Source organism: Clostridium sp. HBUAS56010 (genome assembly GCF_007115105.1).
GTDB lineage: Bacteria > Bacillota > Clostridia > Lachnospirales > Lachnospiraceae > Lacrimispora.
In genome coordinates this window covers 182,190-239,860 of sequence record NZ_SULJ01000002.1, presented here as the reverse complement: position 1 = coordinate 239,860, position 57,671 = coordinate 182,190, and the positions used below count along the sequence as shown (strand labels likewise).

51 protein-coding genes and 1 pseudogene (1 of these 52 only partly in view) are annotated in these 57,671 nt (G+C 42.7%); 43 read left to right on the top strand and 9 right to left on the bottom strand.

Features of this window, described 5'->3' with window-relative positions:
• The 14 genes from FAY33_RS05710 to FAY33_RS05645 form a co-directional block, all read left to right on the top strand.
• Positions 1-436 carry the 3' portion of an HAD family phosphatase gene (locus FAY33_RS05710; RefSeq protein WP_143319800.1) on the top strand. Its footprint begins 191 nt before the window's first position, so the window shows 436 of its 627 coding nt (coding positions 192-627); the start codon falls outside the window, past its left edge; it ends in the stop codon at positions 434-436.
• A 19-nt stretch (positions 437-455) separates the two neighbouring features.
• Complete coding sequence (locus tag FAY33_RS05705) at positions 456-1,340, top strand: DNA glycosylase (RefSeq protein WP_143319799.1); 885 nt, start codon at positions 456-458, stop codon at positions 1,338-1,340.
• A gap of 168 nt (positions 1,341-1,508) precedes the next feature.
• Positions 1,509-2,501, top strand: a complete 993-nt coding sequence (locus tag FAY33_RS05700) for an ABC transporter ATP-binding protein (protein WP_143319798.1) — start codon at positions 1,509-1,511, stop codon at positions 2,499-2,501.
• On the top strand, positions 2,498-3,364 hold the full coding sequence (locus FAY33_RS05695) for an ABC transporter permease subunit (protein ID WP_143319797.1): 867 nt from the start codon (positions 2,498-2,500) through the stop codon (positions 3,362-3,364). Before FAY33_RS05700 ends, FAY33_RS05695 begins: the two co-directional genes overlap by 4 nt.
• A 10-nt stretch (positions 3,365-3,374) precedes the next feature.
• Positions 3,375-4,745, top strand: coding sequence for a GldG family protein (locus FAY33_RS05690; RefSeq protein ID WP_143319796.1), 1,371 nt, complete (start codon positions 3,375-3,377; stop codon positions 4,743-4,745).
• A gap of 13 nt (positions 4,746-4,758) precedes the next feature.
• On the top strand, positions 4,759-5,733 hold the full coding sequence (locus FAY33_RS05685) for a DUF4340 domain-containing protein (RefSeq protein WP_143319795.1): 975 nt from the start codon (positions 4,759-4,761) through the stop codon (positions 5,731-5,733).
• Between the two features lie 124 nt (positions 5,734-5,857).
• The gene (locus FAY33_RS05680; protein ID WP_143319794.1) at positions 5,858-6,706 is read left to right on the top strand and encodes a transporter substrate-binding domain-containing protein; all 849 of its coding nucleotides are present in this window, start codon (positions 5,858-5,860) and stop codon (positions 6,704-6,706) included.
• Between the two features lie 10 nt (positions 6,707-6,716).
• The gene (locus FAY33_RS05675; RefSeq protein WP_143319793.1) at positions 6,717-8,051 is read left to right on the top strand and encodes a CapA family protein; all 1,335 of its coding nucleotides are present in this window, start codon (positions 6,717-6,719) and stop codon (positions 8,049-8,051) included.
• 210 nt (positions 8,052-8,261) lie between these two features.
• Positions 8,262-9,350, top strand: coding sequence for a 3-isopropylmalate dehydrogenase (leuB, locus tag FAY33_RS05670; RefSeq protein WP_143319792.1), 1,089 nt, complete (start codon positions 8,262-8,264; stop codon positions 9,348-9,350).
• A 103-nt stretch (positions 9,351-9,453) separates the two neighbouring features.
• Entirely contained in the window at positions 9,454-11,115 is a 1,662-nt protein-coding gene (gene ilvD, locus FAY33_RS05665; protein WP_143319791.1) for a dihydroxy-acid dehydratase, read from the top strand.
• Between the two features lie 19 nt (positions 11,116-11,134).
• Positions 11,135-12,814: a biosynthetic-type acetolactate synthase large subunit gene (gene ilvB, locus FAY33_RS05660; protein ID WP_143319790.1), complete on the top strand. Its 1,680-nt coding sequence runs from the start codon at positions 11,135-11,137 to the stop codon at positions 12,812-12,814.
• 31 nt (positions 12,815-12,845) lie between these two features.
• Positions 12,846-13,931 (top strand): 3-phosphoserine/phosphohydroxythreonine transaminase, encoded by a 1,086-nt coding sequence (serC, locus tag FAY33_RS05655; protein ID WP_143319789.1) that lies wholly within the window; start codon positions 12,846-12,848, stop codon positions 13,929-13,931.
• Between the two features lie 24 nt (positions 13,932-13,955).
• Entirely contained in the window at positions 13,956-15,119 is a 1,164-nt protein-coding gene (locus FAY33_RS05650) for a phosphoglycerate dehydrogenase (protein WP_143319788.1), read from the top strand.
• Positions 15,120-15,129: 10 nt separating this feature from the next.
• A complete protein-coding gene (locus FAY33_RS05645) occupies positions 15,130-16,374 on the top strand; it encodes a DUF1015 family protein (RefSeq protein ID WP_143319787.1) in 1,245 nt (414 codons plus the stop codon).
• Between the two features lie 40 nt (positions 16,375-16,414).
• On the opposite strand, the gene FAY33_RS05640 is transcribed toward FAY33_RS05645, so the two are convergent.
• Positions 16,415-17,584 (bottom strand): M23 family metallopeptidase, encoded by a 1,170-nt coding sequence (locus tag FAY33_RS05640; RefSeq protein ID WP_143319786.1) that lies wholly within the window; start codon positions 17,582-17,584, stop codon positions 16,415-16,417.
• A gap of 213 nt (positions 17,585-17,797) precedes the next feature.
• On the opposite strand from FAY33_RS05640, the gene FAY33_RS05635 reads away from it, so the two are divergent.
• Positions 17,798-18,985 (top strand): iron-containing alcohol dehydrogenase, encoded by a 1,188-nt coding sequence (locus FAY33_RS05635; protein WP_143319785.1) that lies wholly within the window; start codon positions 17,798-17,800, stop codon positions 18,983-18,985.
• A gap of 75 nt (positions 18,986-19,060) precedes the next feature.
• Here FAY33_RS05635 and FAY33_RS05630 read toward each other — a convergent pair whose 3' ends face one another.
• Both FAY33_RS05630 and FAY33_RS05625 read right to left on the bottom strand, forming a co-directional pair.
• Entirely contained in the window at positions 19,061-19,348 is a 288-nt protein-coding gene (locus tag FAY33_RS05630; RefSeq protein ID WP_143319784.1) for a hypothetical protein, read from the bottom strand.
• Between the two features lie 77 nt (positions 19,349-19,425).
• On the bottom strand, positions 19,426-20,235 hold the full coding sequence (locus tag FAY33_RS05625) for an MBL fold metallo-hydrolase (RefSeq protein ID WP_143320044.1): 810 nt from the start codon (positions 20,233-20,235) through the stop codon (positions 19,426-19,428).
• A gap of 99 nt (positions 20,236-20,334) precedes the next feature.
• On the opposite strand from FAY33_RS05625, the gene FAY33_RS05620 reads away from it, so the two are divergent.
• The 11 genes from FAY33_RS05620 (at position 20,335) to FAY33_RS05570 (ending at position 30,191) form a co-directional block, all read left to right on the top strand.
• Positions 20,335-22,272, top strand: coding sequence for a fructose-1,6-bisphosphatase (locus tag FAY33_RS05620; protein ID WP_143319783.1), 1,938 nt, complete (start codon positions 20,335-20,337; stop codon positions 22,270-22,272).
• A gap of 113 nt (positions 22,273-22,385) precedes the next feature.
• On the top strand, positions 22,386-22,859 hold the full coding sequence (locus FAY33_RS05615) for a DUF1700 domain-containing protein (RefSeq protein WP_143319782.1): 474 nt from the start codon (positions 22,386-22,388) through the stop codon (positions 22,857-22,859).
• A gap of 181 nt (positions 22,860-23,040) precedes the next feature.
• Positions 23,041-23,733, top strand: coding sequence for a C40 family peptidase (locus FAY33_RS05610; RefSeq protein WP_143319781.1), 693 nt, complete (start codon positions 23,041-23,043; stop codon positions 23,731-23,733).
• A 132-nt stretch (positions 23,734-23,865) separates the two neighbouring features.
• Positions 23,866-24,597 carry a C40 family peptidase gene (locus tag FAY33_RS05605; RefSeq protein ID WP_143319780.1) on the top strand — a complete coding sequence of 244 codons (732 nt, stop codon included), beginning with the start codon at positions 23,866-23,868 and terminating at the stop codon, positions 24,595-24,597.
• Positions 24,598-25,030: 433 nt separating this feature from the next.
• On the top strand, positions 25,031-25,423 hold the full coding sequence (locus FAY33_RS05600; RefSeq protein WP_185967508.1) for a hypothetical protein: 393 nt from the start codon (positions 25,031-25,033) through the stop codon (positions 25,421-25,423).
• 198 nt (positions 25,424-25,621) lie between these two features.
• Positions 25,622-25,927, top strand: a complete 306-nt coding sequence (locus FAY33_RS05595; RefSeq protein ID WP_143319779.1) for a rhodanese-like domain-containing protein — start codon at positions 25,622-25,624, stop codon at positions 25,925-25,927.
• Positions 25,928-25,994: 67 nt separating this feature from the next.
• Positions 25,995-26,543, top strand: coding sequence for a phosphodiesterase (gene yfcE, locus FAY33_RS05590; RefSeq protein ID WP_143319778.1), 549 nt, complete (start codon positions 25,995-25,997; stop codon positions 26,541-26,543).
• A gap of 43 nt (positions 26,544-26,586) precedes the next feature.
• Positions 26,587-27,714, top strand: a complete 1,128-nt coding sequence (locus tag FAY33_RS05585) for a class I SAM-dependent RNA methyltransferase (RefSeq protein ID WP_143320041.1) — start codon at positions 26,587-26,589, stop codon at positions 27,712-27,714.
• A complete protein-coding gene (locus tag FAY33_RS05580; protein ID WP_243126613.1) occupies positions 27,704-29,065 on the top strand; it encodes a lectin like domain-containing protein in 1,362 nt (453 codons plus the stop codon). The genes FAY33_RS05585 and FAY33_RS05580 overlap by 11 nt, the downstream gene beginning before the upstream one ends.
• 24 nt (positions 29,066-29,089) lie before the next feature.
• Complete coding sequence (rdgB, locus tag FAY33_RS05575) at positions 29,090-29,722, top strand: RdgB/HAM1 family non-canonical purine NTP pyrophosphatase (protein WP_143319776.1); 633 nt, start codon at positions 29,090-29,092, stop codon at positions 29,720-29,722.
• Entirely contained in the window at positions 29,700-30,191 is a 492-nt protein-coding gene (locus FAY33_RS05570; RefSeq protein WP_143319775.1) for a metallophosphoesterase, read from the top strand. Before rdgB ends, FAY33_RS05570 begins: the two co-directional genes overlap by 23 nt.
• A 48-nt stretch (positions 30,192-30,239) precedes the next feature.
• Here the strand turns inward: FAY33_RS05570 and FAY33_RS05565 are convergent, their stop codons facing one another.
• A complete protein-coding gene (locus FAY33_RS05565; RefSeq protein ID WP_143319774.1) occupies positions 30,240-31,637 on the bottom strand; it encodes an alpha-glucosidase/alpha-galactosidase in 1,398 nt (465 codons plus the stop codon).
• A gap of 146 nt (positions 31,638-31,783) precedes the next feature.
• On the opposite strand from FAY33_RS05565, the gene FAY33_RS05560 reads away from it, so the two are divergent.
• Positions 31,784-32,644, top strand: coding sequence for a helix-turn-helix domain-containing protein (locus FAY33_RS05560; RefSeq protein ID WP_143319773.1), 861 nt, complete (start codon positions 31,784-31,786; stop codon positions 32,642-32,644).
• A gap of 24 nt (positions 32,645-32,668) precedes the next feature.
• Here FAY33_RS05560 and FAY33_RS05555 read toward each other — a convergent pair whose 3' ends face one another.
• From FAY33_RS05555 to FAY33_RS05545, 3 genes are read right to left on the bottom strand one after another with little or no spacing between them, the layout of a single operon-like run.
• Positions 32,669-33,790 (bottom strand): glycoside hydrolase family 88 protein, encoded by a 1,122-nt coding sequence (locus FAY33_RS05555; protein ID WP_347562661.1) that lies wholly within the window; start codon positions 33,788-33,790, stop codon positions 32,669-32,671.
• On the bottom strand, positions 33,787-35,325 hold the full coding sequence (locus tag FAY33_RS05550) for a response regulator (protein ID WP_185967507.1): 1,539 nt from the start codon (positions 35,323-35,325) through the stop codon (positions 33,787-33,789). The genes FAY33_RS05555 and FAY33_RS05550 overlap by 4 nt, the downstream gene beginning before the upstream one ends.
• Before the next feature lies 1 nt (position 35,326).
• Positions 35,327-37,087, bottom strand: coding sequence for a histidine kinase (locus tag FAY33_RS05545; protein WP_143319771.1), 1,761 nt, complete (start codon positions 37,085-37,087; stop codon positions 35,327-35,329).
• 182 nt (positions 37,088-37,269) lie between these two features.
• Here FAY33_RS05545 and FAY33_RS05540 point away from each other — a divergent pair, with 182 nt between their 5' ends.
• The 8 genes from FAY33_RS05540 to FAY33_RS05500 all read left to right on the top strand — a co-directional run bounded on the left by FAY33_RS05540 (position 37,270) and on the right by FAY33_RS05500 (position 48,052).
• Positions 37,270-38,616 (top strand): ABC transporter substrate-binding protein, encoded by a 1,347-nt coding sequence (locus FAY33_RS05540; RefSeq protein WP_143319770.1) that lies wholly within the window; start codon positions 37,270-37,272, stop codon positions 38,614-38,616.
• A 26-nt stretch (positions 38,617-38,642) separates the two neighbouring features.
• On the top strand, positions 38,643-39,572 hold the full coding sequence (locus tag FAY33_RS05535; protein ID WP_243126612.1) for a sugar ABC transporter permease: 930 nt from the start codon (positions 38,643-38,645) through the stop codon (positions 39,570-39,572).
• 6 nt (positions 39,573-39,578) lie between these two features.
• Complete coding sequence (locus FAY33_RS05530; RefSeq protein ID WP_143319769.1) at positions 39,579-40,433, top strand: carbohydrate ABC transporter permease; 855 nt, start codon at positions 39,579-39,581, stop codon at positions 40,431-40,433.
• A 73-nt stretch (positions 40,434-40,506) separates the two neighbouring features.
• Positions 40,507-43,650: a glycoside hydrolase family 38 C-terminal domain-containing protein gene (locus FAY33_RS05525; protein WP_143319768.1), complete on the top strand. Its 3,144-nt coding sequence runs from the start codon at positions 40,507-40,509 to the stop codon at positions 43,648-43,650.
• 419 nt (positions 43,651-44,069) lie between these two features.
• Positions 44,070-44,594, top strand: a complete 525-nt coding sequence (locus FAY33_RS05515; RefSeq protein WP_143319767.1) for an HAD family hydrolase — start codon at positions 44,070-44,072, stop codon at positions 44,592-44,594.
• 33 nt (positions 44,595-44,627) lie between these two features.
• Positions 44,628-45,563 (top strand): ABC transporter permease subunit, encoded by a 936-nt coding sequence (locus FAY33_RS05510; protein ID WP_143319766.1) that lies wholly within the window; start codon positions 44,628-44,630, stop codon positions 45,561-45,563.
• Positions 45,563-46,429 carry a carbohydrate ABC transporter permease gene (locus tag FAY33_RS05505; RefSeq protein ID WP_143319765.1) on the top strand — a complete coding sequence of 289 codons (867 nt, stop codon included), beginning with the start codon at positions 45,563-45,565 and terminating at the stop codon, positions 46,427-46,429. The genes FAY33_RS05510 and FAY33_RS05505 overlap by 1 nt, the downstream gene beginning before the upstream one ends.
• Positions 46,430-46,471: 42 nt before the next feature.
• Positions 46,472-48,052, top strand: a complete 1,581-nt coding sequence (locus FAY33_RS05500; protein ID WP_143319764.1) for an extracellular solute-binding protein — start codon at positions 46,472-46,474, stop codon at positions 48,050-48,052.
• A 72-nt stretch (positions 48,053-48,124) separates the two neighbouring features.
• Here the strand turns inward: FAY33_RS05500 and FAY33_RS05495 are convergent, their stop codons facing one another.
• Entirely contained in the window at positions 48,125-49,039 is a 915-nt protein-coding gene (locus tag FAY33_RS05495; protein ID WP_185967505.1) for an AraC family transcriptional regulator, read from the bottom strand.
• Positions 49,040-49,166: 127 nt separating this feature from the next.
• Here FAY33_RS05495 and FAY33_RS05490 point away from each other — a divergent pair, with 127 nt between their 5' ends.
• The 3 genes from FAY33_RS05490 (at position 49,167) to FAY33_RS05480 (ending at position 53,084) form a co-directional block, all read left to right on the top strand.
• On the top strand, positions 49,167-50,249 hold the full coding sequence (locus FAY33_RS05490; protein WP_143319763.1) for a glycoside hydrolase family 88 protein: 1,083 nt from the start codon (positions 49,167-49,169) through the stop codon (positions 50,247-50,249).
• Positions 50,250-50,251: 2 nt separating this feature from the next.
• Positions 50,252-50,944, top strand: a complete 693-nt coding sequence (locus FAY33_RS05485) for a hypothetical protein (RefSeq protein WP_143319762.1) — start codon at positions 50,252-50,254, stop codon at positions 50,942-50,944.
• 469 nt (positions 50,945-51,413) lie between these two features.
• The gene (locus FAY33_RS05480; protein WP_143319761.1) at positions 51,414-53,084 is read left to right on the top strand and encodes a S8 family peptidase; all 1,671 of its coding nucleotides are present in this window, start codon (positions 51,414-51,416) and stop codon (positions 53,082-53,084) included.
• Positions 53,085-53,089: 5 nt separating this feature from the next.
• On the opposite strand, the gene FAY33_RS05475 is transcribed toward FAY33_RS05480, so the two are convergent.
• Positions 53,090-53,272 carry a hypothetical protein gene (locus FAY33_RS05475; protein ID WP_143319760.1) on the bottom strand — a complete coding sequence of 61 codons (183 nt, stop codon included), beginning with the start codon at positions 53,270-53,272 and terminating at the stop codon, positions 53,090-53,092.
• A 200-nt stretch (positions 53,273-53,472) separates the two neighbouring features.
• Here FAY33_RS05475 and FAY33_RS05470 point away from each other — a divergent pair, with 200 nt between their 5' ends.
• The 5 genes and pseudogenes from FAY33_RS05470 to FAY33_RS19300 all read left to right on the top strand — a co-directional run.
• On the top strand, positions 53,473-53,832 hold the full coding sequence (locus FAY33_RS05470) for a RidA family protein (protein ID WP_143319759.1): 360 nt from the start codon (positions 53,473-53,475) through the stop codon (positions 53,830-53,832).
• A gap of 109 nt (positions 53,833-53,941) precedes the next feature.
• Positions 53,942-54,436, top strand: coding sequence for a GNAT family N-acetyltransferase (locus FAY33_RS05465; protein ID WP_143319758.1), 495 nt, complete (start codon positions 53,942-53,944; stop codon positions 54,434-54,436).
• An 820-nt stretch (positions 54,437-55,256) separates the two neighbouring features.
• Positions 55,257-55,808 carry a flavodoxin family protein gene (locus FAY33_RS05460; RefSeq protein ID WP_143319757.1) on the top strand — a complete coding sequence of 184 codons (552 nt, stop codon included), beginning with the start codon at positions 55,257-55,259 and terminating at the stop codon, positions 55,806-55,808.
• Positions 55,809-56,117: 309 nt separating this feature from the next.
• Positions 56,118-56,492, top strand: a complete 375-nt coding sequence (locus FAY33_RS05455; protein WP_143319756.1) for a pyridoxamine 5'-phosphate oxidase family protein — start codon at positions 56,118-56,120, stop codon at positions 56,490-56,492.
• An 809-nt stretch (positions 56,493-57,301) separates the two neighbouring features.
• A pseudogene (locus FAY33_RS19300) lies at positions 57,302-57,671 on the top strand (collagen-like protein); the annotation flags it as partial.

Genomic DNA, 57,671 nt, shown 5'->3' with positions numbered 1-57,671 from the left:
GCGTCTGGAGACAGACCATGCAAAAGAAATGGCTGCCCTTTGTTTCAATCATTGGCATGAATATAACATGATGCCGAATGAAGCCATGGGGGTACTGGTAGAGGAGCTAAAGAATCAGGGGTTTGGAATCTATCTTTGTTCCAATGCCTCCGTCCGTCTTCTTACCTGTTATCAGATGATTCCGGGAATCAAACACTTTGATGGAATTCTTTTCTCAGCAGAGGTACAATGTATCAAACCGCAAAAAGAGATGTACCTTCACTTATTTGAACGTTTTAAACTGAAACCAGAGGAATGTTTCTTTATTGATGATCTTCCTATGAATATTGAAGGAGCCAGGGCATGCGGAATGGATGGGTATTGCTTTGCAGACGGAGATATTGGTCTGTTAAGAGAATATCTGTCGCAGTTAAATGAGGGTCAGCCGCTTACATAAAGAATTGGAGAAATGTATCATGTACCGGATTGAGATAAAGGATATGGACTTAGAGCAGATTGCCAGGTCTGGACAGTGTTTCCGCATGAACAAAAGAAAAGAACAAAATGACATCTTCACCATCGCTGCCGGTGAGAATTATGTGGAGGCATCAAAGGAAGGGGAATCCTTTGCTTTTTCCTGTTCAGAGGCAGAGTTTCATGGCTTCTGGGCGGAATATTTTGATTTGGGAACCAATTACGGGAATTATAAAAACCAGGTTGCTTCTGACGATGCTTATCTGAAAGAAGCCATGAAATGGGGCTGGGGAGTAAGAATTTTAAAGCAGGATCTGTGGGAGATGATTCTTACGTTTCTGGTCTCCCAGAATAATAACATTGCCCGCATCCGTAAAAGTGTTGAGACGCTTTGTACGGAACTTGGAGAAAAGAAGAGCGGAACCGGTTTTGTCTGTTCCTCAGATGGGAGTCTGAGAGAGACAGAGCGGATGTATTATGCCTTCCCAAAACCAGAGGCGGTCAAAGAGGCTGGGCTTTTACTGCTGTCTGGGCTGGGGCTTGGATACCGGGACAAATATGTGTTGTCCATGGGCGAATTTTTAAGCGATGAAAAGGGACAGGCATGGCTTCGTGAATTAAAAACTGCAGAATATGAGACTGCTCACAAAATGCTCACAGATCAATATGGCATTGGAAAAAAGGTTGCGGACTGCATCTGCTTATTCGGACTTCATCATGTAGGTGCTTTCCCCATAGATACTCATGTGAAGCAGATTCTGGAATCCTATTATCCAAAAGGCTTTCCTCTCGAACGGTATCAGGGATATGCAGGAATTCTTCAGCAATACATGTTCTATTATAAAGTAAATAACATGGCGAAGAAAGAACCACTTTCTTCTATTTGAAAAGACCTGGGCGGCATAAGCTGTCTGGGTTTTTCTTTTTGCATATTTTGTCGAGATAATTCATACTTTCATCACAAAATCAACAAATTTATATCACAGATTTTTCACAATTTCCCACTAATCTAAGTGGGAACGCAAATATGCGAAAAAGAACAGGAGGAGAGAACGTTGATTGAAGTCAGAAACCTGGTAAAGGATTACGGCGGTCATCTGGCGGTAGACCATTTGAATTTTACAATTGAAGATGGGCAGATCTATGGCTTTTTGGGACCAAATGGTGCAGGAAAGTCAACCACCATGAATATTATGACCGGCTATATCGGTGCCACAGAGGGAGATGTTCTCATCAATGGAAACAATATTCTGGAAGATCCGGAAAAGGCAAAACAGTGCATTGGCTATCTGCCGGAGATTCCCCCGTTGTATGTGGATATGACCGTAAAAGAACAACTGTTTTTTGCAGCGGAATTAAAAAAAATTCCTAAAAAAGACAGAGAGCAGGCGGTGAAGGAAGTGATGGAGCTTGCCAGACTTACGGAAGTAAAAGGACGGCTGATCCGAAATCTGTCAAAAGGTTACAGACAGCGTGTAGGTCTGGCTCAGGCAGTGCTGGGATTTCCACCTGTAATTGTTTTAGATGAGCCTACTGTGGGACTTGATCCCAAGCAGATTATTGAGATCCGGGATACCATAAGAATGCTTGGAAAAAATCATACGGTAATTCTAAGCTCTCATATCCTGTCCGAGGTCAGTGCGGTCTGTGACCATATCATGATTATTGACAGGGGAAGATTAATCGCCAGTGACACACCGGAGAATCTGGAACGCCAGATGGCAGGGGCTTTGGGAATGGAAATGCTTGTAAAGGCGGATAAAGAAGACATCTTAAACGCTTTAAATCCCATTTCTCAGATTGAGGAACTGATTGTAGAGGAAAGTGGAGAAGAGGGCGTAAAAAATGTATCTTTCCGTTTAAATGGAGAACAGGGTGAGAACGGAGAGGATGTTCGGGATCTGATCTTTTTTGCGTTTGCAGATCAACGGCTTCCCATTCGTTCCATGACATCCCAGAGAGCATCTTTAGAGGAAGTATTTTTAGAGCTGACCAGTGAAGTAGATGAAGAGGAATCAGAAGAGAGAGAGGAGGAAAAAGCGGAATGAGTGCAATTTATAAAAGAGAATTAAAATCCCATTTCCAGTCGATGACCGGGTATGTTTTTATTGCATTTCTTGTAATGTTTATCGGAATTTATTTCATGGCATATAACATGCTGAGCGGGTATCCGTACTTTTCCTATACCCTTTCCGGTATGGTAACCATTATTATGATTGGAATTCCGGTACTTACCATGAGAAGCTTTGCAGATGACAGAAAGACAAAGACAGACCAGCTTCTTTTGACGGCACCCGTTTCCGTTGTCCAGGTGGTTTTAGGAAAATATCTGTCCATGGTAACTGTATTTGCTGTTCCGGTTCTTCTTACCAGTGTCTGCCCGTTGATTATTAAGATGAACGGCACCGCTTTTTTAAAGGCAGATTATGCTTCCATACTTGCATTTTTCCTTCTTGGATGTGTATACATAGCCATTGGCATGTTTGTGTCTTCTTTGACAGAGAGCCAGATTATTGCTGCAGTAGGAACCTTTGGTATTATTCTGCTGTTGCTTTTATGGCCCAGTCTGATGGGATTTCTGCCATCCACTGCTTCTGGTTCTGCCATTGGTTTCTTTCTTTTATGGACATTGGCAGTGTTTTTTGTATACAGGATTACCAGCCATAATCTTCTGACTGGGATTTTGGAAGTAATTGGTGCAGCCGTTATTTTGGGAATCTATTTTCTGAAAAGGGGATTGCTTGACCGGGCACTTGTGAAAGTGTTGGAAAAGGTGGCAGTTACCGATGTGTTCCAGAATTTTTCCAGCCGTTCCATCTTTGATGCAGGCGGACTGGTATTGTACATCAGCATTATATTCCTGTTGATTTTCTTGACGGTACAGTCCATAGAAAAACGCAGATGGAGTTAGGAGGATGGAAATGACCAGAAAATTAAAAAAAGGCGGATATGCAGCAATTCTTTCAATCATTGTGATTGCAGCCGTTATTTTGCTGAACATGATTGTCAGCCGCCTTCCTGAAAAAGTACGGCAGTGGGACATGAGTAACAGCCAGATCTACAGCCTGGGACAGACAACCAAAGATCTGCTGAAAGGTCTGGATAAAGATATTACAATTTATGTAGTAGGGGACCCGGCAGCCGTTGATAAGCGGATCACCAGTTTTGTAAAACGTTATAAGGATTTATCCTCCCATATCCAGGTAGAGAACATAGATTCTGTTCTTCATCCGGATCAGGTTAATCAGCTAAAGGCACAGGATGATACGTTGCTTGTAAGCTGTAAGGCTACGAATAAGACAGAATCCATTCCATTTACAAAAATCATACAGGACGATGGAGCTGCTTATTATGGATATGGGCAGTCCAAAGAGACCCAGTTTGACGGGGAGGGGCAGTTGACCAGTGCCATTTCTCATGTTATGAATGCGGTGGAGAAAAAGATCTATGTCAGTGAGGGACATGGGGAAGCTCCTCTTGGAGCCACGGTTACGGATCAGCTTACCAAGTCTAACCTTGCTGTAACTACTTTAAATCTTCTGACAAGCGGGAGTATCCCAGAGGATTGTGAACTCCTTCTCATGAATGCACCGGAATCAGACCTTGCCAACGACGAGAAGAAGATGGTTTCCGATTTCCTGGATAAGGGAGGCAATCTTATGGTATTTGCCGGTTATTCAGAAAAGGAACGTCCTAATTTAAGGGATCTGTTCAATGAATATGGGTTAAATCTTGAAAATGGTCTTGTTGCCGATACCAAGAATTTTTACCAGAACAATCCCTATTATATATTTCCTGCCTTTCCCTCTGGAAGTGATGTGACTGATAATATTGACCGGAAACTGGCAGCTCTTGTACTGCAGTCTGCTCCCATTACCCAGCTACAGAATCTTCCGGCTGGGGTGAAGGTTACCCCGTTTATGGAAACCAGTGACGGCGGTATGATGGTTACGGCTGATAAACAGACAAAAGGCACCTATCTTTTGGGTGCTGTTGCGGAAAAGACACTGGATTCCGGCACCTCCCGGCTTACTTTATTCAGTACACCTACGTTAATTGATGAGAATTTAAATACCAGTTTTACAAATCTGAGTAATCTGAGTATTTTCATGAATGCGGTGACTGCAAACTATGACGATGTAGCCAATGTGTCCATTCCGGCAAAAAGTCTTGATGTTCCTTATAATACGGTTACACGAGGCGGTTGGTGGGGAATCTTATTCGTCTTTGTCATTCCGGCAGCAACTCTTTTAACCGGGCTGGTGATCTGGCTGAAACGCAGACGGCTGTAAAAGGAGGTATGACATGAAGAAAAAAGGTCTTATCTATGGCATCATTGCCCTTGTGATTCTCTGTATTATATACGGCGGCGTCACGCTCTATCTGGAACATTCCCAGAAAAAGGAGGAGCAGAAAAAAGAGGCAGAAAAAACCTATGTGACCAATCTGGCTGATGTGGCTGCCATATCCTATGATAAAGACGGGCAGGAACTCTCTTTTACAAAGAAAGACGGAGTATGGAACTACGATGGGGACCCATTGTTTCCGGTAAAGCAGACAAAACTGGATTCTTTTGTTTCTACAGCATCAAAGCTGGAAGCTTTACGCAATCTGGAGGGTGGAGACGGACTTCGTGCCTATGGACTTGATAAACCGGTGAGAAAGATTCATGTAACCGGGAAAGATGGGAATGAAACGGTAATTTATCTGGGTAATACGACAGAGGATGGCAATTATTATGCCATGATAGAAGGAGAAAATACCCCGTACTTAATCAGTTCAGCTCTTTATAATGCTACAGATGGGGAGCTTCATGATTTTATGGAACTGGAGGAGTTTCCGGCAATAGCGGGAAAAGATATTAAGACCATTACCATCACTCAAAATGGGAATACCCGTCATTTTATAAAGAAAACCATTGATGAGAAAAAGGGAACGGTTGAATGGTATAAAGATTCCGCTGATTCTCCGGATAACAAACAAAAAGACAATTCAGCATTAAATGTTCTTGCGGATTCATTAAGCAGTTTAAAAGTAAAGGACTGTGTAAATTATAAAGTCACAGAACAGGAATTAACACAATACGGATTGGATCAGCCCGCTGCACAAATTACTTATACCTATGAAAAGAATGGAAAAGAAGAAACGTTTCAGTTGTCTGTAGGGGCTTTAAATAATGAAGCAGGAAGTTATTATACCCGCACAAAAGACTCTAAAAAAATTAATGAGATTGAGAAAGAGTCCATTGAAAAGTGTTTGAATGTAGATAAAAAAGCTTAGAGTTTTAAAACTGCAATGGGAACGTTTCCAGAGAAATACTTAAAAAAATCAGATAAACAGATAGGATTACTATGATTGTTGTGTTATAATAAGTCCTCAGTAATCAATACAGGAGGACTTATGAATGAAAAAAACAATATGGACCGTTATGATTTCTATTCTGCTGGCAGCTTCCGTTGCCGGATGCGCAAATAATAAAGCAGTTCAGCCGGAGTCCGGCTCAGATGACGGGAATAAACAGACAACAGTTGTAGTTGCCACAAGCGGGGTCAGCAATCCTTTCAGCTATCAAAAAGACGGCAGCCTCACAGGATATGATGTGGAAGTGGTGAAGAAGGTCTTTGAAGGACTTCCGGAGTACAAACTGGAATTTAATGTTGTGGAATTTGAAGGTATTTTAAACGGAATCGACAGCGGACGTTTCCAGCTTGGAATTAACAATTTCAGCGCCAATCCCGGACGTCAGGAGAAGTATACGTTTTCCGTGCCGGTTATTGAAAATGCCAATGTATTTGTAGTCCGCAAAGAGGATGAGACTTTAAAATCTCTTGAGGATTTAAAAGGATACAAAGCCGTAACCGAAGTGGGAAACTCAGGAGCAACCATTCTTGAAAATTATAACGAAGCAAATCCGGATGCAAAGGCAGATATTGTTTATACGGATGAGAATTTTATTAAACAGTTTGAAGGCATTGAATCAGGACGATATGATGTGCGGATTATCTCCCGCATCTCTGCAGAGAAAGCCATTCGGGACCAGGGGTTTGACAATTTAAAAGTAGTACCGTTTTCCAGCCAGAACAGTGATCCGGGTTCCTATATTCTGTTTGCCAAAACAGGAGAAGAGGAATTAGTAGAAAAGGTCAACAAAAGGATTAAGGAAATGTACGAAGATGGATCTCTTTTAAAGATCAGCGAGGAACAGCTTGGCGGAAACTACCTTCCCAAAAAGGAATTAATAGAGAATAAATAAGAGGTGCGGTATGAAATTTTTAATTACAGGTGATTCCCTGTTTTCCAGCAGTAACTTAAATAAGACCATTGATCCGGAGGTATTATCCCGTCTGCAGAAGGCTGATGAGGTATTTACAAACGCAGAATTTGTTACGCCGGAGGAGAATACCTCTCCTGCGGCTGGAAGAGGATACCAGACCAGTGTAAGGCCAAAGGCATTAAAGGAATTTGGTCAGTTAAATATAAGAAATGTAGGATTTGCAAACAATCATACGGGAGATTATGGTGTGGAGGGAATGCTTGACACCATTCAGGCAGCGAAGAACTATGGACTCACTCCTCTCGGGGTGGGTCAAAGCCTGTCAGAAGCCAGAAAACCAGTGTTTTTAGATACACCTGACGGCAGAATTGCCATTATTACAGTGGGTGTTACAAGAAGTGAAGTTTTTGCAGCAGCCAATCCAGGGAATGGAGTTCCAGGACGTCCAGGTGTGAATCCTCTCCGCTGGTCCAGATCCTATGTGGTGGATGAAACGGATTTTGAGACCATCAAGGCCATCAGCAGACGGATCGGTGTTCATGCAAGCATGATGGAAGGAAAACGGATTGAGACATTTCATGACAAGTCTGAGGATATCTACGATTTCGGTTCCCTGTTTGAGGGGTATCTGACCTTTGAAAAGGGAGAGAAACCGGGGATCAGGACCACTGCCAATGAAAAGGACAGACAGGAGATTATAAAGACTGTCCGGGATGCAAGAGAGCGCAGTGATTTTGTATTTGTGAATCTTCACACCCATGAAGGCGAGAATGAAAACTGGTATTCAGATTATCCGGCGCAGTTTGTGGAAGCGTTCGCTCATGAAGCCATTGATGCGGGAGCCAACTGTGTCTTTGGTCATGGCGCTCATTTTACCAGGGGAGTGGAGCTTTACCACGGACAGCCAGTTTTCTATAATATGGGAAGTCTTTTTATGGAATTTGAAGCAGGGGAGTCTATTATTTCTCCAGAAATGTTCGCTTCTTATGGATACGAAGAGAATGAATCTCCTTCCACCCTTCATAAAAACAGGACCAAGGACCGGGAAGGGAACTGGCAGGGATTTTACAGTGACAGAAAGTTTTCTGAAAATTTCATGGTGGAGTTTGAGCTGGACCGGGAGAGCGGACAGTTTGATTATGAACTGATTCCCATTGATTTACAGCTCACTCATTCCTTTGTAACAAAAAGAGGTCTGCCGGTACTTGCTTCCAAGGAAGCGGCGGACTCATTAATAGAGCGGATTAACCGCATCAGCAGGGAACGGTATCATACAGAACTTGTATGGAATCAGAACCGTCTTACCTTAAAATCCTTAAAGTAAGGCTATTCCTCCTGTCCTTTCATGCCGGACGGCAAAGAAGGGGCAGGAGGTTTTTTTCTCTTTTATAACCCTGCATTATAGGATCAATTCCATTCTCATATATTTGTTTCCAGTAAAAATCTTTTATTTTAGTTGAAAAATCCCGATAAATGTTCTATTATGAGAAGAAATATATTCGCGTGGTACAGCGGCACAGAGGGAGAGGACGAGATGAATTACAATATTGCAGTGATTCCTGGTGATGGAATCGGACCTGAGATCATTCGGGAAGCCAGGAAGGTCCTTGATAAGACTGGAAGTGTATACGGACATCAATTCCTGTATACAGAGGTCCTGATGGGAGGGATTTCCATTGATACTCATGGAGTTCCTTTGACAGACGAAGCGCTGGAAACAGCGAAACAAAGTGATTCCGTTCTCCTTGGCGCAGTTGGCGGAGATGTGGGAAATTCAAAATGGTACGATGTGGCACCGAATCTGAGACCTGAAGCGGGGCTGCTATCCATCCGCAAGGGTCTTAATTTATTCGCCAACATACGTCCCGCTTATCTATATAAAGAACTGTCGGCGGCATGTCCGTTAAAGGCTGAGATCATTGGAGACGGGTTTGACATGGTGATCATGAGAGAACTGACCGGCGGTCTGTATTTTGGAGAACGCTCCACAAAAGAAGTGGACGGTGTGATGACGGCTGTGGATACTCTTACTTATAATGAGAATGAGATTCGCAGAATTGCCGTAAAAGCATTTGACATTGCCATGAAGCGCAGAAAAGAAGTGATCAGCGTGGATAAGGCAAATGTGCTGGATTCCTCCAGACTGTGGAGAAGTGTGGTGGAAGAAGTGGCAAAGGATTATCCGGAAGTCAAACTGAGCCATATGCTGGTGGACAATTGTGCCATGCAGCTTGTGATGAATCCGGGACAATTCGATGTAATTCTCACAGAGAACATGTTTGGAGACATTTTATCTGACGAGGCGAGCATGATTACAGGGTCAATCGGAATGCTGTCCTCAGCCAGTATGAATGAGAGCAAATTCGGAATGTATGAACCAAGTCATGGCTCTGCTCCTGATATAGCAGGAAAAGATATTGCAAATCCCATAGCCACCATTCTATCAGCGGCTATGATGCTCCGCTATTCCTTTGATCTTGATCAGGAAGCGCAGGCAATCGAACATGCGGTGGAAAATGTCTTAAAAGATGGATACCGGACCGCAGATATTTTATCAGAAGGCTGTAAGAGAGTATCCACAACACAAATGGGAGATTTAATTGCAGCACAGATAAAAGAATAAACGCCAATTATTGCCGGAAGGGGGAGAAAACCTGTGGTTTTTGACCGCTCCCGGATTTCCATATAATCAGAAAGTTAATCATAAAAAAAGGAGTGTGCATCAGATGAAGAGTGATTCAGTTAGAAAAGGAATGCAGCAGGCACCTCATCGTTCCCTGTTTCATGCGCTGGGGATGACAGAGGAAGAGATGGAGAAGCCTTTAATTGGAATCGTCAGTTCCTATAATGAAATTGTACCGGGACATATGAACCTGGATAAGATCACAAGTGCGGTCAAGATGGGTGTTGCCATGGCAGGCGGCAATCCGGTTATGGTACCAGCCATTGCAGTCTGTGATGGAATTGCCATGGGTCATATCGGTATGAAATATTCACTGGTTACAAGAGATTTAGTTGCGGATTCAACCGAATGTCTGGCAAGAGCCCACGCCTTTGACGCTCTGGTTATGATTCCAAACTGTGATAAGAATGTTCCTGGACTTTTAATGGCAGCAGCCCGTATTAATGTACCCACAGTGTTCGTCAGTGGCGGACCAATGTTAGCAGGACGGGTGCATGGACATAAGACCAGCCTTTCCAGCATGTTTGAAGCAGTTGGTGCCTATACGGCAGGCAATATGTCAGAAGAAGATGTAAAGGAATTTGAGCAGAACGCCTGTCCTACCTGCGGCTCCTGTTCCGGTATGTATACGGCTAACAGTATGAACTGTCTGACCGAAGTGCTGGGCATGGGATTAAAAGGAAACGGAACCATTCCGGCGGTTTATTCCGAGCGGTTAAGGCTGGCAAAGCATGCAGGAATGGCAGTTATGGAGATGCTTGAGAAAAATATCCGTCCCCGTGATATCATGACAGACAAAGCATTCCGCAATGCGCTGACCATGGATATGGCATTGGGATGCAGCACAAACAGTATGCTTCACCTTCCCGCAATTGCACATGAAGCCGGAATTGATTTAAATCTGGAACTTGCCAATGAGATCAGTGCGAAAACTCCCAACCTCTGCCATCTGGCTCCGGCTGGTCCTACTTATATAGAAGATCTTCACGAAGCAGGCGGAATTTATGCTGTTATGAATGAAATCAGCAAACTGGGACTGCTGGATTTAGATTGTATCACTGTGACCGGTAAAACCGTAGGAGAGAACATCAAAGGTTGTGTAAATAAAAACCCGGAAGTGATCCGTACGGTAGAGAATCCCTACAGCAGCACTGGCGGTATCGCTATATTAAAAGGCAATCTGGCACCGGATACTGCAGTAGTTAAGCGTTCTGCCGTAGCACCGGAGATGTTAAAGCATGAAGGTCCTGCAAGGGTCTTTGACTGTGAAGAGGATGCCATTGCAGCGATCAAAGGCGGAAGCATTGTAGCAGGAGATGTGGTTGTAATCCGCTATGAAGGCCCTAAGGGAGGACCCGGTATGAGAGAGATGTTAAATCCCACCTCTGCGATAGCAGGAATGGGGCTTGGTTCCTCCGTAGCCCTGATTACAGACGGACGTTTCAGCGGTGCGTCAAGAGGTGCTTCCATTGGTCATGCCTGTCCCGAAGCAGCGGTGGGAGGTCCCATTGCACTGGTGGAGGAAGGAGATATTATCTCCATTGATATTGACAACCACCGGTTGGATGTAAAGGTATCTGATGAAGAGATGGCAGCCAGAAAAGAGAAATGGAAGCCAAGAAAGCCTCAGGTAACTACCGGATATCTTGCAAGGTATGCAGCTATGGCAGCTCCCGCCAGCCGTGGAGCAATCTTAGAAATCTAATAAAAAAAAGGAGTGGCCTATGAAGACATTAACAGGAGCAGAGATTGTAATCGAATGCTTAAAGGAACAGCAGGTGGATACGGTTTTTGGATATCCGGGTGGGTCGATCCTGAATATATATGATGCCCTTTATAAACATCAGGATGAGATCAATCACATTCTGACCGCTCATGAGCAGGGGGCATCTCACGCAGCGGACGGATATGCCAGAGCAACCGGAAAAGTAGGAGTCTGTATGGCAACCTCAGGACCCGGAGCCACCAACCTTGTAACTGGAATTGCGACTGCCTATATGGATTCTGTTCCCATGGTGGCAATCACCTGTAATGTAGCCCTTGGGCTTTTGGGAAGAGACAGTTTTCAGGAAATAGACATTACAGGGGTTACCATGCCCATTACAAAATACAACTTCATTGTAAAAGACATCACAAAGCTGGCGGATACCATCCGCAGAGCTTTTGTGATTGCACAGACAGGAAGACCGGGTCCTGTACTGGTTGATATTACCAAAGACGTAACCGCAGCAGCCTGTGAATATGAATACCAGGAACCACAACCCATTGTGCGTCAGGAAGATACCATTACGGAAGAAGACCTGGAGGTTGCACTTCAATTAATCCGTAAAGCCCATAAACCCTATATATTTGTAGGCGGCGGTGCGGTGATTGCAGGAGCGGCAGAGGAGCTTTATTCCTTTGCCCATAAGATTCAGGCTCCTGTTGCAGACAGCCTTATGGGAAAGGGTGCTTATGACGGCACCGATGAACTTTATACCGGTATGGTTGGGATGCATGGAACGAAAACCTCCAATCTGGGAATTACAGAATGTGATTTATTAATTGTTGTTGGAGCCAGATTCAGTGACCGGGTAATTGGAAAAGCTTCTAAATTTGCCCGCAATGCCAAGATTCTCCAGTTTGATGTAGATCCTGCGGAGATCAATAAAAATGTTAAGACCCATGCCAGTGTGATCGGAGATGTAAAGTCCATCTTAAGGAAGTTAAATACCCGTCTGGATCCAATCAATCACGAAGAGTGGCTTGCTCATATTGACCGGTTAAAAGACATGTATCCCATGCGGTATCAGAAGGGGATTCTCACAGGACCCTGGATTATTGAGCAGATTTATGATATAACCAAAGGGGAGGCGGTTATTTGTACGGAAGTAGGACAGCACCAGATGTGGGCGGCACAGTTCTATCAGTATAAATATCCGAGAAGTTTTATCACCTCCGGAGGACTTGGTACCATGGGTTACGGTCTTGGAGCTTCCATCGGAGCAAAGATGGGCGTAAAGGATCAGGTGGTTATCAATGTGGCGGGAGATGGCTGTTTCCGCATGAATTTCAATGAGATTGCCACAGCAACCCGTTATAATATCCCCATCATTCAGATTATTTTAAATAACCATGTGCTTGGAATGGTAAGGCAGTGGCAGACACTGTTTTACGGAAAGCGTTATTCCCATACAGAGTTGAATGATCAGGTGGATTTTGTTAAGATAGCAGAAGGAATGGGCGCAAAGGCTTACCGGGTGAACAGTCAGGAAGAGTTTGAACCGGTATTAAAAGAAGCCATTGCCTTAAATGTTCCTGTTGTTATAGATTGTCAGATTCACTGCGATGAAAAGGTGTTCCCTATGGTTTCTCCTGGAGCGCCCATCGAAGAGGTATTTGACGCAGAAGATTTAAAGATTTAGCAGACAGCTAACATTATGAGGAGGAAGAGATATGAGCAGAGTGTTTAATTTTTCCGCAGGACCTGCAGTTCTGCCGGAAGAAGTCTTAAGAGAAGCCGCAGAGGAGATGTTGGATTATAAGGGCTGTGGAATGTCCGTTATGGAGATGAGCCACCGTTCGAAGATGTTTGAAACCATCATCAACGAAGCAGAAGCAGATCTTAGGGAATTAATGGGAATCCCGGATAATTACAAAGTATTGTTTTTACAGGGAGGTGCATCCCAGCAGTTTGCCATGGTCCCGATGAACTTATTTAAAAACCGCGTAGGCGATTATATCATCACCGGACAATGGGCAAAAAAGGCTTACCAGGAAGCTTCGCTTTATGGAAAAGCCAATGCGGTTGCATCGAGTGCGGATAAGACGTTCAGTTATATCCCCGATGTTTCCGATCTGCCAATCTCGGAAGATGCAGATTATGTTTATATCTGTGAGAACAATACAATTTATGGAACAAAATATAAGACTCTTCCTGATACAAAGGGAAAAACACTGGTTGCTGACCTCTCCTCCTGTTTCTTATCGGAACCTGTTGACGTTTCAAAATATGGCCTGATTTTTGCAGGAGCCCAGAAGAATGTAGGGCCTGCAGGAGTTGTGATTGCCATTATCAGAGAAGATTTAATAACTGATGAAGTACTTCCAGGTACTCCTACCATGCTTAAATATAAAACTCATGCTGATGCAGTGTCCCTTTATAACACACCTCCGGCTTACGGAATCTACATCTGCGGTAAAGTGTTTAAATGGTTAAAGAAATTAGGCGGTTTAAGTGCCATGAAAGAGATCAATGAAAAGAAAGCGGCCATTCTTTATGATTTCCTGGACCAGAGCCAGATGTTTGAAGGAACTGTGGAAAAGAAAGACCGCTCCCTGATGAATGTTCCTTTTGTAACAGGAGATGCGGAACTGGATGCGCTTTTTGTTAAAGAATCCAAAGCAGCAGGATTTGAGAACTTAAAAGGACACAGAACCGTAGGCGGAATGCGCGCCAGCATCTATAATGCCATGCCAACGGAAGGCGTGGAGAAATTAGTTGCCTTCATGAAGGACTTTGAAGAGAAACACAGCAAATAAAAGATGGAAAGGAGATCCGATAAGATGAAAAAGATTCATTGCTTAAATGAAATTTCCCCTTGTGGAACCGCATTATTATCAGAAGAATATGCACTTACCGACAACATCAAAGAAGCAGACGGGGTACTGGTCCGCAGTGCTTCCCTCCATGAGATGGAACTTCCGGAAGGGCTATTAGCCATTGCAAGAGCAGGAGCCGGAGTGAATAACATTCCTCTCGATGGCTGTGCAGCCGAAGGTGTGGTTGTATTTAATACACCAGGAGCCAATGCCAACGGAGTAAAGGAACTGGTTATAGCAGGGCTTTTACTGGCCTCCCGTGATATTACTGGAGGAATTGAATGGTGTAAGGCGAACAAAGATGATGAGAACATTGCAAAGGCTGCAGAGAAAGCAAAAAAAGCATTTGCTGGACAGGAAATCAAGGGCAAAAAACTTGGTGTCATTGGTCTTGGTGCCATTGGTGCGGAAGTTGCCAATGCCTGTTCTTCTCTTGGAATGGAAGTGTATGGATACGACCCATTTATCTCTGTAAGTGCCGCCTGGGGATTGTCCAGAAGCGTAAAGCACATTACTTCTCTGGATAGTATTTACAAAGAATGCGATTACATTACCGTTCACGTTCCTCTGATGGATTCTACAAAAGGAATGATTAATAAAGCCGCTTTTGACATGATGAAAGATGGTGCTGTCATATTAAACTTTGCAAGAGATATTCTTGTGAATGAAGAGGATATGGCAGAAGCGTTAAAGTCCGGAAAAGTAAAACGTTACATAACGGATTTCCCAAATCCTACATCCGTTCATCTGGAAGGAGCCATTGTAATTCCTCATCTTGGTGCTTCTACAGAAGAATCTGAGGACAACTGTGCAAAGATGGCAGTGGAGGAGATTACGGATTATATTGATAATGGTAATATAAGAAACTCTGTCAACTTCCCTAACTGCGACATGGGTGTATGCAAGGCAGCCAGCCGCATTGCTGTTCTTCATTTAAACATACCAAACATGATTGGACAGATTACAGGAACACTGGCAGCAGGAAATGTAAACATCTCTGATATGACCAATAAGAGCCGTGAAAAATATGCTTATACTCTTCTTGATCTGGAAAATGCTCCTGATGCCATGAGCATCCAGAAGCTTAATGCCATCAAAGGAGTTCTTCGGGTCAGAGTGATTAAATAAGGAGGGCAATATGGCTATCGTAAAACCGTTTCAATGTGTGAGACCGGCGGAGTCTTGTGCTCATCTTGTGGCAGCTCTCCCCTATGATGTATATAACCGCAAAGAAGCCTGTGAGGTGACAGCGCTTAATCCAAAGTCATTTTTAAATATTGACAGACCGGAGACACAGTTTTCCAGTGATGTGGATACCTATGATGACCGGGTGTATGAAAAAGCGGCTCAGATGTTACAGGACTGGATTAAGGAAGGAACCTTTGTTTCAGATTCCAATGAGGCTTACTACATTTATGAATTAATCATGGATGGACGGGGACAGACTGGAATCGTGGCATGTTCTTCTATTGATGATTATGCAGAGGGAATTATTAAAAAACATGAAAATACCAGGGAAGAGAAGGAGCAGGACCGAATCCGCCATGTGGACCGGACCGATGCCCAGACCGGACCAATCTTTTTAGCTTACCGCTCAAAGCAGATCATCAACGAGATTGTTACAGATGTAACAAAGAAAAAGGCTTTGTATGATTTTACGGCAGATGACGGGATCAGCCACAAAGTCTGGAAAGTGGAAGATTCTGAGACGGTCAACAGACTGGAAGAAGCTTTTTCTTCTGTTCCTGCAACGTATATTGCAGATGGACATCACAGGGTTGCATCTGCGGTAAAGGTAGGATTTAAGAGAAGAGAAGAGAATCCAGATTACACAGGAAAAGAGCCATTTAACTTTTTCCTTTCCGTTTTATTTCCTGATGATCAGTTGATGATTATGCCTTATAACCGTGTGGTAAAGGATTTAAACGGCCTTTCCAAAGAAGAGTTTCTTAACAAAGCAGAAGAAGTTTTTCTGGTGAAAGAGGTGGGAGCAGAACCATACTCTCCGGAAAGAAAAGGGACATTTGGAATGTACCTCAATGATACCTGGTATTCTCTGACCCTTAAGGAATCATTTACTTCAAACGATCCGGTCAAAGGTCTTGATGTCTCCATTCTCCAGGATCATTTACTTGATCCGGTTTTGGGAGTGAAAGACCCCAGAACAGATAACCGGATTGATTTTATCGGTGGAATCCGTGGATTGAAAGAATTGGAAAAACGGTGTAAAGAAGATATGGAAGTGGCATTTTCCATGTATCCAACTTCCATCGAAGAGCTGTTTTTGGTTGCAGATGCAGGTCTTCTGATGCCGCCCAAATCTACCTGGTTTGAGCCGAAGCTTCGAAGCGGACTGTTTATTCATCCATTGTCAGCAATATAATAAGAAGGGACCGGGCAACGATTGCTCTGGTCCCTTCTTTCTATTCTTTTTCTTCTTTTACAGGTTCCGGAGGAACAAAATTCTCTGGAATGGCTGGATCTTTCATATCATAAACCCGGTTGTATTCTTTTGTTTCCTGGTTTTTTAATGTCTCAGAACGGTTCATAGAGAGGAATTTGGTCAGTTCATAGCAGCTAACCCAGATTTCATTATTTCCCTCCTTCTGGGATTCGTCAAATATGAGCTGAAGTCCAAAGTGAAGGTGAGATTCATTGATGTTATTGGTATTTTCTGTCCGGCTGTAACCGGTACGGCCCAGATATCCAATGACATCTCCCGCTGTAACAATGCTGCCCTGTTTTAAAGATTTATGATAAGGGTAATTTTTTCTCAAATGTGCGTAATAATAATAGCGTTTCCCATCAAAACTCCGGATGCCGAGACGCCATCCCCCGTACTGGTTCCAGCCAATGGCTTCCACATATCCGCTTTCTACTGCAATAACAGGTGTTCCCACCTGGCCCATCATATCATGACCGAGATGCTGGCGTTTGTAGCCGTAAGACCTGGCAACTCCAAAATCGTCAAAATCATTGTAAGGATACCCTTTTGCAACAGGGGAAAACCCTTTTAACCCGTATTTCTGTACCCAGACCCGCTCCGGGTCCGGCGAGCCGTCAGGAAGCAGGGCAGGAGTTGCATAAAGAGGGGCATTGGAAGAAGGAATCTGAATTTCATAAGTTCCTACCAGTCCGTCCAGTACAGCACCGTAAGCTTCTCTATAATAAGGATAATACTTCATTTTTTCCGTAAGCTGTTCCATGGTCTTGCCTGATAAGAGCTGTTCTGCAAGTCCATCTAAGTCTTTGGTGGAATACCTGGAGAAATCACCGCCGTACTTTGCACCAAGATAAGCAAGTAAATCCACCCAGTTTAAATGGATGTCAGACTGACAGGTGTTAACATCGTAGCGGAATGCTTCCTGCATTGCTTTTGATGTGACTTGGAAGTCCACCCACTTAATGAATTTTTTTGCTTCTGAGGAACTGGCGTTTCCGTCCTGATTCATAACCGGAAAGGATAGGGTGCCCCCTGGAGATATGAAAAAGAGTGAGACCAGAAGGAAAGTCAAAATAATTACTTCTATGTAAATAATCATATGATGCCTGGATACGTTTGGACGGTTAAAGCCTTTTTTGAATAGATTCATCAGTGTTCTCCTTGTCATTCCATAAGACATACAAGTGAAAAGGGAAAGCAGCTCTTTAAGGCTTTCCCATATATGATATGCGAAAAGCAGGAATATTATGATGAAAACCCTGTTTTTCAGTCATATTGGAATTTTACTGTGATCGTGTTATAATAAAAGAATAAGCATAGCGGGGAAATAGGAATCGTGCCCGCAGGAAAGTGAGGTTTGGGAATGAATAATTTTGAGTATTGTGTGCCTACCAGAGTGTTATTCGGACGGGATACCCACAAACAGGTTGGAACGGTTATAAAGGAATACGGATTTCAGAAGATACTCATTCATTTTGGCGGCGGCAGTGTGAAAAAAACAGGACTTTTGGATGAGGTTACCCAGTCTTTAAAAGAGAATGGAATTGAATATGTACTTTTAGGCGGCGTAAGACCGAACCCAACTCTCTCCCTGGCAAAGGAAGGGATGGAGCTTTGCAGAAAAGAGAAAGTGGAATTTATTCTGGCAATTGGCGGGGGAAGTGTTTTGGATTCAGCCAAATGTATTGCAGATGGAACTGCTAATCCAGATATTGATCCATGGAAGTTCTTTTTAAAGGAAGCGGTTCCCAAACAGGCGCTTCCCCATGGCAATATTCTGACTCTGGCTGCATCAGGAAGTGAGACAAGCCTTTCCTGTGTTATCACCAATGAAGACGGAGGTTATAAGCGTGGATTTAACAGCCCCACTCATCGTCCTCTTTTTGCTATTCTGAATCCGGAACTGACCTTTACGGTCAGCAAGTTCCAGACCGGATGCGGAACTGTGGATATTATGATGCACACGCTGGAACGGTATCTGGGCGGACCTACAAAGAATACACCTTTGACAGACCGCATTGCAGAAGGGCTTTTGACCTCTGTCATGGAAGCGGGTGCCGTTGCCGACCAGGAGCCGGATAATTATGATGCAAGAGCAACGCTGATGTGGGCGGGAAGTCTGTCTCATAACGACTTAACAGGGCTTGGAAGGGAATACATGATGCAGGTTCATCAGTTGGAACATGAACTGTCAGGACTATATCCGGAGATTGCCCATGGAGCTGGATTATCCGCTTTGTTTTGTTCCTGGGCGAGATATGTGTGTGAAACGGACCCTATGAGATTTGCACAGCTTGCGGTTCGTGTTATGAACGTGGAGATGAATTTTGAAGACCCATTAAAGACTGCCTGTCAAGGAATCGACAGACTGGAGGAATTCTTTAGAAGCCTTTCCATGCCGGTTCGTTTGCAGGAACTTGAGGCAGGGGTGAAGGAAGAAGATTTTGAAAAGATGGCAGAAAAATGTTCATTCCATGGGACAAGAACACTGTCTGGAATCAAAACACTTGGAAAATCAGAGATGGTGGATGTGTACCGTCTGGCATTTTAGGAGAAAAGTTGGTGACTTCGGGGGGCTTAGCCCCCCTGTTTTTATATAAAAGTCTTTTGCGCAGACCATATGAAATCAATGATAGCATCCCATTTTACAGATATTTGTAACCACTGGTTTTGCCCTGTCTTTCTCTTTGCAAAAGGGTTTGAAGATGGACACCATTGTGATCGCGTTCTGAGGAGGACGGGTCATAAAGGTGGAATTGCAGATGAAACGGAAATTTGTTCCCCTGGCTTCCTGAGTCGCCACGAGATAGGGTTTATAAGTGGTACCTCTTAGGTCTCTGGTGGCTTCATGAAAGATGGCGAGATCTCTGCAATCCACATCCCGGTAAGGGGTAAAGTTGCCTGGGCAGCTCATAAAAGAAACTCCTTTGCCTGTTCTATTGTTATATCATATGCAAAGCAGGGGACGAGAGGCACAGATTACGGGTATGTTTATGGGGTAAGAGTCAGTATTTCTCCATCATCCGGAACAAAAAGATTCCCGTGATAACTGGAGGTTCCTTCTGTTAAGTACCGTTTTTTTCGATTCGTCATATCGGAATCTTCTGTATGCCATAGAATCAGGTTCTCCACCTGTTTTTCTTCTCCCAGCTTACAGGCATCCAGTACCGTGCTATGGTGTTTTTCATAAGGCTTAAACTGCTCTCTGTCCTCATACAGGCAGAATGCTTCGTGAAGAAGCCAGCCGCACTTTTCTACATACTGGGAATAAACTGGATTATATGGTTCATCTCCGCAGAAGGTCAGACGTTTCCCATCATCCAGATAGGTGGTAAAACCATATTGTTCTGCTTTGGTGGAGTGAATATCAAAGAAGGTCACTTCATGTCCAAGTATGTTTTTTGTCTCTCCGTCAGAGATTCCATGAAGATGAATGCGTTCACCGATCAATTTGTAGAACTTGCCTTGAAGCGTCAGACGGCAGAGGGTGTCGATGACAGAAACCAGATTATTGTGGCAATAGATATGAAAGTCACCATCGTATTTGCCGGACTTGATTCTGGCACCAATAAAACGGACCAGCCACACGACACCTAAAATGTGGTCTGTATGTTCGTGGCTGACGAAGAGATGATGGATGTGGGATAAGTCAACATCCATACGATTTAAGATGCCAAGGATTCCGTTGCCGCCTCCGGCATCGGTCATGAAGAATTCCTGATCTTTCTTGATAGCAAAACAGGTGTTATAGCATGTGGTTACAGCAGCGTTGCCTGTTCCGAAGATATATAATTGTTCCATCATTCGCTCCTTCTTTTGCGGGGGTTTTCTGTTTTACTAAAATATGTTACTATAATATTAATACAAATGCAACAGTGCATCAGGAGAGGAAAAGGTGATATGAGAGATTTAGCATATCTGAAACTGATGGCAAGGGAGTATCCGACCATAAAAGCGGCCTCCAGTGAGATCATCAATTTGACAGCCATTCAGGGACTGCCAAAAGGAACGGAGTATTTTTTCAGCGATTTACACGGAGAACATGAAGCATTTATTCATCTGTTAAAAAGTGCTTCTGGGATTATACGGGAGAAGATTACAGAGACATTCAGCCACATTATGCCGGAAAGGGAAGAGGTGGAACTGGCTAATTTAATCTACTATCCGGAAAAGGTGTTAAACCAGCTTCAGTGCGCCGACAAAGCCGATGATGAATGGCAGAGAGTGACCATTTACCGGCTTGTGCAGATCTGCAAGATGGTATCGTCCAAATACACCCGGTCAAAAGTAAGAAAGAAGATGCCATTAGAGTTTGCCTATGTCATTGATGAGCTTCTTCATGTGGATTACAATGATGATAATAAACGTGTATATTACAGTGAGATCATCCGATCCATCATTGACATCCAGACGGGAGATAAGTTCATCGTTGCCTTATGTGAGCTGATCCAGAATTTAACCATCGACTGCCTTCATATCATCGGGGATATTTTTGACCGGGGACCGAGAGCGGATATGATTATGAATGAATTGCTCCAGTTCCATGATGTGGATATTCAATGGGGAAACCATGATATTTCATGGATGGGAGCTGCAACCGGGAATCTGGGCTGTATCTGCAACGTACTGCGTATAGCAATCAGCTATAACAGCTTTGATGTGCTGGAAGACGGTTATGGAATCAACCTAAGACCTTTGTCCATGTTTGCAGCCAGAGTCTACAGAGAGGACCCCTGTGAACGTTTTATTCCCCAGATACTTGACGAGAATATCTATGATGCAGTTGACCCGGGACTTGCGGCGAAGATGCACAAGGCGATTGCCATCATTCAGTTTAAGGTGGAAGGGCAGATTATCAAGCGCCACCCGGAATATGAAATGAATGACCGGATTCTTTTAGAGGCTGTGGATTTTGAAAGGGGTACGGTTGTGGTAGAAGGAAAAGAATACCCCATGACGGATACCTTTTTCCCTACTATTGATCCCAAAGACCCTTTGAAACTAAACGAGGAGGAGGAAGAGCTGCTCCGTGCCCTTCAATTGTCTTTCCTTCATAATGAACTTCTTCATAAGCATGTACGTTTTCTCTATTCACACGGAAGTATGTATAAATGTTATAATTCCAACCTTCTCTATCATGGCTGCATTCCCATGAAGGAAGATGGAAGTTTTGAAGAACTTGAGATTGACGAGAAATCTTACTGCGGCAGGGCTCTGATGGATTATCTGGATCAGAAAGTCCAGAACGCTTATTTTATGCCCGATCATTCCAAAGAGCGTGCAGATGCCAGAGATTTTATGTGGTATCTGTGGTGCGGAGCAAAATCACCGGTTTATGGCAAAGCAAAGATGACAACCTTTGAACATTATTTTATTGATGACTGTCAGACCTATAAGGAACCCATGAATCCTTATTACCGCCTGAGTGTTAAGGAAGAGTACTGCAATAAAATATTGGAGGAATTCGGACTTTCAAAGGAGGGTTCCCATATTATTAATGGTCACGTTCCTGTTAAGATTAAAGAAGGGGAGTCTCCGGTGAAGGCAGGAGGGAAACTGTTCTTAATTGATGGAGGACTGTCAAAGGCTTATCAGTCTAAGACCGGAATTGCCGGTTATACCCTTATTTATAATTCCAATCATCTGGCTTTGGCGGAGCATAAGCCCTTTAATCCCAACAAAGAAAGTACGCCCAAAGTTTCTGTTGTGGAGAATGTGAAAAAGCGTGTAATGGTGGCGGATACGGATAAGGGAGCGGAACTGGCAGAAAGAATTTCCGATTTAAAAGAGCTGGTAGCCGCTTACCGGGAAGGAATTTTAAAAGAAAATATTGAATAGTCAGTCATAAGTGTAAATTTTAATAATTTTTTCAGAGAAGGTTTATTTACGAAGCTGTCGCCGGATGGTACAATAGTGGAAGTTAGTGATTTGATTAATTGAAGGAGGCTCAGATGAGCAAACAGGAATTTTTGCAGCGTCTAAGGGAGACTTTAACCGGTGAGGTTCCCGGAGACGTGATGGAAGAGAATATCAGATATTATGATGAATATATAAGTTCACAGGTGAACAGCGGCGCAGGCGGAGAAGAAGATATTATTGCTTCCATCGGTGATCCCAGGCTGATTGCAAAGACCATTATGGAAGCCACAGAGAGTGTTTCTGCTTCCGGAGCGAATACCTACTATGAATCCTATTCGGAACCAGGGCAGGGCAGATATGAAAATAGGGAAGATTTTAATCACCGTATGCACTATTTTGATCTGAGCAAATGGTATTGGAAGCTTCTTGGAGTTGTTGTACTTCTGCTGTTCTTCTTTCTGACGGCTACCATTCTTACCGGGATTTTCACCCTGGTTATGCCTGTATTTGGTCCTCTGATTCTCGTATTATTTATTGTCTGGTTCATAAGAGGAATGAGACGATAAAGCATGAAATGTTAAAAAAATAAGGCAAATATTACAAAAATGTAACGGAAGTTGTGGCGTGAGAATGCTATGGCTTCCGTTTTTTCTTGACATTATGGGAAAAAGTCTATATAATAAAACGTAACAATTATGTAATATTTAGAAAAAGCTTTGAATGAACAGGAAAGACAGGAGAACCGGTATGGAGATGAAAGCATGGAAGGTATTAGGACTTTTAGGGCTGTTGACAAGCATTGGTCTGGGGAACCCGGCTAAGACATATGGGGCGGAGATTGCAGTGGAGACCAGTACCGCACTTTTTGCGAAGACGGATCGCAGTGCTGCTGTTTTTGACCAGGCTGGTACAGACGGAACTGTTCTTTCTAAAGTGGAAGAAGGCAAGACGTATGAAGTCCTGGAGGCACCTAAGGACGGCTGGCTGAAGATTCAGGTTTCCGAAAGTCAGGGATACATAAAGAGCAGTTCTGCAACCCTCATAGAGAAATCTGTGGAAAAAGTGGACAAGTCTGTAGTAAAGCGCCAGGAAGTAGTCGATTATGCTCTTCAATTTGTAGGCGGCCGTTATGTATATGGCGGTGCCAATCCCAATTCAGGAGTGGACTGTTCCGGGTTTACAAGATATGTACTTGGTAAATCAGCCGGAGTTTCAGTCAGCCACAGTTCCAGATCCCAGTCTGTTGAAGGTCAGACCATCAGCTATCAGCAGGCACGTCCGGGCGATCTGGTATTTTATGGGAAAAATGGAAGAATTAACCATGTTGCCCTTTATATGGGCAATGGACAAGTGGTCCATGCTTCTACAGAAAAGACCGGAATTATCGTAACAAACGTCATGTATCGGAAGCCGGTTAAATTTGTTAGTGTTTTAAACTGAAAAATAACGAATTTGGTATCATTTTAAATAATACTTGACGAAAAGATGAATTAAATGTATAATAACCGTAATGATTTTAATACTTATGTAACATTTGAAAAACAAAAAGTGAAAATAGGAGCAGATTTCCCGATGATAAGAAAAACATGGAAAACGTTAGGACTTATGGCTTTTTGCACCGCAATTATGTTTGCAGGACCTTCTGATGTAAGAGCAGATGAAATTTCAGGTCCGGGAGTCAGTTTTGGCAACTACATGGCAACTATTCATACAGATAAAGTTACAATTAATAAAGACAAAGCAGGAAGTGAAGCTTTAATGACCGCATCCAAAGGATCTTCTTTTGAAGTATTGGAAGACGTAGGAGGCGGACAGGTTAAAGTGAAAGTGAACGATACATACGGTTATCTGTCCGTTGATGGCAATGCAACTGTGACTCAGACCGATGAAGCTACATTAGCAGCTCTTGAAGATACGAAGAAAGAGGAAGCTGCTGTGGATTTCAGACAAAGCATTGCTAATTATGGATTACAGTTTGTAGGCGGTCGTTATGCTTATGGCGGAAGTGATCCTCATACCGGAGTGGATTGTTCTGGATTTACCAGATATGTATTGAAGCATGCAGCAGGAATTAATTTAAGCCGGTCTTCCGGTGGACAGGCTGCACAGGGAAGAGCCATCAGTGCAGATCAGATGCGTCCCGGCGATTTGCTTTTCTATTCAAGCGGAAGATCTATTAATCACGTTGCTATGTATATCGGCAATGGTCAGGTAGTTCATTCTTCCACATACAGTACAGGAATTAAGACGTCTCCATGGAATTATCGGAAACCTGTTAAGATCGTCAATGTTCTTGGCGACTAAATGGATTTATAATAAGCGGATAATCGAATTTTCGATAGGGTATATGGTCTTCAACAAGGGATTGTTGGAGACCTTTTTAAATATAAAAAATCTTATTAAGGGCAGAGAATATGAATGATAAGTTTAAGGAAGTTCTTGGTATTGGTTTAGGAAGTTTAAATAAAATAAAAAAAGGAAGGCAGCCGGAATAGGGGAGCTATTCCGGCTGTCTTCGAGGGGAGTATAAATAATTAATAAGGATGAGGAAAAATATCTCCTCATACTAATTATAATATAGCCTTAGAGAAAATGCAAAGTTATTTTTTTCTAAAGCTTCATTTAAAACAAAATATCTTCCATTTTTAATTTTTTTAAAATAATTTTATCAGTATAATCCTTTTGTATTTCGCCATAATAATTGTTGTAACTTACAACATTCACAGGAGGTATTACAATGTCTAAGGATAATTACAACGATAGCTACAACGATATGGACAACTCTTCCAGAAATTACAGCAACACAAACCAGAACAAGAGCCAGAATAACAGCCAGAACAGCTATCAGAACAACAACCAGAATAACAGCCAGAACAAATCTCAGAACAATAGCCAGAACAGCTATCAGAACAATCACCAGAATAATAGCCAGAATAGCTATCAGAACAACAACCAGAACAATAGCCAGAACAGCTATCAGAACAACAACCAGAACAATAGCCAGAACAGCTATCAGAACAACAGCCAGAACAGCAACCAGAACAATAGCCAGAACAAATCACAGAACAACAACCAGAATAAGTCTCAAAACAGCAGCCGCAACAGCAGCAGCCGCAATAAGACAAACTAAACCTCACAAGAGATTTAACAGCCACACAAAAAAGGCGCAGGAAAGTGACATTTTGGTCCTTTCCTGCGTTTTTTATGCAGTTTTGGCATGTCTATGAAAATCCTCGCAATCTCAAAAATCTGGAATATATTATACTAATGGACGATGTTATATTTTTATTTGCAGCAAAACCGTTCATCAGAAAGGACAGGTGAAAAGATGTTCCAGACAATTCCGATTTGGGAAATTGATGATTATATAGAGGATCAGAATCAGACTATGCTTATAGATCTAAGAAATAGACAGTCTTACCGGCAATCACATTTAAAAGGGGCTGTGAATCTCCCATATGAAGAGAGAAACCGCTGGATCAATACACTGCCACAGGATAAGGTGCTTTTATTTTATTGTTCCAGAGGCGGTCAGAGTATGATGGTCTGCAGATATCTGGAGCAATATGGGTATCATGTGATTAACGTTGCCAATGGAATTGTATATTATAAAGGAAAATATATGGTTCAGTAAATTCATTGACAGAACTACCCCCGTGGCTTTAAAATATATCTATTATATACAGAAGGAGAAAGAGTTTATGAAATATATGATTGCTTCTGACATCCATGGATCTGCTTATTACTGCAGACTTCTGTTAGATGAATATAAAAAGTCTGGTGCAGAGAGATTGCTTTTATTAGGAGATATTCTCTATCACGGTCCCAGAAATGATCTGCCAAAAGAATATGAGCCAAAAGCAGTGATTGCCATGTTAAATGAATATAAAAACCAAATCTACTGCGTCCGTGGAAACTGCGATACAGAGGTAGACCAGATGGTATTGGAATTTCCGGTACTTGCGGACTATGCCCTGTTTGTTGTGGACGGTATTACTATTTATGCAACTCATGGTCATGTTTACAATCAGGATCATCTGCCCCCTGTAAAGGCAGGAGACATTCTGCTTCACGGCCATACCCACATACTGAAAGCAGAAAAGGGAAAAGATATTACCATATTAAATCCCGGTTCTGTTTCCATTCCAAAAGGAGGAAATCCTCCTACCTATGCCATACTGGAAGATCAGGTATTCCGTATTCTGGATTTTGAGGGGAATGTACAACAAGAAATGAACTTAGGAGAATAAGGTGAAAAAAACATTTGAACTGATTGCCCCCTGCCATTTTGGTATGGAGTCGGTATTAAAAAGAGAAATTACAGATTTGGGTTACGATATATCCCTGGTGGAAGACGGAAGAGTAACCTTTATTGGAGATGATGAAGCCATCTGCCGTGCCAATGTGTTTTTGCGCACAGCAGAGCGGGTTCTTTTAAAGGTAGGAAGTTTTAAAGCGGAAACCTTTGAAGAGCTTTTTCAGGCAACAAAGGCAATTGCATGGGAAGAGTATGTACCACAGGATGGAAAATTCTGGGTGGCTAAGGCTTCTTCCATTAAGAGTAAACTCTTCAGCCCCTCTGACATTCAGTCCATTATGAAAAAAGCCATGGTGGAACGGATGAAAAAGTCATATGGCATTGAGTGGTTCGAGGAAAATGGAAGCAGCTATCCTCTTCGTGTGTTTCTTTATAAAGATCAGGTAACCGTAGGGATTGACACCTCCGGAGATTCCCTTCACAAAAGAGGATACCGTACTCTGAACAGTAAGGCCCCGATTACCGAGACCCTTGCTGCCGCACTCATCATGCTCACTCCATGGAATAAAGACAGAATCCTGGTTGACCCATTTTGCGGAGGTGGTACCTTTGCCATTGAAGCTGCCATGATGGCTGCCAACATGGCACCTGGAATGAACCGTTCCTTTCTTTCCGAAGACTGGAAGAATCTCATTCCAAGGAAATGCTGGTACAATGCAATGGATGAGGCAAACGACCTTGTGGAAGAAGATGTGAAGGTAGATATTCAGGGGTATGATATTGATCCTGAGATCATAAAGGCCGCAAAATCCAATGCAGAAGCAGCGGGCGTGGACCATATGATCCATTTTCAGCAAAGATCTGTCAGCGCTCTCAGCCATCCAAAAAAGTATGGATTTATAATTACCAATCCTCCTTATGGAGAGCGTCTTGAGGATAAGGAGAATCTTCCTGAGCTTTACCGCCAGATCGGACAGCGGTACGCAGCCTTGGATGCGTGGTCATTGTATATGATAACGGCTTATGAGGATGCAGAACGCTATATTGGAAGAAAAGCAGATAAGAACCGTAAGATTTATAATGGTATGATGAAAACCTATTTTTATCAGTTTATGGGACCAAAACCCCCAAGAAGAAAAACAGGAGATGTGGTTGAGAAATAGAAAATGGATTGGAATATCCTTGCTGACAGTCTGCCTTTTAAGCGGCTGTCATCTGGTAACGACAGATAAACCGGCACAAGAGCTGGTGGAGGAAGCAGTTATTACAGGGGCAGAAGAGGAAGCAGTTATTACAGAGGCAGAAGAGGAAGCTTTGGAATTGCCGGTGTCCTATGACGGGAGAAAAGAAGGCAGAGTTCCGGCGGTGAAAAATCAGGGAACCTTAGGAACCTGCTGGGCTTTTGCTTCTTTGCAGGCGTTGGAAGCCAGCCTGCTTCAGGGAGAGTTCTATGAGTTTTCCGAAGATCACATGTCCCTTGGCAATGGATTTTCCATTCCACAGGAAGAGGGCGGGGAATTCACCATGTCTTTGGCTTACCTTCTTTCCTGGAAAGGACCTGTGTTAGAGTCCCAGGACCCTTATGGAGATGGATTCAGTCCCAAAGGCTTAAAGGCGGTAAAGCACGTCCAGGAAGTCCAGATGATTCCTGGAAAGGATTATGAGAAGATTAAGCGGGCTGTTATGAAGTACGGAGGGGTGCAGAGCTCTTTGTACACTGCCATGACAGACGAGAACAGCGATTCTGCGGCATACAATGAGGAAGCCTGTGCCTACAGTTATATTGGCTCAGAACCGCCCAATCACGATTCTGTGATCATTGGGTGGGACGATGAATATCCCAAGGAGAACTTTCTCGCGGATGTCAATGGAGACGGAGCATTTATCTGTCTTAATAGCTGGGGAAAAGGATTCGGGGAACAGGGGTATTATTATGTGTCCTATTACGATTCTAATATTGGGATGAATAATCTGGTCTATTCCGTTACGGAAGATACGGATAATTATGACCATATATACCAGTCTGATCTCCGTGGCTGGGTGGGGCAGCTTGGATATGGTGAGGATACGGTGTGGTTAACCAATGTTTATGAGGCTTCAACACCACAGACCTTATCAGCAGTTGGATTTTATGCCACGGATGCTCATACCTCTTATGAAGTATACGGCGTCAGCCAGGTAAAGGAGCAGGAGGATATTTTATCCGGGGGAGTGTTTGATAAAAGAAAGCTTCTTGCTTCCGGAAGTTTTGAGCATGCAGGTTATTATACAGTTCCTTTTTTTGAAGAGTCCATGAAGCTTGAAGACCCAGGGCGCTTTGCCGTAATGGTGAAGATTACTACCCCTGGAGCAGTTCATCCGGCTGCAATTGAATACGATGCAGGAGATGGCAGGACAGAAGTAGATATTTTTGATGGAGAAGGATATTTAAGCCCTGATGGGGAGATGTGGGAACGGGTGGAAGAATCACAGAAGTGTAATCTGTGTTTAAAAGCATATACAATTGATCAGTGAAACAGGGAATAAAGGAGAGAACAAATGAACGGCGAGAACATTATTTTTGCGACCGGGAATGAAGGAAAGATGCGTGAAATCCGGGAGATTCTCAATGACCTTGGCAGGAAGATTTTATCCATGAAAGAAGCAGGAGTCCATCTTGATATTGTGGAAGATGGTAAGACTTTTGGGGAAAATGCAGAGATAAAAGCCAGGGCAGTGTGGAAAAAGACTGGAGGAATCGTACTTGCTGATGATTCCGGACTGGTGGTTGATTGTTTAAACGGAGAACCCGGAATCTATTCTGCCAGATATATGGGAGAAGATACTTCTTATGCCATTAAGAACCAGAACATTCTGAACCGGGCTGCAAAGGCGGAAGGGAAAGAAAGAAGTGCGCGGTTTGTCTGTAATATTGCCGCTGTTCTGCCAGATGGAAGTGTACTTCACACAGAAGAAGCCATGGAAGGATTTTTGGCAGATCGTCCTGCAGGAGCGGAAGGGTTTGGCTATGATCCCATCTTTTTTGTACCGGAATATAATAAGACAGCAGCAGAACTCACTATGGAGCAGAAGAATCAGATCAGCCACCGGGGAAAAGCACTGGAAGCCATGAAATGCAAACTTATGAGTCTTTACGGGAGGAAAAACGATGAAAGCATTAATCGTCAGTGATACTCACCGCAGAGATGAGAACCTTTATAAAGTGATCACCGAAGAGGGACCTTTTGACATGCTGATCCATCTTGGAGATGTAGAAGGCAGTGAAGAGAAGATCGTCGGCTGGGCAGGAGAAAACTGTCAGGTTCATATGGTTCTTGGCAACAATGACTTTTTCTCGGATTTAGACAGGGAAAAGGAGATTACCATTGGAAAATACCGGGTCATGCTGACCCATGGACATTATTACAATGTTTCTCTTGGAGTGGAGCGGCTGGAATTAGAAGCCAGAGAGAGGAATCTGGATATTGTAATGTACGGGCATACCCACAGACCTTTTTACGAGGTACATAACGGGGTAATTATCCTGAATCCAGGCAGTCTGTCTTATCCAAGACAGGAGGGAAGAAAAGCCTCCTATATGATTATGGATGTGGAGGAAAAAGGAGAAGCTCATTTTACCCTTAACTTTTGTACTGGATGAAAAACGCTTATGCCGATGGATATTGAATCGGCATAAGCGTTTCTTTTTTTATCTCCAGCCTTCCGGCAGACAGGCGAGGGTGTTTTTAATCATATCATCTGCCAGGGCTTTGATCTGGCTTTTGTCGGCACGCCCTTTTACGAGAGGATCAGCGGCAAAAGCTTCGTATACCAGAGAACGGTCGCAGGTCAGAGCTGCTTTTAAAATCCTCTCATGGTTTTCAACATGGGGAAGGATTAATTCCAGAACATTCTCCGGAATGGAACCGGCAATCAGCGGTTTGATGCTGTCACGGGAGAATACCGCATTGGTTTCCACAATCGCATCCGGGGATAAGTTGGGAATCTGCAAACCCGTGTTTGGAATATTGACATTGCTGATGGTGCGTTCCAGACCGCAGAGAGATTTAATTAAGAGAATCCCCTCTTCTCCCGAAGGCTTTAATTCAATCGCTTCTTCTCCCTTTACCAGACGTTCGCTTTTTGCAAGACGTTTTGCAAGGTCTTCTTTTCGCCAGGATACGGTAGTCAGACCGAATTTCCAGCTTTTCACGGTTTCCGGATCTTTTAGATATTCTTCTCCAGGCATGAATTCTGCAAGATGGCGGTCTCCAGCGGCGGCAATAAGTCCGTAGCGACGGAATAAGTCAAATTTTAGGCGGTGCGCACATTCGAAGGTGCTGTTTGCCCAGTTTTTATCCGGTTCTTCATATCCTTCTTCATAGTGGGCGTCAACGTAGTCTCTGTAAATCGGAAACAGGTCAATCCCTTTATAGGAAGCTTCATCAAACCATGTAAAATGGTTGATTCCAAGAACATTGACGTGAATGTCACGACGATCCACGTTCTGGAGTCCTAAAGTCTCTTCACAGATTCCTTTTAAAACTTTCTGAGTGCCGAAAACTTCGTGGCAGCATCCGAATGCCTTGATCTGAGGGAAGACTTCGTAGAGGGTTTTCACACACAGGGACATAGGATTGGTATAGTTGATAATCCAGGCATCCGGGGAATAGTCCCTGATTGCCTCTGCAATGGTGACGAACATGGGAATGGTGCGGAGCGCGCGGATCATGCCTCCAGGACCTGCGGTGTCCCCTACGGACTGGTAGATTTTAAGGCGCTCCGGAAGGTGGACATCAGAATCCATTTCATCAAAGGTTCCGGGAAGAATGGAGATGACTGCAAAATCACATCCGGTTAACGCTTCTTCCAGGGATTTTGAGGTTACATAATTCCATTTTCCAATGGTATCTTCTCTTTGGGAGAGATTGTTTCCGATGATCTCATTGTGCCTGGAAGCAGGTTCATCAATGTCGTAAAGGCGAATGGTTCCGCTTAAAGAGTCATCTAAGGACAAGTCGGTCATGAAGGTCCATGCCCAGCCTCTGGACCCTCCTCCTATGTAGGCAATGGTAAGATCGGTGACTTTGTTGTTGGCATATTTCATAAGAAATCCTCCTGTAATTCGTGGTATATCAGGCATTTTGTTATGGCTTCTATTGCTTATTATAATAGATTATAGTATTATAATTCTTATAGAATCGGTGCTTTTTTTGCCATAATCATACTTTTGGCTACTAATCGGGAGGGGCAATGGAACAGACTTTGTTTTCTGAGAGCATGGAGGGAATCACACTTGACCGGGTGGTGAGGGATCAGGAGTATTCCATGACCATGAAGCATTTTCATGATACCTATGAACTTTATTTTTTGTTAGAGGGGGAGCGGTATTATTTTATAGAAAGAGAGACGTATGATGTGAAGGCTGGGAATGCAGTTCTGGTTAACAGGGAACAGGTTCATAAGACAAGTCAGGCAGGAAGCAGAACTCATGACCGGATTCTCTTACAGTTAAATGGAAGAATTCTGGAACCGTGGCTGAGGCAGACAGGAATCTGGTCTCTGGAGAAAATCTTTGGAGATTATTACGGCGTTCTTCAATTGTCAGAGACAGAATGGGAGGAGATGAAGTCTCTGCTTTTTTCCATGGCATATGAGATGAAACAGAGAGCAGAACGGTATGAAGTTATGGTACGTCTGAAACTTGCTCAGATTTTACTCATGGTTCACCGCAGCCGGCAGCAGAACGTGAGGGAAGAAATTCCTTTGACCGTACAGACCGCCAAGCATGAGAAGGTTCATGAAGTTGCGGAATACTTAACGTTTCATTGTGAGAGCGGAGAACGGCTGGAAGAACTTGCAGAACGTTTTTTTATCAGCAAATCCTATTTAAGCAGAATCTTCCGTGAAGTGACCAGTTTTTCTGTCAATGAATACCGGAATCTGGCAAGAATCCGGAAAGCAAAAGAACTTCTTGCCAACAGTGATTATTCTATCACTGAGATTTCTGATATTCTGGGATTTGAAAGCATTACCTATTTTGAGCGGATCTTTAAGAAACATGCGGATGCGACTCCGTCTAAATACAGAAGAGAGGCAGGAAGAGCAGAATAACGCCCTTCCCGCCTCCTTTTTGTGTTATTTTTCCAGTGCTTCATATAAGGCAGTCAGAACCAGTGCCTGTCCATATGCCATGGGCATGGTTAGAATTCGTTTGTAATGGTCTGCATCCATGCCGATTCCAGTTCCTGCGGATACATTTAAAACCGTTCCATCTTCAGAGATATTGTTGCAGATAGCAGTAATTGCCCTGTCTGCCGCGTTTTTATAGGAATCGTCGAGAATTCCTGCTTTTACTCCTCTTAAAAGACCTGCGGCAATTGCAGCGGAGCCAGATACTTCTTCATAACTGGTGCGGTCCGTAAGAACGGTGTGCCACAGACCGGCTGGGGACTGAAGATCTAAGAGCGCCTTTGCCTGTGAACGGAAGGTATCAATAAAGTAGCTCCGTACTCCGGGAGTTAATTCCTCCTTGCAGCTATCGAGAAACTCCATAATCCCGTAGGTAAACCAGGAATTGCCCCGGCACCAGAAGACTCCTCCAAAGTTATCCATCTGATCAAAACGGAATCCATGGTGGAACAGCCCTGTCTGTTTGTCGTAAAGGTATTTAATATGAACCAGAAACTGGTGAATGGATTCCTCTTTCCAGTCAGTCCGGTTGGTCTGATCGCCCATATGATTTAAGAACAGCACGGACATGAACAGAGTATCCACCCAGAGCTGTCCTTCATTGGCGGCGATCCCGTTCCTGTCTCCAATGGCACTGGTCACATGCTGGAATCCGTTGTCCGGGGTCTTAGGCAGTTCCTTCATAAGCCAATTGGCCCGTTCCTCGCACAGAGCTTTTAATTCCTCCTGGTTCTCCATTTTATGAAAGAGATAAGAAAGGGGGAGAAAAGGGGTGGTTGTATTGATGTTTTTGGAAGGCAGTCCCTCTTTTATGTTTCTGTTATACCAGGATTGAAAGAAATTTAAGTATCGGTCATCTCCATAAAAATCCTGAAGTTTATAAAGACCGTATAGTCCCACGCCCTGAGGCCAGTCCCATTCTTCGATTCCAAAATCCCGTTGTATGATTCCTCTTTTTGTATCGGTCTGGCTGGCGCTTTGGTCTTTGCCGTAGTCGCTGCCTCCCAGATTCATTAATTTTTCTACTACCAGGTGGATCTTCTCAAGTAACGCTTCATTTGTCATCATTGCTGTTCTCCTTTTTTTGCTTGTGTGAATGGTTTCAGTTTTTCTATGTAATCAGTGGGGGAAAAGCCAGTATAGCGCTTAAATACCTGGCTGAAATATTGGGGATTGCTCCCAAATCCCACCTGACGGGCGATATGTTTGATATTGTCATTGTGATAGAAGGTCATAAGACGAATGGCTTCCTCCATTCTTTCTTTATTTAAATAATCGGAGAAACGCATTCCCTCCTCTTTGACAAATTGCTTGCTTAAATATCCCACACTGACAAACAGATAATTTTCTGCCAGCCATTTTAAAGAGATATTTTCCGAATCCAGATGTTCTTTGATATAGGTTTTCAGCAGAGCAATATTGGAACTGGTTTTCTGACAGCATACCTCCGGTTCCTTCTGTACCATAACGACCTGAAGGAGTTTGCGTATATCCTCTACTGTGCTGCAGGAATAAATGCGTCGGAAGAAATCACAGGCAGCGTCTGTGGAAAGCTTTTCCTGCTTTACGTTATTTTTTAAAAATAAACCCAGGGCAAGATTCCTTGCAGTGGAGACAGGCATGGAACCGTGAAAAACAGAATCTAAGAGTCTGGAGGCTTGAACGGTATTCTTGGCAGAGGTGATGGAATCCTCTAAGTGATTGATCATCCAGGGAGATGCAATGTGATTTTTGATCTCATGGCAATCCCCTTCTTCTCCCAGCAGAAGTATCCGCTCAAATCGGGAGATTTTAGAAATAATGGTCTGAAAAAGTGTTTCTGTGGAGTCCTGATGAAGAAATTCTGTTTCAAAGGTGACGGACTGACCTGGGTAGCTCAGCTTTGTAATCAGCCTTTCCATCTCCTCCTGAAATGCCAGAGTAGAGGCAGGAAAGATTAAAACAGCCGTATTCTTTACATATAGAATGGAAAATTGTAAGGAAACACCTGCATGTTCTAAGAGTTTCTTCATATCGGCTGCAAATAAATGAAGGTAGTTTTTTTCTACAAATGAGCAGATACAGGCATAAAGACAATTTGCGGGAAAAGAAAAGAATCCTTCATATTTACGGAAAACAGCAGAAAAAGAATCCTGATGTTCTAAAGAGTCCATAATGAAGCTCTGTTCCAAGGGAAAATTCAGACTTTTAAGAAAATTCTTCTGTTGTAACTTTCTGTCTTCCTCCTCTTTTTGCCGTTCTTTTCGTATGGAAATCAAAGAGTCTATCAGTTCCTGTTTGTCAGTTGGTTTCAGGAGGTAATAGCGCACTCCGTATTTCATTGCCTGTCTGGCATAATCAAAGTCATTGTATCCAGATAATAAAATAAAGGTGATACGGGAGTCTGATTTGATGGAACGGCTGATTAGATCCAGACCATTTAAAATTGGCATCCGGATATCAGTGATTACCACATCCGGATACTCGTCACAAATAATATCATAGGCTTCCATGCCGTTTTTGGCAGTTGAAATCAGTTGATACCCCAGAGATTCATAATCAATCATTTTAGAAAGTGCTTCTCGTATAATTTGTTCATCATCTACAATCATCAGTCTTAGCATATCAAACCTCCTGTTTCTTTGGAATGGACAGTGTAACGACTGCCTTCCCTTCTTCATTGTTGAATTTCAGTCCGTATTCCTCTCCATAGATCAGCTTTAATCTGGAATTGATATTGATAAGTCCGACTCCCGAACCTTGGGGGGTGATTTCCTTATTCTCTATTTTCTTAAGCAGATCTGTTTCAAACCGGGAACCGGTATTGGTCACTTTGATCTGATAATCATGTTCCATCTCAATGATATTGACATGAATGCAGCACATCTCGTCGGTATCCTCCATGGCATGTTTGAGGGCATTTTCCACAAGAGGCTGGATGCATAGTTTGGGAACCAATATCCCAGTGATATCTTCCGGGGTCTTGAGTTCATAATAAAGCCGGTCTTTGAAGCGGATCTGCTGGATGCGGATATAATTATCCAGCACTTTCAGTTCCTCGGATAAGGGAATAATATCCTTTTGGTCTGCAATTGATGCCCGGAAGAGATTCCCCAGGGAGCGGACCATGACTGAGATATCTTCTGCACCGTATGACTGTGCCATCCAGTTAATGGTGTCAAGCGTGTTATATAGAAAATGGGGGTTGATCTGCTGTTGGAGCATCTTAATGGTGGAATCCCTTACAAGAAGCTGTTTGTCATAATTCTCATCCCGAAGGACCTTTACGCTTTGGGTCATCTCGTCAAAACTGCGGTGGAGCTGCCCGATCTCATCCCTCCTGTTTTCATAATCATAGCATTTTACGCTGCAGGCGGGAAGTTCTCCGCTGCCAAAACACTGAATCTTTTCAATCAGATAGTCCAGATGTCGAAAAATATGTCGAAAGATGATGTTGACGCAGAGAGCGGTACCGGCAATGATGCAAAATGTAAAAAGAAGAATCTGCATACTGATTAACTGTATTCGGTAAAACAGAGGGTCATAATCTCTGAAATAGAGATAATCCCATCCTGCATATGGCACATGACCGCTGATGATGAATTCTTTATTCCCGTTTAAGTTAGAGATGGTATAGGAACTTTCTGACTTCTTATGATCAGCAATCAATTCCAGGCAGTATTCATTATGAAATGGTTCTTCCGGATAAATCCTCTGGTCTCCGGACATGAGAATAAAGTTGGAGTTTTCTTCCAGGGTTCCGGAATTGCTTAATCCGTCTTTGATCATCTGGTCCATATCAACGGTAATGTAGAGTTCTCCAAGTTTTTTCAGACTTAGATATTTCAGCTTCCGGACCTGCCTTGCACATACGGTATCCGGACCGGGTTTCTGACCGGGGGACCACAGGGCTCTTCCCTTTAATAATTCTGTCTTCTGATCCAGTTCTTTCACATTAAATTTTAGAATCTCGTCAGAACTGCCCATGCAGACATTGGTTCCGTCTGCCAGAATAATATTAATGGATTTGATATAGCTGCTGCGGTAGATATAGGAGTAAAGCTGTTGGTAGATATCTCTTCTGGCAAGAGAGCGCCGGTTGCTGTAAGGATTTTCTGAAAGAAATCCCAGATTATTCTGGATCACCGGATCGCCAATCAGGTTTTCAGAGATGGTCTCCACCATCTGCATCTCTGATTCCACATAGGTAGTCACATGGGTTAAAGCATTGGCATTGGTCTGGTAAAGTTCCTCATTGTAGCGGGAAGTGAGGATCTTAATACTGATCAGAAAAGTAACTAAAAGCCCCAGCATTGCCAGGAGAAATACCGTCAGAATCTTTTTATATAGGGACAGATTGTTAAACCAGGCTATGCAGCGATTCATGGACAGACTCCTTTCCTTGTACTTGTATTATATAGTAAAACACTAAAAAAATAAATTGAAAAAGGTGCATTTATTGAACGAAGCTGTTTTTTTAACTATAAAAAGCCATATTTTAACTTTACCGTTGTGCATATTTGCCATATGATATCATTACGATAATGAATTGAAAGGGAGGTTTTACAATGAGAAAGAGATTTCTGGCAACAACCCTGGCTGCTCTTCTGGCAGCAACTTCTTTAACTGCCTGTGGTTCCAAGACGGAGAACACGGATACTCAGGCAGGAGGCGCAACGACTGCAGCCGAAACCACAAAGGCTGGAGGAGAATCAAATGCTTCCGGAGACAAGGTAACTTTAAATCTCACCTGGTGGGGGAACCAGACGAGAAACGATGTGACAAAAAAGGCAGCAGATCTTTATATGAGTGAAAATCCCAATGTAGAGATTAAGGTAGAATTTACCGACTGGTCCGGTTACTGGGATAAGCTTTCGGCAATGGCAGCAGGCGGGAATCTTCCTGATATCATTCAGATGGATTATTCCTATTTAAATCAATATCAGCAAAGCGGACAGTTAGCCGATTTGTCGGAGTACATTTCCAACGGAGTTATTGATACAGCAAACATACCTGAAAGTATTATTGAAAGTGGTTCCATTGACGGTAAGTGCTATGCAATCAGTTTAGGCAGCAATGCACCCATGATGGCTTATGACAAAGCAATTGTTGAGAAGGCAGGAGTTACAATCCCTGAGCAGATGACCATTGATGAGTTATATGACATTTCAAAGACAATATATGAAAAGACAGGAACAAAGACTCTTTATGACGGCGGAATCAACATGATGCAGATTATTGCAAGAACCAATGATTCTCATCTGTTTGATGAACTGGAAGCGGGCAAGGAAGATTCTACCAGACTGCACTTTGATAATGTAGAGAAGTTTGCAAAAGCAGAGTTCAGCATTTCAGCAGACCTGCTGGCAGAAAAGAATCCTGATGTAGTAGAGACAAAGCCCATTATTGATTCCACAACCTGGAATGATTACCTGTTCTCAAACCAGTATATCAGTGTAACAAACACAGCAGGAAGAGAACTTGCAATTACCATGTATCCGACAACGGCAGATTCAAAAACACAGCCCATGTATTTGAAACCAAGTCAGTTCTTCTCTGTGGCAGAATCTTCTAAGAATAAAGAAGAAGCGGCAAAGTTCATTGACTGGTTTGTAAACAGTACGGATGCCAACGGCATTCTTCTTGCAGAAAGAGGAATTCCAATCAACACAGTGGTAGCAGATGAGATTAAACCAAAGGCAGATGCAGTAGCACAGAATGTGTTTGATTACATCGCAAAGGTTTCTGAGATTGCAACACCAGTAGACGCTCCTGATCCAGCTGGCAAAGGAGAGGTAGAGGCATTGTTAAAAACTGTTGTGGAAGCAATCCGCTATGGAGATGCCACCGTCGACGATGCGACTTCCCAGTATGTATCTGAATCCAATAAGATTCTGGAAGAAGCAGCAAAATAACAGCTAGAAAGTCTGGAGGGGATAAGATGAAGAACAATCAAATGATCCCGAAAAGAAAAGAATCATTAGGCAGAATATTGAACCGTCCGAAGGTTGCAGGATATGTATTTATCCTGCCCTTCATAATAGGATTTCTGGCATTTTTAGCCATTCCCATGATTTTATCTTTAGGGTTTTCATTCACCAGATACAACATTTTAAAATCACCGGTTTTTATAGGTCTGGAAAACTACAAGACCATGTTTACCGCAGATCCTAAGTTCTGGAAGGTATTCGGGGTAACCATGTACTATGTTCTGTTCTCGGTTCCTCTCCGGCTGATCATGGCTCTTGCAGTAGCCATGCTGTTAGTAAAGAGCACCAAATTATCCGGTTTTTACAGAGCGGTCTATTATCTGCCATCCATTATTGGTTCAAGCGTAGCGGTAGCAATCTTATGGAAACGGATGTTTGCCAGTGACGGTGTAATCAATGCTCTTTTAAAGATCATCGGACTTCCTTCTGATGTTGCATGGCTTGGAAGAACAGACACTGCCATCTGGACCTTGATCATTCTTGCTGTCTGGCAGTTTGGTTCTTCCATGCTCATATTTTTATCTGGCCTGAAACAGATTTCTCTAAGTCTTTATGAGGCGGCAACGGTAGATGGTGCCAATGGATTCCAGCGTTTTTTTAAGATTACGCTGCCCATGCTGACACCTACCATATTCTTTAATCTGATCAATCAGCTGATCAATGGATTTATGGCATTTACCCAGAGTTATATCATTACACAGGGGAAACCAAGGGATACCACGTTATTCTATACCGTATATATGTACCAGAGCTCCTTTACTTACAACAAGTTAGGCTATGGCTGTGCAATGGCATGGTTCATGGTATTGGTGGTAGGGCTTTTAACGTTAATTCTATTCAAAACCCAGAAACGTTGGGTATATTATGAGGCGGAAGGGTGATGAAATATGAAGACAGGATATAAAGAAAAAAGAACTGCCATTTCAGTGATTTATCATGTATTCACTTTTTTCTTCGCTTGTGTCATGATATATCCGCTGATCTGGATGATAATGGGTTCCTTTAAAAGTACCAGTGAAATATTTAAAGCTGCAGCCAGTCTCTTTCCTGAGTCCTTCTCTTTTCATAATTACAAAGTCGGATGGCAGGGGTTTGCAGGCTACGGTTTCGGCATATTTTTTAAAAATTCCTTTATTATTGCAGGTTTATCCACCGTTGGAGCAGTGATTTCTTCTGCCATTATCGGTTATGGATTTGCAAGAATTGATTTTAAATTAAAAGGCTTCTGGTTTGCCTGTATGTTGCTTTCCATGATGCTTCCGTTTCAGGTCATCATGATTCCCCAGTATATTATCTTTAACAAATTAGGCTGGGTAGGCAGCTATCTTCCAATTATTGTACCTCAGTTTTTTGGTCAGGGCTTTTTTATCTTTTTAAATGTCCAGTTCATTAAAGGAATTCCCATAGACTTAGATGAAGCGGCCAGAATGGACGGCTGTACCATATATTCCATCTTTGTACGGATTATACTTCCTTTGATCAAACCATCTCTGGTTACCAGTGCAATCTTTTCTTTCATGTGGAGATGGGATGATTTCCTTGCGGCTTTAATTTATTTAAGTGATCCGCTCAAATATCCAGTCAGCTATGCGCTGAAGATGTTCTCGGACCCGACAGCAGGTTCTGACTGGGGCGCAATGTTTGCGATGGCAACCTTATCTCTGATTCCAATTTTCATTATATTCTTAACAATGCAGAGATATCTGGTAGAGGGAATCGCTTCTACAGGAATTAAAGGTTAAGAAAGATTTGGCGGGAGACCAGCTTTGTGCGGTTTCCCGCTTTTTTAAAATTACAAAAAAGGCGGAATGAACGATGAATCCTATGAGAAACAGATTAAAAGCGGCAGCAGATACATTGAAAAGCTTCTGCTATTCCCATGTTACCAGGGCAGAAAAGGTGATGATAAGTCAGGGAGATTATGAATTTGCAGAAACCTTTGACAGCAGTAAAAGAGAGTGGACTGCTTATGAAAGCGATGAGACCTGGGGGGGAACAGACAGGCATTACTGGTTTCTGACCACTGTTTCCATCTCTGGTTATCAAGCGGGTGCCCAGATAAGGGCTGTCTTAAATACAGGCGCAACGGATATATGGAATACAGATAATCCTCAGATTCTGGTTTATGTAAATGGAGTATTGTCAGGAACCATGGATATGAATCACCAGGATTTTATTCTGACAGAAAGAGCAGAAGAGGGGCAGGTATTCGAACTTGCTTTTTATGCGTATTCAAACAGCTCTGGCAAAACTAATTTTTTCCATCTGGACATAGCAGCCTATGAGGAGGAAGCAGCAAAGTTTTATTATGATTTTAAAGTTCCCTTTGAAGCGGCAGATCTTTTGGAGGAAGATGATCTGGAGCGGATTGAAACTTTTAAGATACTGGGGGAAGCCTTGAATCTGGTTGATTTCAGACGTCCAGGTTCCGGTGAATTTCTGGCTTCTTTAACAAAAGCAGATGAGTGGCTTTTGGAGCACTATTATAAAGACCGTCCGGAAAATCCGGTGACGGTTCACAGCATCGGTCATACCCACATTGATGTGGCGTGGAAGTGGCCTTTAAAACAGACCAGGCAAAAGGTAGTAAGAAGTTTTCAAACGGTTTTGAATTTAATGAAACGATATCCGGAATACAAGTTTATGTCCAGCCAGCCCCAGCTTTATGAATTCGTAAAAGAAGAAGCCCCAGGTGTTTTTGCCCAGATTAAAGAGAGAATTAAGGAGGGACGATGGGAGACAGAAGGAGCCATGTGGCTGGAGCCCGACTGCAATCTTGCTTCCGGAGAATCTTTAATCCGGCACATTCTTTATGGAAAACGGTTTTTTGAAAAGGAGATGGGAGGCACAGAAAATGAAGTTCTGTGGCTTCCTGATGTGTTTGGTTACAGTGCGGCAATTCCGCAGATTATGAAACAGTCTGGTCTGCCCTATTTTATGACTACAAAGCTTGGCTGGAATGAATGGAACCAGTTTCCAAGCGATGTGTTTCGATGGAAAGGCATTGACGGAAGCGAAGTGCTTACGTATTTAATCAGCACAAGGGATTATTTAAAAAAGCAGGAAACACAGAAAAATTTCAGTACTACCTATAATGGAAGACAGGATGCCAGACAGATTATGGGGACCTGGCAGAGATTTCAGAATAAAGATGTGAGCAAAGAAGTATTGACCTGTTACGGATATGGGGATGGCGGGGGAGGTCCCACGGAGGAAATGTTAGAACAGAGCCGGCGCCTGGAATTCAGCGTTGTCCGGGCACCAAAGACAAAACAGACTTTTGTAAAGGACTTCTTTCATATGTTAGAGGAACAGATGGACAGAAAACAGCTTCCTGTATGGGAGGGAGAATTATATCTGGAAACTCACCGGGGAACGTATACTTCCATGGCAAAGAATAAAAAGTATAACCGCACCTGTGAATTCTTAAATGGAGATGCAGAGTTTTATGGGGTGCTTGACTATGTTCTTACAGGCAGCAGGGAGTACCCGTTCCAGGAACTGGAAAAAAACTGGAAACTGCTTCTTTTAAACCAGTTTCATGACATTTTACCTGGTTCATCCATTAAGGAAGTTTACGAAGATTCGAACGTTCAGTATGAACAGATCATAAAATCAGGCACAAGCCTCATAGATCATAGCAGGGGGAGAATTCTACATGCTGCCGGATTAAAACAGGCAGAAGAGTCGGCTCAGGGGCTTGTGGTTTGGAATCAGATGAGTTTTAGCCGGACAGGAATTGTGGAACTGAATCATCCCATTCCAGGTATTCCCCTGTTATCCCAGCAGACAGCGGATGAAACAACTCTTTATCTGGCAGAAGAGGTTCCTTCAAAAGGATATGGGATATATGGAATGGAGGGAACTCACCCCTCTAGTAATACAACTTCTGTCTTTGGGTTTATTGAAACAGATGAGAAGGGGAATCCCAAAAAAGTTACAACCACTTTTTATGAGATGGAGTTTGGAGCGGATGGAACCCTGCTCCGGCTCTTTGACCGGAACCAGGAACGGGAGCTGATTAAAGAAGGAGCAAGAGCCAATGAACTTCTTGTCTTTGATGACCGGCCTCTGGAATTTGACGCATGGAATATTGATGCCTCTTATGAAGAAAAGGTGTGGAAGATTGAAGAAGTGACAGACATGAAGGTGCTGGAGAATGGTGCTTTGCGGGGAATAATTCTCATAAAGAAACGATTTCTCGATTCTGAGATAGAACAAAAGATCTATTTTTATCAGCATACAGCAAGAATTGATTTTAAAACCACAATGAACTGGAGGGAGCACCAGATGCTTTTAAAGACGGCATTCCCTCTTGATATCCTCTGCAAAGAAGCCAATTATGACATACAGTTTGGCAATGTAAGCCGCCCTACCCATGAAAACACAACATGGGATCAGGCAAGGTTTGAAGTATGTGCCCACAAATGGGCGGATATCTCAGAACCGGGCTATGGTGCCGCATTGTTAAATGACTGTAAGTACGGCTACGATATCCATGATTCGGTTCTCCGTCTCACTCTGCTGAAATCAGGCATCTTCCCCAATCCAGATGCGGATCAGGGAGAACACACCTTTACTTACGCCCTTTTCCCTCACAAGGGAGATTTCCGCACCGGAGGTGTGGTGCAGGAAGCTTATGACTTAAACTGTCCTCTTTTTGCAGCGGCGGTGAGAGGGGAGACGGGGCATTCCTATTCCTTCTTGACCATCGAGGAAGAAAATATCATTGCGGATACCGTAAAGCTTTCCGAAGACGGGGATGGGATTATAATCCGTATGTATGAGGCTTATGGAATGCGAACCAAAGCCCACATTACCTTTCATAAAACCGGAGCAGACCAGGTGATGGAATGCACTTGTCTGGAAGAGGAGAAGACTTCTCTTTCCTGGGAGAACGAAACCCTTGTTATAACGTTGAAACCATATGAGATTAAGACCATAAAGTTAAAAAGATGAGTTTCATTTAGCGGGCAGAAAACGGGAACGGAGGAGGTCCGGATTCAGCAGGAGAATATAGAAACTTTTCTATCTGCCCTGGCACCTTGGAACCTATACTTCCCAGGCGGGAATAAAGAAGAAAAACCGGAGAGCAGAGCTTGCTCTCCGGGAACCGGTCATATGAACCGACCATGGAGGAAGAACCTTTAAAAGGAAATGAAATACAGGTTACAAAAGTCAATGGACAGAGTCAGATGTTCCTGGATTTTGCGCCTTTTGAGATTAAGACAATCCGTATTTTTCCAGAAACGCAAAAAATGCACATATTAACATCAGAATAAAAACAAATTACGCATAGCAACATTTTGCACAAAATATTATAATTATTACATAAAAATATGGCATAAAAAACAATAAAATAGGTTGGAGCAGGTGAAATGGGAAAAAAAATTATTATATTTATGGACAGTGGTGATACCATTATTGATGAGAGTACGGAAATTCGGGATGAGACTGGGATTGTGATTCATGCAGGACTCATTCCTGGTGCCGGAGAGACATTAAAATCACTTTATGATGACGGATATCGGATCGCCATGGTTGCAGACGGAGAGGAGCAGTCCTTTGCCAATGTATATGAAGAAAATGGGCTGGGATATTGTTTTCATACCAGAACCATATCTGAGATTGTAGGAATGGAGAAGCCCTCTCCTTTAATGTTTCAGGATGCCATGGATAAGAATTGTCTGTCTGAGGAAGACAAAAAACGGGTGGTTATGGTAGGCAATAACGTCCGCAAAGATATAAAGGGAGCCAATGAGTTTGGAATCACCTCCATTCTTTTAGACTGGTCCCCCCGGTATGATATGAGACCTGGTGATCAATCCGAGATACCGGATTATATCATTCATGAGCCGAAAGAACTGATTGAGCTGTTAAAAAGGCTTGAGGCTATGCAATAAAAAGCAGAAACAGATAGAAAAGAGGGGTGCACTATGAGAGATAGAAAGACCAGGGGGACTGGAAGAAAAGTCTCTTTTAGGGTCTATATTCGAAATACCTGGCAATTGTACTTCATGCTTTTAATACCAGTTTTATATATGCTTTTATTCCGGTATAAGCCCATGGCAGGCGGTATCATAGCGTTTAAAAAGTTTAATGTATTTGCAGGAATCTGGAACAGTCCATGGGCAGGGCTTGCTAATTTCAGAGAGGCATTTGGTTCCAAGGATTTCTGGAGTGCTCTTATCAACACGCTTATTTTAAATGCAGGAGATCTGATTTTAGGATTTCCTGTTCCCATATTAATTGCTGTATTTCTCTTTGAGATCAGAAACTTAAGAATCAGAAAGGCAACCCAGACCATTCTTTATCTTCCGAATTTTCTGTCATGGGTTATCATTGCCGGAATCATTACCCAGTTATTTTCCTCCAGCGGTCTTGTCAATGATCTGATCAGCAGAGCAGGTTTTTCAGAGATTAATTTTTTGAGCAGCCCTTTTATCTGGAGATTCGTCTACTGGATCTCAGGAATCTGGCAGTCCGCAGGTTATTCCCTGATTATCTACCTGGCAGCACTGTCTGCCACAGACCCCTCTCTTGGGGAAGCTGCGTACATTGACGGAGCCACAAGGCTTCAGAGAATCGGTCATGTGACCATACCTCAGATACGGCCTACCATCTCCATCATGCTTATTATGCAGCTTGGAAAGATTGTATCCATTGATTTTGACCGTCCTTATATGATGGGCAATACCCTTGTTAAAAGTGCTTCTGACGTCATCAGTACCTATGTATATAACGTGGGCCTTCAGGCGGGAAGATTTGATTTTGCAACAGCCGTAGGATTGTTCCAGTCCGTTGTTGGAATTATTCTGATTCTTTCAGTAAATAAGATATCAAAGAAAATGGGAGAGGAGGGAATCATGTAATGAGTGAATTAAAGAGTAAAGCAGACAGAAGGTTTCAGCTTTTCTGGAACACCTGTTTCGTGATTATCAGCATTGTGGCACTGATTCCCATTATCCGGGTTATCTCCATGTCCTTTAGTTCCAAAGATGCGATTTTGGCTGGAAAAGTATTTCTCTATCCCATTCAGTTTACCGGAGAAGCTTATGTGCGGGCATTTAAAAGCGGCAGCTTTCTTTCGGCATTTATCTATTCCGTTTTTCTCATGTTTGGCTCTACGGCAGTGTGTATGGTTTTAACCGTACTTGCAGCCTACCCCCTTTCCAAAAGAAATTTAAAGGGCGGAGCAGTCATTATGATGCTGTTTGTTCTCACCATGTATTTAGATCCTGGAATTATACCGAAGTATTTAAATGTAAAAGATTTTAAACTCATTGATACCTTCTGGGCGCTAATCATACCCGAAGCCCTCAGTGCCTATAACATGATTATTATGTGCACCGCTTTTAAAGGGCTGGATTCTTCTTTATATGAAGCAGCAAAAATTGATGGCTGCAGCGAGGTGCAGACGCTGTTCCGTGTGGCACTGCCTTTGGTTTATCCTACTCTGGCAACCCTTGCCCTGTTTTATGCAGTAGGAAGATGGAACCGCCTCAGTGATGTACTATATTATGTAAACTCTTCCAGACTCTATACGGTGCAGATGGTATTAAAACAGCTTATTGAGTCGGTAAAGATATCCCAGGAAGAGGGCATTGCATCCCAGCTTGTCGCGGACAATATTAAATCCGCAAGCATTGTCATATCCATGACACCAATGGTAATTGCCTATCCGTTTATCCAGAGATATTTTACAAAGGGAATTATGCTTGGTGCGGTAAAAGGTTAATTATGCTATTCCGATAATTAAAAATGAGAAAGGGAGGTTTTTATGAAAAAAAGAAAATTAGTTATGTGGGGCATGGCTGTTCTTACGGCAGCGGTATTGGCAGCAGGCTGCAGTCCTGGGGACAAGGAAACAGCCCAAAAGGGAGGCGGACAGACCGCACAGGGGGAAGAAGTAACCATAAAGGTAATGGTCTGGGACAGAGGGGATGCCGCTCCTGGAACAACCGTGGAGAAAAACACCCAGACAGAATGGATTAAGAAGCAGGTAAAACAAAAGTACAATATTAATGTAGAGTATGTCTCTGTTCCCAGATCTTCTTCCGATGACAAATTAAACATTATGATGTCAGGCGGAAGTGCACCGGATATTGTATTTTCCTATAACCAGAGCATCTACTATAATTTTGCGAAAAACGGTGGTCTGGCAGACTTAACCCAGGCTTATGAAACCTATGGGTCTGATATTAGAAAGTTTGCAGGAGATGCCCAGAGTATGGGGCAGATTGATGGCAAACAGTTTGCGGTAATGAAGCAGAGAGGAGTGGAAGCACCAAGACATACGGCTTACATCCGCCAGGACTGGTTAGATAAACTGGGGATGGAGATTCCAAAGACAAAGGATGAGCTGACTGCTTATTTGCAAGCGGTGAAGGAGAAGAATCCCGGAGGGGTAAGCAGTGTGATTCCCTGGGCAATGAGCGGGAGAAATGATACAGCAAAGAACTACCTGAATTTTATCGGCTCCTATGTAACACTGGCGAATGAAAAAGATGCTTATATTTATAATGAAGAGTATATGTCCGTGGCACCTGGTGCCGTTGATGGCATTAGAAAGTTAAATGAACTTAACAGCAAAGGTCTGTTATCCAAAGACTTTGCTACTGATACTACGGAGGACATCTATAAAGCCCAGATCACCGCAGGAAATGTAGGCTTATTTTTAGATGATACAGAGCGTCCATGGGATTATATTACCATCTTAAATCAGAATATAGGCGGAAGAACCTTTGTACCGGTCCAGTGTTTTGAATTGTCAGACGGATCTTACCGGACTCCGTTTGAGCCAAGACATGGAATGTTTATTATGATACCAAAGTCAAGCGAGAAGAAAGTGGAAGCCTGCATGAAATATTTAAACTGGCAGGCAGATCCGGAAGTGGCAGAGGATATTGTATACACAGCAGAGCATAAGAGAGATGATAAAGGAATTCCCATTAAACTATCCAGTGAAGAACTTTCCTCCAAAGGCTATCCTGGAACCTGTGATGATTTAAACCTTGTCAATCTGGCAATGGAATGGACCAAGAGCAAAGAGGCAATTGTATCCAAATGGTATCAGGATCAGTCTGTAGACTGGGAGGAAGAAAAATGGTTTGATAATTTTTATGACGTGCGTTCGGAAGGAAAATTCCGGTTCCCTGTTTACTCCAACATCTCCCCGGCTGAATCAGACTACGGTCAGAATGTGAATACGATGATGATTGAATACGTGTATAAACTGATAAGCTGTGCCCCGGAGCAGTTTGAGAATGTCCAGAAGGCAGAATATGATAACCTTGTAAATGCAGGACTGCAAAAGATTCTGGATGCAAGGTCAGAATACTATGACAGCATAAAGAAATAAATTTGTTTGCTGGGCAGAAAGCGGCAAAAAGCCCGTTACAGTTCTTGCTGAAACGGGCTTTTTGGATGTCTGTCATGATATGGGAGGAAGTCCGTTTTCTGCATTATGCTTGCGGAACTGGGAAGGGGATTGACCGGAGTATTTCTGAAAGATCCGGTTAAATTGGGAGAAACTGGTGAAGCCGCACTCTTGTGCCAGTTCGGAAATCTTTTTTCTGCTATTTAGAAGAAGATACTGGACATTCTTAATCCGGGTCATATGGATATACTGAGTCAGGGTGTATCCGGTTACATCCTTAAACTGGTGGGATAAGTAATAAGGGCTGATATAGAATTCTCTGGCAAGGAAGTCAAGAGTCAGTTCCTCCGGATAATGATTATGAATGTAGTTGGCAATGGCATAAATCTTGCGGGAAGCCTCATCTTTTAAAGGTTCATTGGTATAGGTGTTAAAAGGGGAGAGCTGCCGCAGAGTGTAGAGAAAATCAACAAACATATTATGAACCATTAGTGCCTTTAGATCAGAAGCTTCTTCACAAAAGGAGTATTCATATATCCGGTTTAACTTTGCATAGATCAACTGCTGTTGTTTTGACGGAAACCGGTAGATGGGAAGGTCTGCATAGAAGGGCTTAAAAAGAGCCTCATAAGCTTCATCCATCCCCCACAAAAGCTGTGGGTACAGAAAACTGATGATCAGCCGTTTGCTTGGAGCACCCTTAGGATATTCCGTGCGGTGAAGTACAGAAGGGCGCAGAAGAACCAGATCTCCAGGACGGACTGCATATGGAATCCCCTCGATCAGATGAAAGGCATGAGGGCTGATCAGTACCATGATTTCGTAGAAAGAATGAAGGTGCTGGAAAGGCATATTGATGTCATAGGAGCGTTCGTCGTAATCAAAATAATAATAGAGGGAATGCTGTATGTCATTAATGGTAAGATTATGCTGTTTCTTGTAAAGCAGTGTGCTGTTGGAATCGATCATAATAAACCACCTGTATTCTTTCTAAAATGGGTATGTCTGGTTATCTATTATACCAGACATACCGCTTCATAAGCAATTGAGGAATTAAAAAAGTTATAGGTACAGGAAACAGAAAGGAAAGAGATGAATGAAAAATATAAAAGAAAAACTCCATTTGCTGGTGTCCAGTTTTGAAAAAATCTTATATGATGAAGATGATGTTTTTCTGGAGAATATGAAAACAAGAAACCTGGCAGGAGATGATCCAGAACCATACCGTTACTGGGAATGGACTCAGGGAGTAGGGCTTTTTGGTCTGTGGAAGATCTATGAAGAGACCGGAGAGGAAGAATTCTTAAAAAAGCTGGAGCGATATTATGAGAGACAGATAAAACTGGGACTGCCTGCAAAAAATATCAACACCACCACACCTCTTCTTGCATTGACCTATCTGGCGGAAAAAACGGGGAATAAGACTTATCTTGAAATTTGCCGGGAGTGGGCTGCATGGCTGGTGGAGGGGCTTCTCAAAACAGAGGAAGGCGGGTTTCAGCATCTTACTTCTGATACCCTTAATGAGCAGGAACTTTGGGATGATACTCTGTTCATGGCGGTTTTGTTTCTGGCACGCATGGGAAAGATAGATCAGAATCAGTCCTGGCTCAATGAGGCTCAGTATCAGTTCCTGCTGCACATAAAGTATCTGGCAGACAAAGAGACTGGCTTATGGTATCATGGCTGGACTTTTCAGGGAAACCATAATTTCGCAGGAGCATTCTGGGGGCGGGGAAACAGTTGGGTCACCATGGCAATTCCAGAACTGTTTGAGATTATGGAATGCAGCGGGGCTGTAAAAAGGTACCTGACAGAAGCATTGAAAAAACAGATTATGGCACTGGAACATTTTCAAAGTCCAGGAGGAATGTGGCATACGGTTGTAAATGATGAAACATCTTATGTGGAAGCAAGTGCAACCTGTGGTTTTGCCTATGGTATTTTAAAAGCAGTTCGCATGGGGCTTGTGGATCGGAAGTATCAGGAATGTGCAAGAAAGGCGCTGAACCCTGTTCTGGACTGTATTGACAGAGAGGGAGTGCTCCATCAGGTATCTTATGGGACTCCGATGGGACGGGAAACCATTGATTTTTATAAAAAGATTGAACTGCACCCCATGCCTTACGGTCAGGCAATGGGAATGCTTTTTCTTCTGGAAGCTTGCAGGAAAGATTAAGTATGATGAATAAATTTAGAAAAACGTTTATAAAATATAAACCTCTTATCATGATGGATAAAAGAGAACCTTTTGAGATTACCGCTATGGCATGTACATTATTTCGGGAAACTGCCAGGAGCAGTTCCTTTCCCAAAAGAGTAGTAGCGGTCGATGTGGCACAATCTGCGTTTGTAATCGAGTATGCAATCTGGTATGACTATGATATTCAGCATTTGTATGAACTGGAACATGTGTGGGTGTACGTTGACTGGCAGGAAAAGATATGGAAGGTGGAAGGCAGCTTTCATGGAACATATTTAACCATGGCAGACTTAGACAGCGGGAAGCCAGTTTTATGGGAACAGAGTCATCCGGTGGTTTATGCACAGCCTGGAAAGCATGCACTGGTTCCGGACTGGCGTCTTATCCGGCTGATTCCGGACTGGAAAGAAAGTTGTATGGAAACGGCTGGTGCGGCTGGAGTCCTGATTCCCGAAATGTTTGCCGGGGACATTCATACGGATGAAGAACTTCAAAAAATGACAGAACGATATATAAAGGAACGGTTTGGCTTTCAGCCATCTATGACATTCCGCCCCTTTCTTTTGGATGATGATCAGTTAATGGATTGGAATACGTTAAAAAAGTCAATTCCAGGGAGAGTAAACCGGCAGATGGAACAAATCAGAAAATATTTTAAGACCGGGTCATGAAATATTTAAACCAGGAAAGAGGAAGCCGGCAGGAGTGATCCTGCCGGTTTAAGTATGAAAAAAATTTATATAAAAGGTCTTGCAGGCCTGTTTACATTGCTTAATATACGTTTTAAATGTGTTTTTATTTTGATGAAAATGTGAAGAGTTTGTGAAAATGTCCAGCAGAACTTTTTGAAATAAAAAAAGGAGCACCGCAGATTTGGGGAAATACGGTACTCCTAAGAAGAGTTAGATAAATTATAACGCAAGAAATCGTTTAAGTAAAGTAAAATAAGTAAATTTTTACCTTTTTAGTACTAATATTTGTAAATATACTATATTTATTGATATATAACATGAATTAGATCGTTTATTCCATATTGCTGTTATATTGTACGAATATTAAAGCATTCTTCTGTTCATAAGCTTAAAATAGACGCATAAACTATACCATATGTTCTATTTAAAACCAGCAGGAGGCTGATACATGGAGAAGATACTGGATAATCGCTACTATGACCTCATCATCAGCAATGTTTCCGCACCTCTTTATAACACCGGTGACAATATTACTCCCATCAATGAGATCAGTTCTTTGCTACATGTCATGAAAGAGCCTATGGATCTGTGTGATCTGGGGCAGACTCCCTACTATATGTTCCCTGCATTGTACACGCTGGAATCTGCAGTCAGTATGAACCAGGTGCCAGGTGTAAGCCAGGAAAGCCCCGAACTTGGTCTGCAGGGGAGAGGGGTAATTGTAGGAATTGTGGATACGGGAATTGATTATACGCATCCGGCTTTTATGCACAATGATAAAACAACCAGGATTCTTTCGATCTGGGACCAGACACAGGAGGATAGTATCCCGCCGAGAGGTTTTAATTTTGGTGCAGAATATACCAAGGAATTAATTAATTTTGCCCTCCTGTCTGATGATCCTTTTGCCATTGTGCCGACTGTGGATCGAATTTATCATGGGACGGCTGTCGCCAGTGTTATTGCAGGGCGTGCCAGTATAGAACATAATTTCTCAGGTGTTGTTCCGGAAGCAGAACTTGTTGTGGTTAAATTAAAAGAAGCAAAGCAGAATTTAAAGACGCTTTTATCTGTTTCAGACAGATCTATATGCTATCAGGAATCCGATATTATGCTGGGAATCCGGTATATTGTAGAAGTTGCCCGCCGTATGAACCGGCCGCTGGTTATCTGCCTGGCAATTGGAAGCAGCCAGGGGGGACATGACGGACGTGGACCTTTTAGCGCTTATGTGGACTATCTGGTCCAGTCACCCAGAATTGCTGTAGTTGTATCCGGCGGCAATGAGGGGGACAACAGGCGGCATTATTCCCACCGGGGGGAGAGTTCCCCATACATACATGAATTTCAGCTTATAGTTGGAAGAAATGACAAGAAATTTTTTCTGGAGATCTGGCCTTATATTCCAGCAAGGCTTTTCATTGAAATCATTACGCCGGCTTTTGAGATTTCACAGGCGGTCTATCCATCAACAAGCGGCTGTCAGAAATTCACTTTTCAGTCTAATCGTGCAGAGGTATGGGTTAATAATATCATGTTTGAAGAAGAGTCAGGGGAACAGTTGATTCTGGTGCGTTTTGTGAACGCGGATCCGGGAACCTGGCGAATTCGGATCGGAAATAGTCTGGAAGAGCCGTTTTCTTTCCATTGCTGGCTGCCGTCAGGCGATTTGATTTCAAACGAAACATATTTTCCAGACTCCGATCCCAATACCACCATTACTGCTCCGGCAGATGCGCTGCACTCCCTTGCCATTACTGCATATAACCAGCAAGATGGAGGTGTTCTGCGGGAATCCGGCAGAGGTTATACAAGGCTTGGACAGGTGAAACCTGATGTCACTGCACCTGGTTATTTTGTCTCCTGCGCGATTCCCCAGAATCAATATGGAACAATTACCGGAACAGGTGCGGCGGCTGCCCATACTACAGGAATTGCAGCCATGATTATGGAATGGGCATACAGCAAAGGAAATTATACTTCTGTCACAGGCAATCAGATTAACCGCCTTATTATAAGAGAAGCAGTCCGTGAACCAGGTCTTTCTTATCCCAACCAAGTGTGGGGGTATGGGACCGTTGCTCCAGAAGAGATCTTTCAGCGGCTGATAGAACTGTGAGGTACTTATTTACTGCGCTTCATCTCCTTCCGGATTCTGGGTTCAATGCCTCTGCGGTCCATTTCAGCCAGAATTGTTTCAAATTCTCCGGGGGGAGCAGATGGGACCTGGACTTCACTGCTGGCAGCCTGCAGATGATCAAATTCGTCAGCCCACTGTTTTTCGTAGCGTTTGTTTTTCCGTTTCAAATTATCACCTCCCAGAAAATTATATAACGATTGTAAAGGGATTCTATCAAATATAATACTTGAAAAATTTTCCATAAAGTTACCATATTACAGGTAAATTTATGGAAAATTTTAAATCTCCCAACAATATGCTCTTGCATATCAGAAAGAGCTATGTTATGATAGTAGAACATAAGTTCGATGAAAAGGGAGGATTTTATATGATCAAGCGAATGCCAACTAATTGCGGAGACGAGACCTGTTCCTCTTGTGTGATTGCCGGAGACTATATATTTCTGGCACATCACGGCGGGGGACAGGAAAAGGAAGATATTGTCCATCAGATGAGAAAAACATTTGAAAGTATGGAGAAGACGCTGGCTTCTGTTGGAGCAGGATTTGATGATATGGTACAGGTTAATCTTTATCTTAGGAATATAAAAGATTTTCGAACAGCTGCTGATGTTTTTTCCGAATATTTTAAGAATGGAGCGCCGGTGAGAATGACAACTACCACAGAATTTGTTGGGAAGAGCTGCTTATGCCAGATGGATGGAATCGCATATAAGCCTCTTCATTGATGGAGCTGGAATTGACCGGCAAGTATCTGCTGGCGGCTGGTGTTCTTTGCCGCTAAAAAGATTTCTGAGTAAGAGCTGGAACACAATAGATTGATATCGGGAAAGGACAATGATGATAGAAACCCAACGGTTAGAGATTATTCCATTAACCAAAAGCCAGTTGGAGCTATGGGTGAGAGATGTTACCATGTTGGAACGGGAGTTTCATTGTTCTTACAGAGGAGAGCCGCTGGAAGGTTTTTTTGGTGAAATAGTGAGAGGACAGCTTCCGATACTGGAAGAGGAGCCACAGCATTATGTATGGCATAGTTTTTGGTGGCTAATTCGAAAAAACGACAGAGTTGTTGTAGGATCTGCTGATTTTAAAGATGTTCCAGACAGGGACAGGCAGGTGGAGATTGGATATGGGCTTAGTCATGAATATGAGCATAACGGTTATATGACAGAGGCGGTAAAAGCCATGTGTGACTGGGCATTGAGACAAAACGGAGTAAGCCATGTAATTGCGGAAACCTATAAAGATGGACATGCATCCCAGAGAGTCCTGCAGAGGTGTGGCTTCACGGAAGTAAAGAGAGAAGAAACCATCTGGTGGAGGTTATAAGCATAAAGGGAACGGACCTGAATTATTTTATTTTTTAATGCTGCATTAAGAAAAGTGTAAGGAGGGAGAAAGATTGGCATTTTCCAGTATTATTTTATTTGCCATTATAGTGATCATAGTAGTAATGGCTTTGGTGATTATGAATAACAGACGAAAATAAGAGACGGGGAATTCTCGTTTCTTTTTATAAACGCAGAAGGTATCAAGTTTCTTTCTGATAGAAGGGCATATTGTTTGGAAAAGGAACAGGATACTGAGAACTTATTATTGATATCGTCAAATTTCAAGCGGAATGCAGGGGAGGGTATTTGCGGTACGCAATGCAGCACAATATGTAACAATTCCGATTGGCATACTGCTGGGAGGATTTCTTGCGGACTTTGTGTTTGAGCCTTTTATGCAGTCTGGTAAACCTCTTGCCTTGCTTATGCAAAAGGCTGTTGGTACAGGAGCTGGTAGTGGAATGGCAATTATGTTCCTCTGTACAGGAGTTTCAGGCTGTTTAACAAGCCTTTTATGGTATAGAAACAGTAGGATTAAAAAAATGAATACAAAATAAAAAGAACCCTGGTAAATAAAAGGAATTCTTGTATTTGCCAGGGTTCTTTCGATGCTTATATTTTATGTTTATCAAAGCAAGTGTATGTCCGAAACCAGTTTGTTAAATATTCAAATCTGAAAGATCCTCAAAAACCATCTCTATAACTCTCCTTTTGTCAATATATAACAAAACAGTGCGTATTTGTGAATGCTGATATTTATAGTAAACTTATAGTAGATACAACATGGCATGACAAAAAAATATTGGGAGGAATGAAATATGGTAAAGAAAATTTTAATCTTGAATGGTAGTCCTCGAAAAAATGGAAACACATCAGCTATTATACGCGAGTTTACAAAGGGTGCAGAAGAATCTGGCCACATAGTAACGACATTTCCGGTGGGAAATATGAATATCAAAGGGTGTATTGGTTGCTGGAAAGGTGGCAAAAACCCTAACAGCCCTTGCACTATTAAAGATGATATGGATAAAATCTATCCTTACTACAAGGAAGCAAACCTTGTAGTTCTTGCTTCACCACTTTATTACTGGAATATTAGCGGTCAACTAAAAAACGCATTTGACCGTTTGTGGGCAGTTGCAGAGATTGATGGTGGTGCAAACCCCAAAAAAGATTCTGTTTTGTTAATGGCCTCTATTGTAAATCAATACGAACCAGTATCAGCGTGGTATGAACGGATGGTAAAAGAAATTGAGTGGAGAGACTTGGGGCAGGTTTTAATTGATGGCGTGGAGCAACCCGGTGATATTGAAGGAAATTCTGGATTGCAGGAAGCCTATATGCTTGGGAAGACTATATATACGTCATAAATAAGGAGATTGTGCCTACTTTATAGTCAGTTTGTTTTTTAACTCTTCCCTCTATCGGCTAATTTCACTTTAAAAGATAAATGTAGGTGCTGCTTTTTCAATATCATAATATCCTTCCGCTTTCTTTTGAAATCTACACTTCTTTGTTAAATTTGTGATGATTGTAAACACTATAGGATTTAGCAACAAACATGAAAAAATTAAAACAGTAACATGACAAGATGTTGTCATATTATATATGCTATTATTATTGAAAGTAACTTACGTAATTCACACAGACTTATTTGATTTAAAATTGAGGAAATGAAAATGCTTTCAGCTAAATTTTATGAAGTATTAAAAAACGAGGGTATTGTAACGATTGTAACATGGGGGGAAGGAGAACCTCATATTGTGAATGAGTGGAATTCCTATTTAGTGGTAACAGGAGATGAAAGAATATTAATACCTGCCGGAATCATGCACACAACGGAGAAAAATATACATGAAAACAATAAGATAAAAATGGCTTTAGGCAGTAAAAATGTGAAAGGGCGTAATAATTATCAGGGAACTGCCTTTGTAGTGGAGGGTGTGGCAAGATTTTTTAGTTCTGGTGCAGAATTTGATAGCATGAAAAATAGATTTGAATTTTTGACCCGAGTATTGGAGATTACAGTAACATCGGCTGAGCAAATGCTATGACAAGTTTCAGTTTTGTAAAGCAAAAAATTTACAGGAGATTGGAAAAATATGAAGAATATGAATTTTGATAGGATAATGGATCGTTCTATTGCCATAAGAGAAAGCTATCATAAATTGGAAGAGCAGTATCATGGTGAAAAATGGTAGTGGAGGAAGATGCTCTTGCTTTTTTAACAGATGCCGGTCTGGTCGGCCGTTTGACGATGTCCCAACAAGGGCGCTGACCCAATGCAGACACTACAGATGCGGAATTGGAGCATAAGCTTAGTGAATGTATCTGGTGGTTGATTGTTCTGGCAGAACGTATGGATATTAATCTTGGAGAGGCATTAGACGGCTTTTTGTCCAAACTCGAGAAACAGCTGTAAAGCTAAAAGATGTTTGTTTTCAATGAGCTGCCGGATAACAAAAAATAGAGTAAAAGAACGCAGACGCGATAGCCTCTAACAGGCTGTCGCGTCTTTTATATAATCCACTTCGGATTAACGTCCCATAGTCCCGGGTAAGATCGCCGCTCTCTTACTGGTGAAGTACATAACCCATAAAGCCAGATAAATAAAAGTAGGAGCAACCTTTCGGTTACTCCTACTTACAGAATGTTCACTGTCCTTATGAACATTCGACATGTGCCATTAGGTCAAAATAGATGCGCCCTGTTTTGGACTTAACTGCTACATGTCCAAAGCGTTCCTCTCATGACTTGCATAGAAAAGGTAGGTATCTATATTACCATACATTCCAGTTTGACTCCTCCTGAATATAATGAATTAGGGCTTAAAATATGCCCCCAAATTAAAGGAGGAAGTTTGATGTATAATGAGAAATTTCAAGGGATGAATATATATCATTGTGGAAGTATCCCAAAATGTTCATCGGATAGATGTTCCAATCAAAACAATGTAAATTGTGAGCGTTGTGCCTGCCCCTGTTCTTATCCAAATCGGTGCTTGTGTTGTTACTGTAAAGGACCTATCGGTCCAACCGGCCCAACTGGTGCGACCGGCGATACAGGTCCGCAGGGAACTATCGGTCCAACCGGCCCGACTGGTGCGACCGGCGATACAGGTCCGCAGGGACCTATCGGCCCGACTGGCCCGGCTGGTGCGACCGGCGATACGGGTCCGCAGGGGCTCATCGGTCCAACCGGCCCAACTGGTGCGACCGGCGATACAGGTCCGC

Bases quoted from the DNA above. Each gene is read 5' to 3' on its own strand.
- FAY33_RS05705 (WP_143319799.1), top strand. From the start codon at position 456: ATGTACCGGATTGAGATAAAGGATATGGACTTAGAGCAGATTGCCAGG.
- FAY33_RS05695 (WP_143319797.1), top strand. From the start codon at position 2,498: ATGAGTGCAATTTATAAAAGAGAATTAAAATCCCATTTCCAGTCGATG.
- FAY33_RS05690 (WP_143319796.1), top strand. From the start codon at position 3,375: ATGACCAGAAAATTAAAAAAAGGCGGATATGCAGCAATTCTTTCAATC.
- FAY33_RS05685 (WP_143319795.1), top strand. From the start codon at position 4,759: ATGAAGAAAAAAGGTCTTATCTATGGCATCATTGCCCTTGTGATTCTC.
- FAY33_RS05680 (WP_143319794.1), top strand. From the start codon at position 5,858: ATGAAAAAAACAATATGGACCGTTATGATTTCTATTCTGCTGGCAGCT.
- FAY33_RS05675 (WP_143319793.1), top strand. From the start codon at position 6,717: ATGAAATTTTTAATTACAGGTGATTCCCTGTTTTCCAGCAGTAACTTA.
- leuB (WP_143319792.1), top strand. From the start codon at position 8,262: ATGAATTACAATATTGCAGTGATTCCTGGTGATGGAATCGGACCTGAG.
- ilvD (WP_143319791.1), top strand. From the start codon at position 9,454: ATGAAGAGTGATTCAGTTAGAAAAGGAATGCAGCAGGCACCTCATCGT.
- ilvB (WP_143319790.1), top strand. From the start codon at position 11,135: ATGAAGACATTAACAGGAGCAGAGATTGTAATCGAATGCTTAAAGGAA.
- serC (WP_143319789.1), top strand. From the start codon at position 12,846: ATGAGCAGAGTGTTTAATTTTTCCGCAGGACCTGCAGTTCTGCCGGAA.
- FAY33_RS05650 (WP_143319788.1), top strand. From the start codon at position 13,956: ATGAAAAAGATTCATTGCTTAAATGAAATTTCCCCTTGTGGAACCGCA.
- FAY33_RS05645 (WP_143319787.1), top strand. From the start codon at position 15,130: ATGGCTATCGTAAAACCGTTTCAATGTGTGAGACCGGCGGAGTCTTGT.
- FAY33_RS05640 (WP_143319786.1), bottom strand. From the start codon at position 17,584: ATGAATCTATTCAAAAAAGGCTTTAACCGTCCAAACGTATCCAGGCAT.
- FAY33_RS05635 (WP_143319785.1), top strand. From the start codon at position 17,798: ATGAATAATTTTGAGTATTGTGTGCCTACCAGAGTGTTATTCGGACGG.
- FAY33_RS05630 (WP_143319784.1), bottom strand. From the start codon at position 19,348: ATGAGCTGCCCAGGCAACTTTACCCCTTACCGGGATGTGGATTGCAGA.
- FAY33_RS05625 (WP_143320044.1), bottom strand. From the start codon at position 20,235: ATGGAACAATTATATATCTTCGGAACAGGCAACGCTGCTGTAACCACA.
- FAY33_RS05620 (WP_143319783.1), top strand. From the start codon at position 20,335: ATGAGAGATTTAGCATATCTGAAACTGATGGCAAGGGAGTATCCGACC.
- FAY33_RS05615 (WP_143319782.1), top strand. From the start codon at position 22,386: ATGAGCAAACAGGAATTTTTGCAGCGTCTAAGGGAGACTTTAACCGGT.
- FAY33_RS05610 (WP_143319781.1), top strand. From the start codon at position 23,041: ATGGAGATGAAAGCATGGAAGGTATTAGGACTTTTAGGGCTGTTGACA.
- FAY33_RS05605 (WP_143319780.1), top strand. From the start codon at position 23,866: ATGATAAGAAAAACATGGAAAACGTTAGGACTTATGGCTTTTTGCACC.
- FAY33_RS05600 (WP_185967508.1), top strand. From the start codon at position 25,031: ATGTCTAAGGATAATTACAACGATAGCTACAACGATATGGACAACTCT.
- FAY33_RS05595 (WP_143319779.1), top strand. From the start codon at position 25,622: ATGTTCCAGACAATTCCGATTTGGGAAATTGATGATTATATAGAGGAT.
- yfcE (WP_143319778.1), top strand. From the start codon at position 25,995: ATGAAATATATGATTGCTTCTGACATCCATGGATCTGCTTATTACTGC.
- FAY33_RS05585 (WP_143320041.1), top strand. From the start codon at position 26,587: ATGGAGTCGGTATTAAAAAGAGAAATTACAGATTTGGGTTACGATATA.
- rdgB (WP_143319776.1), top strand. From the start codon at position 29,090: ATGAACGGCGAGAACATTATTTTTGCGACCGGGAATGAAGGAAAGATG.
- FAY33_RS05570 (WP_143319775.1), top strand. From the start codon at position 29,700: ATGAAAGCATTAATCGTCAGTGATACTCACCGCAGAGATGAGAACCTT.
- FAY33_RS05565 (WP_143319774.1), bottom strand. From the start codon at position 31,637: ATGAAATATGCCAACAACAAAGTCACCGATCTTACCATTGCCTACATA.
- FAY33_RS05560 (WP_143319773.1), top strand. From the start codon at position 31,784: ATGGAACAGACTTTGTTTTCTGAGAGCATGGAGGGAATCACACTTGAC.
- FAY33_RS05555 (WP_347562661.1), bottom strand. From the start codon at position 33,790: ATGATGACAAATGAAGCGTTACTTGAGAAGATCCACCTGGTAGTAGAA.
- FAY33_RS05550 (WP_185967507.1), bottom strand. From the start codon at position 35,325: ATGCTAAGACTGATGATTGTAGATGATGAACAAATTATACGAGAAGCA.
- FAY33_RS05545 (WP_143319771.1), bottom strand. From the start codon at position 37,087: ATGAATCGCTGCATAGCCTGGTTTAACAATCTGTCCCTATATAAAAAG.
- FAY33_RS05540 (WP_143319770.1), top strand. From the start codon at position 37,270: ATGAGAAAGAGATTTCTGGCAACAACCCTGGCTGCTCTTCTGGCAGCA.
- FAY33_RS05535 (WP_243126612.1), top strand. From the start codon at position 38,643: ATGAAGAACAATCAAATGATCCCGAAAAGAAAAGAATCATTAGGCAGA.
- FAY33_RS05530 (WP_143319769.1), top strand. From the start codon at position 39,579: ATGAAGACAGGATATAAAGAAAAAAGAACTGCCATTTCAGTGATTTAT.
- FAY33_RS05525 (WP_143319768.1), top strand. From the start codon at position 40,507: ATGAATCCTATGAGAAACAGATTAAAAGCGGCAGCAGATACATTGAAA.
- FAY33_RS05515 (WP_143319767.1), top strand. From the start codon at position 44,070: ATGGGAAAAAAAATTATTATATTTATGGACAGTGGTGATACCATTATT.
- FAY33_RS05510 (WP_143319766.1), top strand. From the start codon at position 44,628: ATGAGAGATAGAAAGACCAGGGGGACTGGAAGAAAAGTCTCTTTTAGG.
- FAY33_RS05505 (WP_143319765.1), top strand. From the start codon at position 45,563: ATGAGTGAATTAAAGAGTAAAGCAGACAGAAGGTTTCAGCTTTTCTGG.
- FAY33_RS05500 (WP_143319764.1), top strand. From the start codon at position 46,472: ATGAAAAAAAGAAAATTAGTTATGTGGGGCATGGCTGTTCTTACGGCA.
- FAY33_RS05495 (WP_185967505.1), bottom strand. From the start codon at position 49,039: ATGATCGATTCCAACAGCACACTGCTTTACAAGAAACAGCATAATCTT.
- FAY33_RS05490 (WP_143319763.1), top strand. From the start codon at position 49,167: ATGAAAAATATAAAAGAAAAACTCCATTTGCTGGTGTCCAGTTTTGAA.
- FAY33_RS05485 (WP_143319762.1), top strand. From the start codon at position 50,252: ATGATGAATAAATTTAGAAAAACGTTTATAAAATATAAACCTCTTATC.
- FAY33_RS05480 (WP_143319761.1), top strand. From the start codon at position 51,414: ATGGAGAAGATACTGGATAATCGCTACTATGACCTCATCATCAGCAAT.
- FAY33_RS05470 (WP_143319759.1), top strand. From the start codon at position 53,473: ATGATCAAGCGAATGCCAACTAATTGCGGAGACGAGACCTGTTCCTCT.
- FAY33_RS05465 (WP_143319758.1), top strand. From the start codon at position 53,942: ATGATGATAGAAACCCAACGGTTAGAGATTATTCCATTAACCAAAAGC.
- FAY33_RS05460 (WP_143319757.1), top strand. From the start codon at position 55,257: ATGGTAAAGAAAATTTTAATCTTGAATGGTAGTCCTCGAAAAAATGGA.
- FAY33_RS05455 (WP_143319756.1), top strand. From the start codon at position 56,118: ATGCTTTCAGCTAAATTTTATGAAGTATTAAAAAACGAGGGTATTGTA.